The sequence below is a fragment of the Mogibacterium neglectum genome, from assembly GCF_030644205.1.
Classification (GTDB): Bacteria; Bacillota; Clostridia; order Peptostreptococcales; family Anaerovoracaceae; genus Mogibacterium; species Mogibacterium neglectum.
In genome coordinates, this window is sequence record NZ_CP128647.1 from 1,095,760 (window position 1) to 1,153,430 (window position 57,671).

General features: G+C 40.0%; 55 protein-coding genes and 1 pseudogene (2 of these 56 only partly in view). 6 read left to right on the top strand and 50 right to left on the bottom strand.

Annotation, left to right across the window (positions count from 1 at the left end; genetic code table 11):
* From QU661_RS05155 to QU661_RS05170, 4 genes are all read right to left on the bottom strand, one after another.
* Nucleotides 1-27, bottom strand: the beginning of a protein-coding gene (locus QU661_RS05155; protein WP_304989197.1) for a PhoH family protein. It extends 975 nt beyond the left edge of the window; the window shows 27 of its 1,002 coding nt (coding positions 1-27); it begins with the start codon at nucleotides 25-27; its stop codon lies off the left edge, out of view.
* Nucleotides 28-169: 142 nt separating this feature from the next.
* Complete coding sequence (locus QU661_RS05160; RefSeq protein WP_304989198.1) at nucleotides 170-622, bottom strand: GatB/YqeY domain-containing protein; 453 nt, start codon at nucleotides 620-622, stop codon at nucleotides 170-172.
* 19 nt (nucleotides 623-641) lie between these two features.
* On the bottom strand, nucleotides 642-821 hold the full coding sequence (gene rpsU, locus QU661_RS05165; protein WP_094234409.1) for a 30S ribosomal protein S21: 180 nt from the start codon (nucleotides 819-821) through the stop codon (nucleotides 642-644).
* A gap of 184 nt (nucleotides 822-1,005) precedes the next feature.
* A complete protein-coding gene (locus QU661_RS05170; RefSeq protein ID WP_304989199.1) occupies nucleotides 1,006-2,523 on the bottom strand; it encodes an NAD(P)H-hydrate dehydratase in 1,518 nt (505 codons plus the stop codon).
* A 156-nt stretch (nucleotides 2,524-2,679) separates the two neighbouring features.
* Here QU661_RS05170 and QU661_RS05175 point away from each other — a divergent pair, with 156 nt between their 5' ends.
* Complete coding sequence (locus QU661_RS05175; RefSeq protein WP_304989200.1) at nucleotides 2,680-3,438, top strand: N-acetylmuramoyl-L-alanine amidase family protein; 759 nt, start codon at nucleotides 2,680-2,682, stop codon at nucleotides 3,436-3,438.
* A 106-nt stretch (nucleotides 3,439-3,544) separates the two neighbouring features.
* On the opposite strand, the gene proC is transcribed toward QU661_RS05175, so the two are convergent.
* The 15 genes from proC to allE form a co-directional block, all read right to left on the bottom strand.
* The gene (proC, locus tag QU661_RS05180; protein WP_304989201.1) at nucleotides 3,545-4,348 is read right to left on the bottom strand and encodes a pyrroline-5-carboxylate reductase; all 804 of its coding nucleotides are present in this window, start codon (nucleotides 4,346-4,348) and stop codon (nucleotides 3,545-3,547) included.
* A 169-nt stretch (nucleotides 4,349-4,517) separates the two neighbouring features.
* Nucleotides 4,518-6,893: a trans-4-hydroxy-L-proline dehydratase gene (gene hypD / locus QU661_RS05185; protein WP_304989202.1), complete on the bottom strand. Its 2,376-nt coding sequence runs from the start codon at nucleotides 6,891-6,893 to the stop codon at nucleotides 4,518-4,520.
* A 2-nt stretch (nucleotides 6,894-6,895) separates the two neighbouring features.
* Nucleotides 6,896-7,804, bottom strand: a complete 909-nt coding sequence (locus QU661_RS05190; RefSeq protein WP_304989203.1) for a trans-4-hydroxy-L-proline dehydratase activase — start codon at nucleotides 7,802-7,804, stop codon at nucleotides 6,896-6,898.
* Between the two features lie 179 nt (nucleotides 7,805-7,983).
* A complete protein-coding gene (locus QU661_RS05195) occupies nucleotides 7,984-8,565 on the bottom strand; it encodes a TetR/AcrR family transcriptional regulator (RefSeq protein WP_304989204.1) in 582 nt (193 codons plus the stop codon).
* Between the two features lie 148 nt (nucleotides 8,566-8,713).
* The gene (locus tag QU661_RS05200; protein ID WP_304989205.1) at nucleotides 8,714-9,901 is read right to left on the bottom strand and encodes a coenzyme F420-0:L-glutamate ligase; all 1,188 of its coding nucleotides are present in this window, start codon (nucleotides 9,899-9,901) and stop codon (nucleotides 8,714-8,716) included.
* A gap of 370 nt (nucleotides 9,902-10,271) precedes the next feature.
* A complete protein-coding gene (gene gltA / locus QU661_RS05205; RefSeq protein WP_304989206.1) occupies nucleotides 10,272-11,675 on the bottom strand; it encodes an NADPH-dependent glutamate synthase in 1,404 nt (467 codons plus the stop codon).
* Nucleotides 11,665-12,513, bottom strand: a complete 849-nt coding sequence (locus QU661_RS05210) for a sulfide/dihydroorotate dehydrogenase-like FAD/NAD-binding protein (RefSeq protein WP_304989207.1) — start codon at nucleotides 12,511-12,513, stop codon at nucleotides 11,665-11,667. Before QU661_RS05210 ends, gltA begins: the two co-directional genes overlap by 11 nt.
* A 258-nt stretch (nucleotides 12,514-12,771) precedes the next feature.
* Nucleotides 12,772-13,797 (bottom strand): FadR/GntR family transcriptional regulator, encoded by a 1,026-nt coding sequence (locus QU661_RS05215; RefSeq protein WP_304989208.1) that lies wholly within the window; start codon nucleotides 13,795-13,797, stop codon nucleotides 12,772-12,774.
* Nucleotides 13,798-13,821: 24 nt separating this feature from the next.
* On the bottom strand, nucleotides 13,822-15,063 hold the full coding sequence (locus QU661_RS05220; RefSeq protein WP_304989209.1) for a M20 family metallo-hydrolase: 1,242 nt from the start codon (nucleotides 15,061-15,063) through the stop codon (nucleotides 13,822-13,824).
* 2 nt (nucleotides 15,064-15,065) lie between these two features.
* Nucleotides 15,066-15,275, bottom strand: coding sequence for a hypothetical protein (locus QU661_RS05225; protein ID WP_304989210.1), 210 nt, complete (start codon nucleotides 15,273-15,275; stop codon nucleotides 15,066-15,068).
* 10 nt (nucleotides 15,276-15,285) lie between these two features.
* Complete coding sequence (locus QU661_RS05230) at nucleotides 15,286-16,896, bottom strand: L-lactate permease (protein WP_304989211.1); 1,611 nt, start codon at nucleotides 16,894-16,896, stop codon at nucleotides 15,286-15,288.
* Between the two features lie 52 nt (nucleotides 16,897-16,948).
* Nucleotides 16,949-17,881: a carbamate kinase gene (arcC, locus tag QU661_RS05235; protein ID WP_304989212.1), complete on the bottom strand. Its 933-nt coding sequence runs from the start codon at nucleotides 17,879-17,881 to the stop codon at nucleotides 16,949-16,951.
* Nucleotides 17,882-17,972: 91 nt separating this feature from the next.
* Nucleotides 17,973-20,978 (bottom strand): bifunctional FdrA/YlbE family protein, encoded by a 3,006-nt coding sequence (locus tag QU661_RS05240; protein ID WP_304989213.1) that lies wholly within the window; start codon nucleotides 20,976-20,978, stop codon nucleotides 17,973-17,975.
* 19 nt (nucleotides 20,979-20,997) lie between these two features.
* Entirely contained in the window at nucleotides 20,998-22,050 is a 1,053-nt protein-coding gene (gene allD, locus QU661_RS05245; protein ID WP_304989214.1) for an ureidoglycolate dehydrogenase, read from the bottom strand.
* A 104-nt stretch (nucleotides 22,051-22,154) separates the two neighbouring features.
* Nucleotides 22,155-22,940 (bottom strand): (S)-ureidoglycine aminohydrolase, encoded by a 786-nt coding sequence (allE, locus tag QU661_RS05250; RefSeq protein WP_106057069.1) that lies wholly within the window; start codon nucleotides 22,938-22,940, stop codon nucleotides 22,155-22,157.
* Nucleotides 22,941-23,319: 379 nt separating this feature from the next.
* Between allE and QU661_RS05255 the strand changes: the two genes are divergently transcribed.
* Nucleotides 23,320-24,171, top strand: coding sequence for an alpha/beta hydrolase (locus tag QU661_RS05255; RefSeq protein WP_304989215.1), 852 nt, complete (start codon nucleotides 23,320-23,322; stop codon nucleotides 24,169-24,171).
* Between the two features lie 37 nt (nucleotides 24,172-24,208).
* On the opposite strand, the gene QU661_RS05260 is transcribed toward QU661_RS05255, so the two are convergent.
* The 8 genes and pseudogenes from QU661_RS05260 to allB (QU661_RS05290) form a co-directional block, all read right to left on the bottom strand.
* Nucleotides 24,209-24,664: a GNAT family N-acetyltransferase gene (locus QU661_RS05260; protein ID WP_297969648.1), complete on the bottom strand. Its 456-nt coding sequence runs from the start codon at nucleotides 24,662-24,664 to the stop codon at nucleotides 24,209-24,211.
* 31 nt (nucleotides 24,665-24,695) lie between these two features.
* On the bottom strand, nucleotides 24,696-25,289 hold the full coding sequence (locus QU661_RS08325) for an SIR2 family NAD-dependent protein deacylase (protein ID WP_330692425.1): 594 nt from the start codon (nucleotides 25,287-25,289) through the stop codon (nucleotides 24,696-24,698).
* A gap of 131 nt (nucleotides 25,290-25,420) precedes the next feature.
* Nucleotides 25,421-25,684: a hypothetical protein gene (locus QU661_RS08330; RefSeq protein WP_330692426.1), complete on the bottom strand. Its 264-nt coding sequence runs from the start codon at nucleotides 25,682-25,684 to the stop codon at nucleotides 25,421-25,423.
* Nucleotides 25,668-26,471: a protein-ADP-ribose hydrolase gene (locus tag QU661_RS05270; RefSeq protein ID WP_304989216.1), complete on the bottom strand. Its 804-nt coding sequence runs from the start codon at nucleotides 26,469-26,471 to the stop codon at nucleotides 25,668-25,670. The genes QU661_RS08330 and QU661_RS05270 overlap by 17 nt, the downstream gene beginning before the upstream one ends.
* Before the next feature lie 68 nt (nucleotides 26,472-26,539).
* Nucleotides 26,540-27,910, bottom strand: coding sequence for an NCS1 family transporter (locus tag QU661_RS05275; RefSeq protein ID WP_304989217.1), 1,371 nt, complete (start codon nucleotides 27,908-27,910; stop codon nucleotides 26,540-26,542).
* A gap of 28 nt (nucleotides 27,911-27,938) precedes the next feature.
* Entirely contained in the window at nucleotides 27,939-29,342 is a 1,404-nt protein-coding gene (allB, locus tag QU661_RS05280; protein WP_304989218.1) for an allantoinase AllB, read from the bottom strand.
* A 96-nt stretch (nucleotides 29,343-29,438) separates the two neighbouring features.
* Nucleotides 29,439-30,800 (bottom strand): annotated as a pseudogene (locus QU661_RS05285) (NCS1 family transporter).
* 35 nt (nucleotides 30,801-30,835) lie between these two features.
* On the bottom strand, nucleotides 30,836-32,209 hold the full coding sequence (gene allB, locus QU661_RS05290; RefSeq protein WP_304989219.1) for an allantoinase AllB: 1,374 nt from the start codon (nucleotides 32,207-32,209) through the stop codon (nucleotides 30,836-30,838).
* Nucleotides 32,210-32,498: 289 nt separating this feature from the next.
* Here allB (QU661_RS05290) and QU661_RS05295 point away from each other — a divergent pair, with 289 nt between their 5' ends.
* Together QU661_RS05295 and QU661_RS05300 are read left to right on the top strand one after the other, a co-directional pair.
* Nucleotides 32,499-33,437 carry an oxamate carbamoyltransferase subunit AllH family protein gene (locus tag QU661_RS05295; RefSeq protein WP_304989220.1) on the top strand — a complete coding sequence of 313 codons (939 nt, stop codon included), beginning with the start codon at nucleotides 32,499-32,501 and terminating at the stop codon, nucleotides 33,435-33,437.
* A gap of 113 nt (nucleotides 33,438-33,550) precedes the next feature.
* A complete protein-coding gene (locus QU661_RS05300; protein ID WP_304989221.1) occupies nucleotides 33,551-34,078 on the top strand; it encodes a nitroreductase family protein in 528 nt (175 codons plus the stop codon).
* A gap of 92 nt (nucleotides 34,079-34,170) precedes the next feature.
* Here QU661_RS05300 and QU661_RS05305 read toward each other — a convergent pair whose 3' ends face one another.
* From QU661_RS05305 to QU661_RS05345, 9 genes are all read right to left on the bottom strand, one after another.
* Nucleotides 34,171-34,962 (bottom strand): hypothetical protein, encoded by a 792-nt coding sequence (locus QU661_RS05305; RefSeq protein WP_304989222.1) that lies wholly within the window; start codon nucleotides 34,960-34,962, stop codon nucleotides 34,171-34,173.
* A 52-nt stretch (nucleotides 34,963-35,014) separates the two neighbouring features.
* Complete coding sequence (locus QU661_RS05310; RefSeq protein WP_304989223.1) at nucleotides 35,015-35,965, bottom strand: 2-hydroxyacid dehydrogenase; 951 nt, start codon at nucleotides 35,963-35,965, stop codon at nucleotides 35,015-35,017.
* Nucleotides 35,966-36,109: 144 nt separating this feature from the next.
* The gene (locus QU661_RS05315; RefSeq protein ID WP_304989224.1) at nucleotides 36,110-37,168 is read right to left on the bottom strand and encodes an ADP-ribosylglycohydrolase family protein; all 1,059 of its coding nucleotides are present in this window, start codon (nucleotides 37,166-37,168) and stop codon (nucleotides 36,110-36,112) included.
* Nucleotides 37,169-38,191, bottom strand: coding sequence for an ADP-ribosylglycohydrolase family protein (locus tag QU661_RS05320; protein ID WP_304989225.1), 1,023 nt, complete (start codon nucleotides 38,189-38,191; stop codon nucleotides 37,169-37,171).
* 63 nt (nucleotides 38,192-38,254) lie between these two features.
* Nucleotides 38,255-39,307, bottom strand: a complete 1,053-nt coding sequence (locus QU661_RS05325) for a substrate-binding domain-containing protein (RefSeq protein WP_304989226.1) — start codon at nucleotides 39,305-39,307, stop codon at nucleotides 38,255-38,257.
* Nucleotides 39,308-39,344: 37 nt separating this feature from the next.
* Nucleotides 39,345-40,295: a carbohydrate kinase family protein gene (locus QU661_RS05330; RefSeq protein ID WP_304989227.1), complete on the bottom strand. Its 951-nt coding sequence runs from the start codon at nucleotides 40,293-40,295 to the stop codon at nucleotides 39,345-39,347.
* Nucleotides 40,296-41,252 (bottom strand): ABC transporter permease, encoded by a 957-nt coding sequence (locus QU661_RS05335; RefSeq protein WP_304989228.1) that lies wholly within the window; start codon nucleotides 41,250-41,252, stop codon nucleotides 40,296-40,298.
* Complete coding sequence (locus QU661_RS05340) at nucleotides 41,249-42,007, bottom strand: ATP-binding cassette domain-containing protein (RefSeq protein ID WP_304989229.1); 759 nt, start codon at nucleotides 42,005-42,007, stop codon at nucleotides 41,249-41,251. Before QU661_RS05340 ends, QU661_RS05335 begins: the two co-directional genes overlap by 4 nt.
* A 55-nt stretch (nucleotides 42,008-42,062) precedes the next feature.
* Nucleotides 42,063-42,845 carry a pseudouridine-5'-phosphate glycosidase gene (locus QU661_RS05345; RefSeq protein ID WP_304989230.1) on the bottom strand — a complete coding sequence of 261 codons (783 nt, stop codon included), beginning with the start codon at nucleotides 42,843-42,845 and terminating at the stop codon, nucleotides 42,063-42,065.
* A 319-nt stretch (nucleotides 42,846-43,164) separates the two neighbouring features.
* Here QU661_RS05345 and QU661_RS05350 point away from each other — a divergent pair, with 319 nt between their 5' ends.
* On the top strand, nucleotides 43,165-43,350 hold the full coding sequence (locus QU661_RS05350) for a (2Fe-2S)-binding protein (protein ID WP_304989231.1): 186 nt from the start codon (nucleotides 43,165-43,167) through the stop codon (nucleotides 43,348-43,350).
* A 198-nt stretch (nucleotides 43,351-43,548) separates the two neighbouring features.
* Here QU661_RS05350 and QU661_RS05355 read toward each other — a convergent pair whose 3' ends face one another.
* The 12 genes from QU661_RS05355 to QU661_RS05410 form a co-directional block, all read right to left on the bottom strand.
* Nucleotides 43,549-43,689, bottom strand: coding sequence for a hypothetical protein (locus QU661_RS05355; RefSeq protein ID WP_304989232.1), 141 nt, complete (start codon nucleotides 43,687-43,689; stop codon nucleotides 43,549-43,551).
* A 365-nt stretch (nucleotides 43,690-44,054) separates the two neighbouring features.
* Nucleotides 44,055-44,486, bottom strand: a complete 432-nt coding sequence (locus tag QU661_RS05360) for an aspartate carbamoyltransferase regulatory subunit (RefSeq protein WP_304989233.1) — start codon at nucleotides 44,484-44,486, stop codon at nucleotides 44,055-44,057.
* Nucleotides 44,486-45,415, bottom strand: a complete 930-nt coding sequence (pyrB, locus tag QU661_RS05365) for an aspartate carbamoyltransferase (protein WP_304989234.1) — start codon at nucleotides 45,413-45,415, stop codon at nucleotides 44,486-44,488. Before pyrB ends, QU661_RS05360 begins: the two co-directional genes overlap by 1 nt.
* Nucleotides 45,397-46,023: an orotate phosphoribosyltransferase gene (gene pyrE, locus QU661_RS05370; RefSeq protein WP_304989235.1), complete on the bottom strand. Its 627-nt coding sequence runs from the start codon at nucleotides 46,021-46,023 to the stop codon at nucleotides 45,397-45,399. The genes pyrB and pyrE overlap by 19 nt, the downstream gene beginning before the upstream one ends.
* Complete coding sequence (gene pyrF, locus QU661_RS05375) at nucleotides 46,016-46,723, bottom strand: orotidine-5'-phosphate decarboxylase (protein WP_304989236.1); 708 nt, start codon at nucleotides 46,721-46,723, stop codon at nucleotides 46,016-46,018. Before pyrF ends, pyrE begins: the two co-directional genes overlap by 8 nt.
* Nucleotides 46,724-47,638: a dihydroorotate dehydrogenase gene (locus QU661_RS05380; protein ID WP_304989237.1), complete on the bottom strand. Its 915-nt coding sequence runs from the start codon at nucleotides 47,636-47,638 to the stop codon at nucleotides 46,724-46,726. It lies immediately after the preceding gene.
* A complete protein-coding gene (locus tag QU661_RS05385; RefSeq protein WP_304989238.1) occupies nucleotides 47,623-48,354 on the bottom strand; it encodes a dihydroorotate dehydrogenase electron transfer subunit in 732 nt (243 codons plus the stop codon). Before QU661_RS05385 ends, QU661_RS05380 begins: the two co-directional genes overlap by 16 nt.
* 1 nt (nucleotide 48,355) lies before the next feature.
* Complete coding sequence (locus QU661_RS05390) at nucleotides 48,356-49,594, bottom strand: dihydroorotase (RefSeq protein ID WP_304989239.1); 1,239 nt, start codon at nucleotides 49,592-49,594, stop codon at nucleotides 48,356-48,358.
* 147 nt (nucleotides 49,595-49,741) lie between these two features.
* Nucleotides 49,742-50,161, bottom strand: coding sequence for a Fe-S cluster assembly scaffold protein NifU (nifU, locus tag QU661_RS05395; protein WP_304989240.1), 420 nt, complete (start codon nucleotides 50,159-50,161; stop codon nucleotides 49,742-49,744).
* Nucleotides 50,151-51,341 carry a cysteine desulfurase family protein gene (locus QU661_RS05400; RefSeq protein ID WP_304989241.1) on the bottom strand — a complete coding sequence of 397 codons (1,191 nt, stop codon included), beginning with the start codon at nucleotides 51,339-51,341 and terminating at the stop codon, nucleotides 50,151-50,153. The genes nifU and QU661_RS05400 overlap by 11 nt, the downstream gene beginning before the upstream one ends.
* Nucleotides 51,342-51,446: 105 nt before the next feature.
* Nucleotides 51,447-51,890 carry an RrF2 family transcriptional regulator gene (locus QU661_RS05405; protein WP_304989242.1) on the bottom strand — a complete coding sequence of 148 codons (444 nt, stop codon included), beginning with the start codon at nucleotides 51,888-51,890 and terminating at the stop codon, nucleotides 51,447-51,449.
* A gap of 217 nt (nucleotides 51,891-52,107) precedes the next feature.
* The gene (locus QU661_RS05410) at nucleotides 52,108-53,868 is read right to left on the bottom strand and encodes an ABC transporter ATP-binding protein (RefSeq protein WP_304989243.1); all 1,761 of its coding nucleotides are present in this window, start codon (nucleotides 53,866-53,868) and stop codon (nucleotides 52,108-52,110) included.
* Between the two features lie 249 nt (nucleotides 53,869-54,117).
* Between QU661_RS05410 and QU661_RS05415 the strand changes: the two genes are divergently transcribed.
* Nucleotides 54,118-55,017: a YitT family protein gene (locus QU661_RS05415; protein ID WP_304989244.1), complete on the top strand. Its 900-nt coding sequence runs from the start codon at nucleotides 54,118-54,120 to the stop codon at nucleotides 55,015-55,017.
* A gap of 123 nt (nucleotides 55,018-55,140) precedes the next feature.
* Here QU661_RS05415 and QU661_RS05420 read toward each other — a convergent pair whose 3' ends face one another.
* Both QU661_RS05420 and dltD read right to left on the bottom strand, forming a co-directional pair.
* On the bottom strand, nucleotides 55,141-56,463 hold the full coding sequence (locus QU661_RS05420) for a DNA-methyltransferase (protein WP_304989245.1): 1,323 nt from the start codon (nucleotides 56,461-56,463) through the stop codon (nucleotides 55,141-55,143).
* 309 nt (nucleotides 56,464-56,772) lie between these two features.
* Nucleotides 56,773-57,671 carry the 3' portion of a D-alanyl-lipoteichoic acid biosynthesis protein DltD gene (dltD, locus tag QU661_RS05425; RefSeq protein ID WP_304989246.1) on the bottom strand. It continues 262 nt past the right edge of the window, so the window shows 899 of its 1,161 coding nt (coding positions 263-1,161); its start codon lies off the right edge, out of view; it ends in the stop codon at nucleotides 56,773-56,775.

Genomic DNA, 57,671 nt, shown 5'->3' on the forward strand with positions numbered 1-57,671 from the left:
TCTAACTATATCTTTACTGTTATCCATGCACTCTTCCTTTGTAAATATTAACTATCATTATAACTTTTTTAACCAACTATTACAACGAAATGATACTTAACATGCATTTGTGATTTCAGTGAGAGAAAAGAAAAAACAGGGCATCGCCCTGTTAAATACATATTGATAGTTATTTGCTGAGGTATTCCTTAACCATCTTAGACACGAGAGAGCCATCAGCCTTACCGTGTAGCTTAGCCATAGCAGTCTTCATCATGGTGCCCATGCTCTTCATATTGCGTTCGATTCCAGTCTCGTCAGCAATCTTTTTGATAGCATCAAGGATTTCCTCTTCGGACATCTCCTCTGGGAGATATCTCTCGAGAACCTCAATCTCTCTTTTATAACCATCTAACAAGTCTGTCCTTCCAGCCTTCTCAAAATCAGCTAGCGCATCTCTACGCATCTTGAGCTGCTTCTTGATGATTGGAACGATGTCAGCGTCATCCTCAAGTGCGACCTTCTGATCTACTTCGTGCTGCTTAATAGCGGCTCTAACGAGGTTGACGGTCTCCTTGGTGGTGACGTCGTGTTCCTTCATAGCTGTCTTATAATCAGCCATCAACTGTTCTTTCAAACTCACGCTATCCACCTCCTAAGACTTAAAACTTTCTTGCCTTCTTTCTAGCAGCTTCAGACTTCTTCTTACGCTTTACGCTTGGCTTCTCGTAATGCTCTCTCTTTCTGAGTTCGGACATCACTCCATCACGTGCACAAGATCTCTTAAATCTCTTAAGCGCGCTCTCCAAGCTCTCGTTTTCTCTAACGGTAACCTGTGCCATATTACTGATTCACCTCCTGCCATTTCAGAGTGTTATGGACAAGCTTCGTCATAACGGATTGATTATAACATTTTCACTGGCTTAGTACAAGAAATAAAAAAACGGAAGTTACTTCAGATCTAATCTTATGCTTATGCAAGCGACTTCCGTAATTATTCAAATTAACTATTGATTCTTATAATTCTTAAAAAAGATTCTCCACAATATCGCTAGCCATCATCTTTCTTCGAGCATCTTCACCAGTATTAAGCTTATCTGCAGCATTACCATGAATCATAACTCCGTACAGAAGGCTGTTATTAAGACTATTGCCCTGTGCTATAAGCGAAGCAATAGTACCTGCCAGCACATCTCCTGATCCAGCAGTAGCCAGGCCAGAATTACCAAGGGTATTTAGGAAAAGTCTCTGGTCACTACCGTTCAAAAGCGATATCAGCGACACATCAGACTTCACCACCATGCTCACGTTATAGTGCTGCGAGAACTTCTTGATAAATCCAACTCTGTTCTTATCAACGACCTTTATGTCCTCATCGCACAGCCTTGCCATCTCTCCAATGTGCGGAGTTATAACACAATCAGCCCTCCTCTTGCGGAAAGGTTTGAGATTTCGTGCGATAATATTAAGTGCACCTGCATCGATTACCAGCTTTATCTCCATTGCAAGTAGCTGCTTAACTAGAATCCTACCTGTCGAATCTTCTTTTAGACCAGGTCCGATAAGGACAACATCAACGGAACCGGCAAAATCTGTCATAGCACCAGTTATATCATCGTTCTTATATGGTACGACTACAGCCTCAGGTATCGCAACATTGAAATACCCAACGTACTTATTAGGGCAGAATATCTTGACTAGGCCACACCCGCATCTATAGGCAGCCTTAGCCGCCAGCATGCTAGCTCCCATCATTGCGTTGGGGCCAACCACAATTCCAACCGAGCCAAAAGTACCCTTATGAGAGCGTTCTTCACGCGAAACTAGTGCCAGATGCCTTGTATCATCTAAAAACCTCTTATCACATATAAAAAGCTTATCCTCGATTGTAGAATAACCGGATTTGATTATTCCAATATCTATTAATTTAACTTCGCCAGACATGGCTCTTCCATCGCCAAAGAACATCCCTGTCTTGTAGTTTCCGAATGTCACTGTGAGATCTGCTCTAAATGTGGCATCCATGATACCACCTGTAGTGGCGTTTAACCCTGAAGGAATATCAATCGCAATTTTAAAGCCTGACTTCGTATTTAAATATTCGATAAACTTAGCAAAGTTAGCACCAAATCTTCTGTTTAGTCCAATTCCAAAAATACCATCTACAATTACATCGTAACGTTGCTGTAGAATCTTGAGATCATCTCTCGAACCTAGTCCATACATCCTAAAGGATTTGCTCATAGATGTTAAAATTCTTAGTTGGTTAGTGAACGCATGCGAAACCTTGCTTCTATCTCCAACGAAGTAGACATTGACAACATAGCCCAGATGAATTAACCATCTAGCCACACAGAGACCATCTGCACCATTATTGCCATGGCCAACGACTACGAGCACTTCGGTGGCTTTGTCAGGAAAGCGTGAAATAATCTCATTAACAAGTCCCCCAGCGGCATTCTCCATAAGAACTGCGCTCGGTATCCCCTTGCTAATCGTATATTCATCCATGTAACGCATGGCTTTCGCCGTCAATGCATACATAAGAGCCCCTCTCCCTATCAAGACATAGTTTGTACAAATTATAGCATTTAAATGAATTTTCATCAATAATTCTAGGTAGTACAATGTACAATATTTACAATTTTTACGCAATATAGTAGCATAGTGTCATACATGAAGTTAAATCAGGAGAATCAATTGGCACTTACAGAGCAGCAGATGCGAGAAATTATCATCGCAGATAAACGAAAGAAAAAAATGAAAAGGCGTCGTAGACGCAAATATACATTTTTCATATCTCTCTTCTTAGTTCTTTTTTTTGTAATCGGACTATACCGCAATAGAGACGTACTCGCCCCACCAAAGCTTGATCGCGGAGTAATTTTCATCGATCCTGGTCACGGTGGACACGACCCAGGTTCTCAAACTAAGTCTCGAAAAGAAAAAGATGATACGCTTCGTATCGCACTACAAATAAAAAAAGAACTTAACAGAAAAAGATTTAAGGTCTACTTAACTCGTGAGAATGATAGCTTTACCAAGAGAATAAAAATTGGCAAAATGGCTAATAAAAAGAAAGCCAAGCTAATGGTTTCTATTCATAGAAACAAAGCTGGAGATCCAAGGGCACAAGGTGTAGAGGTTTTCCTCCCAAAGGATAATAACCCTAAGAGCCGCTATCTTGGAAAACAGATTATGAAGCAGCTGCACGATGAAGGCTTTGCAAAAAGACAAGTACGCTCTGGAACGCTTGTAAGCGAAACCAACGAGTATGATGAGCTCAGTGTCAATAAAATGCCTTCTTGCCTCGTCGAAATTGGATTTATTAGCAATAAACACGATAATATGTTATTTGACAAGAATTTAAAAGGCAATGCACGAGCTGTTGCAGATGCGATTGAAAAGACATATTCTCATTACTACGAGAAAAATAAGAAGTCTAAGAAAGACAAATAGAAAGTAAAGAACTCGATTCAGCTGAATCGAGTTCTTTTTATGCAATGATATTCTATGTATCTATATGTACATGTTAGTATCAGCTAGATGTTTTGTGAATTAAGCTCTAGCCTCTCATAGCCGCTGACTTCTCTGTAGCTGCATTGGCACCTTCGATAACAGCACTTCTGAAATTATATGCTTCGAGAGTGCGAACAGCTGCAATAGTAGTTCCTGCTGGTGAGCATACCATATCCTTGAGTTCACCTGGATGTTTGCCAGTTTCCATAACCATCTTAGCAGCACCATACACTGTCTGTGCAGCGAATTCATATGCTTGTCTTCTAGGCATTCCTCCAACAACTGCCGCATCAGCAAGAGCCTCGATGAATAGGAATACGTAAGCTGGTCCACTGCCGCTAATTCCAGTAACCACATCAAATAGATTTTCTGGAACAACCTCAGCCTTTCCAAAAGCATTCAGAATACTGAGAGTCGTCTTAATTTCTTCTTCGCTCACGAACTCATTTGGGCAAGCCGCCGACATACCTTCACCAACCTGAGCTGGTGTATTTGGCATTACACGTACGATTTTTACGTCCTTACCACCAAATGCTTTGCTGAGGTAGTCCAGTGTCACTCCTGCTCCAATAGAGATGAACACGTGATTTTCCTTTACGTGATCCTTTATTCCCTCGATTACCGGTGCATAATACTGCGGTTTTACAGTTAGGAATATATAGTCACATTTCTCTAGTACATCTAGATTATTGTCAGTAACTTCTACTCCATTCTGCTCTTTGGTCTTAGTTCTTCCAAACTCAGTTGGATCTGCACCGATGATGTTTTCGGGCTTGCATACTCCAGCGCTGATGATACCACCCATCATCGCATTCGCCATAACGCCTGTGCCGATAAAGCCTATTCTCATTTCTGCCTCCTAACGCACGCAAATACTATAAGTAAAGTTATATTAGATGGATTGGCGCAAACTAGTCACGCCAATCCAGTCATGATGTAATTATTTAGAATATACTACGTATAGCCGCTTCATGTATCTATTATACATCGAATTCGCTTCTATACACGGTTTATCCCTTTTAGCTGAAGGATTGCTCAGTTCTATTGATAATCTCATCCTGTAGAGGTTTATCAAGGTTACGGAAGAAGTCGCTGTATCCAGCTACTCTTACGATTAGATCCTTGTACTCCTCAGGGTTCTTCTGAGCCTCGATTAGAGTTGCTCTATCGATTATATTGAACTGAATGTGGTGTCCATCCATCGCGAAGTAAGAACGAACGAGATCCGCCATGTGAGCTAGGCCCTCTTCACCTGTTACTACATCAGGTGTAAACTTCTGGTTGAGAAGAGTACCACTTGTTGCGAGATGATCCATCTTAGCGCAAGACTTGATTACCGCTGTAGGTCCATTTACATCGGCAGCCTTCTCTGGTGAGATTCCCTCAGATACCGGCTTGTGTGCTTTACGTCCATTTGGAGTTGCGAGGATAACATCACCAAAGTATACGTGGCAAGTTGTAGGAAGCATGTCGATTCCGTACTTTCCACCCTTCATATTAGGTCTGCCAACGATTGTGTCGTGGTACAGGTCAAAGATCTGTTTCATAACGTCATCTGCGTAATCATCATCGTTTCCGTATTTAGGAGTCTTCTCAGTTACTAGGCTATAGATATAGTCGTATCCTTCAAAGTTGTGCTCCATAGCTTCGATGAGCTCGTCCATAGTGAAGTTCTTCTCATCAAATACATTGTACTTAACCGATGTTAGGCAGTCTGTAACTGTTCCGATTCCTACACCCTGGATGTAGTTTGTGTTGTAACGAGCACCACCAGCATTGTAGTCCTTAGCATTTGAAATACAATCGTTAGTTACTACAGAAAGTAGAGGTGCCGGCATGAACTCTGCATAGATTCTCTCAATGATGTTGTTGCCGTAAAGTTTGATGTTTACGAAATACTCTAGCTGCTTCTTGAATGCGTCCCACAGCTCCTCATAAGTCTTGAAATCCTTAGCATAGCCTAGCTCTAGACCTAGCTGCTTGCCGGAAACCTGATCATAACCATTGAACAGCGTCATCTGGAATATCTTAGGGATGTTCATATATCCTGTTAGAATATATGCTTCACTTCCCCATGCTCCAGTCTCAACGCATCCAGAAGAACCGCCGCGACGAGCATCTTCGAGTGTCTTTCCTGCATTTATCAGCTCCATAATCTGAGCTTCTGTGTTATAGAATGCTGGCTGCCCCCAACCCTTTCTTGAAATCTCGCAAGCTCTCTTGAGGAATCTCTGAGGAGTTTTCTTGCTGATTGTTACGTTTGAGTTAGGCTGTACAAGTTTCATATCATCCATACAGTCAAGGATTAGATAGCTAACTGCGTTAACACCGTTCTCTCCAGTTGGTGTAACTCCACCAGTGTTTATATTAGCAAAGTCTGTGTATGTTGCACTCTCCTTGAGTGTAATTCCTACCTTTACAGGTGCTGGCTGGTTGTAGAACTTAACCCACAGGCACTCTAGAAGCTCGAGAGCCTTCTCATCATCGAGAATACCTGCTTCAGTATCCGCTTCATAGTACTTGATGAGGTGCTGATCCATTCTTCCAGGGCTAAATGCGTCCCATGGATTGAGCTCAGTAGTAACTGCGAGGTGTGTGAACCAATATAGCTGGATTGCCTGCCAGTAAGTCTGTGGTGCGTGTGCAGGAACGACTTCGAGGTTCTTAGCAATCTGTAAAATCTCAGCTTTTCTAACTGGATCTGTCTCTGCTTCAGCCTTCTCGAGCGCTAGCTTGTGGTATCTCTCACCGAGGATGATCACCGCATCACAGCAGATATCCATAGCCTTTAGCTCTTCGTTCTTATCATAAGCTTCAGGATCGTTCATCCAGTCTAGATTATCCATTGTTTCCTTGATCTTAGCCTTATAATCCATGTATCCAGTAGTGAATACCTGCTCTCCACCGCAAGTGTGTCCAGGGCCTCTCTGTTCCATAAACTCTGTGAATACACCTGCTTCGTAGCACTCATGCCACTCTGGCTTCATCGATGCTAGAATCTTCTCACGGATAGTTCTTCCTTCCCAGAAAGGAATGATTTCCTTCTTCTGTAGTTCTCTATCCTCTACTGTAGTATGGAATGAAACGAGCTTTCTGTCGCTCATTACAATCATATCTTCTTCACTGTGGCAGCATAGTTCAGGGAATGTAGGTGATGCCTGAGGGTCTTTACCCTTCTCACCGACGATAAGCTCTCCATCTCCAAAGTAAAGTGTCTTCTTCGAGAAATACTCCTTTAGAACCATAGCTCTCATTACAGGAATTGAGTATTTCCCATCGTTTTCTTTGTAGAAATCTGTCTCAATCTTAGCTCTTTCGAGGTCGATGTGTACCGGTGTGTTTACACTGATATCTCTTAACTTCTGAATTCTCTCATTCATACCATGTGTTGCCATTGCTATCCTCCTATCTTGGTATTAACAAAACCAGCTTTTATAAATAGTTCAGCGAACTTATCCATCTCTTCCTTGAAAGGTGCGTGTAGCTCATTACCCTCATACACCATTCCTATCTTCGAATATTTCGGAACACCTGCGTCGTGATAAGGTAAAAGGTTAATCTTTGCTGGGTGTATTCCGTTGTCCTGCAAGAACTTTATGGTATCCTGCATATTTTTTTCATTGCCGTTAACTTCTTTGATGACCGGAATCCTTACGTAAATTCTTGCTCCGTCCTTAGAAAGTCTTGCGAGATTGTCGAGTATCTTCTCGTTGCTAACACCAGTGTATTTCTTGTGGAGTTCATCATCCATGCACTTGAGATCGTATAAGAACGTATCTGTGTATGGGAGAATTTTGCTCAGCCTCTCATATGGAACATATCCACAAGTGTCGATAAAAAGCGAAATTCCATTGCGTTTTAATTCCTTAGCTATAGCGAGTAGATAGTCTATATCCATCATCATCACTTCACCGCCTGAGAGTGTTACGCCACCTCCAGACTCCTCGTAGAACATGAGGTCTTTCATCAGTTCTTTTACAAGTACCTTAGGCTCGTAATCTTTACCCATTACCCTTCTAGCCGAGCTTGGGCACATCTTGCCGCACTTGTCGCAGCGGTCGCATTTGTTAGAATCCGTAAATGCCTTACCGTCTACGATACTGATTGCCTCAGTATGACATACTCTGATGCAGGAACCGCATCCTACACACTTCTCACTGTCGAACTCAACCTCTGGGTTATAGCACTGTGTCTCTGGGTTGTGACACCAAGTGCAGTGGAGCGGACAGCCTTTGAAGAATACGGTAGTTCTGATGCCATCTCCATCATGTATTGAAAATTTCTGAATGTTAGTAATTGCTTTCATATCTCAATCACCTTTAATAATTTTTAGACTGCGTTCTAAATTTAATATAACCATAACATTATGACAAAACCTTGTCAATCAGTTTTGTTAAAATATTTTCAAAATTTTGCAAAAAAATAAAGCGAAGCTTTGCCTCGCTAAATAAATCGATTAACTATTATTTCAAATATTTATAAAAACTATTTAGCTCTAAACTCCCCAAAGAATAATGGCATATACTTTTTGCTATATTCAGCTAGTGAGAACGTACCATTCTTCATGCACCAGTCAGAAACGAGCGCGCGCTCAAGTATTACGTAATTGTTGACAAGTTCAGGAACGCTGAATTCTGTAGTTATCTCACCGTCCTCCTGTCCTCTCTTTAGCAAGTCACCAAGAAGTTTGAAATAATATCTATCCTTGTCGAGCAGCTTGCTTGCAGCAGTATTAGTTAACTGACTTGCATACATATTGCCTAGAAGCTCGTGATCGATGTGCTTCTCAATAAAGGTATGAGTTTCAAAATTGAGGATCATCAATGTATCAAACACACTAGTATCATCTGGGATGACATTCATTATCTCCCTGTACTTGTTATCGAATACTGTAGCGAGCGTATCGAGTAAACTCTCTTTACCTTTAAAATAATAATAAAACGAACCTCTCGCTACCTGCGCTTTCTCAATGATGTCATTCATCGTTGTCGCCTCGTAGCCCTTCTCCTCGAATAGTTCCCACGACACTTCTATAATTCGTTCTTTGAGACTTTGTTTCTTCCTCATATTCCTTCCTTTCACTTTTAAACCCGCGTATATTCTACTTGATTTTGCACAATCGGTAAAGGGTATTTACCAGGAATTTCATATAATACAAAAGTATTTATCACATGAAAAGACCCGGATATAATCCGAGCCTTTACAGTTTCTGATATTAATTTGTATAGTTATCAAAATAGCCCTGAATATGTACTACAGGTGTTCCCTTATCGCCAGAACCACTTGTTAGGTCGCAAAGCGAACCGATGAGATCAGTCAGTCTACGTGGTGTAGTTCCCTCTGTCTCCATCTTACCAACAAGGTTATCATCCTTCTCCTTGATTCTAGCAGAGATTGCTTCTCTTAGCTCTTCACCACTTAGATCTTTAAAGTCATTATCAGCTAGATACTTAAGCTTAAGCTCGTTAGGTGTACCCTCAAGCCCAGGAGTGTATGCAGGTGATACTACCGGATCTGCAAGCTCCCAAATCTTACCCACTGGATCCTTAAATGCTCCGTCACCGTAAACTAGAACCTCTACACACTTACCTGTCTTATCGAGAATTGACTTCTGAATATCTAGTACAATTTCTTCACAGCTCTCTGGGAAAAGCTTCACGCTGTCCTCTGTGCTCTTGTTGGAGCCTAGCAGTCCATACTTGCTGTTGAAACCGCTGCCATCAACTGGACCATTTAGAATCTCATCCATGGCAAGCACTGTTGCACCAGCATCCTTTAGTATGCGTCGAGTCCTCTTTCTAGTGTGAATGTCACAGTTAATAACTCTGTCGGTGTAGTTCAAAATCTCTGTCGCATGATTAGCGAGAACAATCTCTACTTCAGCGCCAGTTGCCTCTATAACCTCTCCGTAGTACGCGAGGTAATCTACGCCTGTAAATGGATGCTTATTTTCTCCGAAAAGTTCACGGTACTCCTTGAGAGACATAACCTTTGAATAAGGATTGATTCCTGCCTCATCAAGCTGGTCCTCCGTGAGAAGCTGGTTACCAACCTCATCTCTTGGAAATGAAAGCATCAAAACTATTTTCTTAGCAGCCATCGATATACCGCGTAAACATACCGCAAATCTATTTCTCGACAAAATCGGGAAGATTACCCCAATCGTATCACTTCCAAGCTTAGATTGAACGTCCTTTGCAATTGCCTCAACGCTAGCGTAGTTACCTTGACTTCTAGCAACTACCGACTCTGTTACAGCAACAATATCTCTGTCTCTGATTTCAAACCCTTCAGCCTCTGTGGCTTCAAGTACAGAGTTAACCACAACACTTGAGATATCATCGCCTTCACGAATAATAGGACATCTAATTCCTCTTGATATCGTGCCTACTTTTCTTTCCATTGTCATCTCCATCTATCTCGTTATTCTAGATTTCATCTTTTCTAATATATAGCTTATCTGTTAAACATTTAAATTTCAATAATTAATACAAAATTTGGTGAAATTATCATTAATGTTGGCTTTCAAAGTCATTTATAAGCCAACATTACGAACTTTTTTACCAAATTAGCATCATATAATACGAGAACTATAATGAATTCTAATATAATTCATACGCACTAATCGGTTGTATAATTTCATAAAAAACCCGCCAACAGGTAAGGTCGTTAGCGGGTTTTTCTGAACAATCTTATACATCAGCATGTACTCAATCATCCATAAGTATGAGGTAATGTATCTATATGTAGGCTCTTTCGAACCTGGACATAACTTATCTACGAGCCTTGAGTTTCTCATCTATCGCTGCTGCTGCAGTCTTTCCCGCACCCATAGCTAGGATTACAGTAGCCGCACCAGTTACAGCGTCTCCTCCTGCATATACGTACTCTTTGCTCGACTCCATAGTCGCTTCATCAACTATGATGCCACCCCAACTCTGTGTATCAAGACCTGGAGTCGTCGCTCTAAGCAGAGGATTTGGACTTGTCCCTACAGAGATGATAACCGAATCAACATCGATGACATAGTTTGAGCCCTCAATAGGAACTGGTCTACGTCTTCCAGATGCATCTGGCTCTCCTAGTTCCTGTTCAACAACTTCAATACCTGTCACATATCCATTCTCATCTCCAAGTATCTTAGACGGATTATTGAGGAACTTGAAGATAATGCCTTCTTCCTTAGCGTGATGAACCTCCTCAAGTCTAGCTGGGCACTCTGCTTCGCTTCTTCTGTATACGATATACACCTCGTCCGCACCTAGCCTCTTTGCAGTCCTTGCAGCATCCATTGCTACATTTCCTGCTCCGACTACAGCTACCCTCTTACCAACCTTAACAGGTGTAGGAACCTCTGGGAATTTAAATGACTTCATGAGATTAACTCTTGTTAGAAACTCATTAGCTGAATAAACACCGAGAAGATTCTCTCCAGGAATGTTAAGGAACTTAGGCAGTCCTGCTCCACTTCCGATAAATACAGCCTTATATCCATCATTCATTAGTTCATCAACGGTAATCGACTTACCTACAATGACATTTGTATCAATTTTAACACCGAGCTTCTCAACACTCTCGATTTCCTTTGCCACTAATGACTTAGGAAGTCTAAATTCAGGAATCCCATATACTAGTACTCCACCTGGCTTATGAAGTGCTTCGAATACAGTTACTTCATAACCTCTTCTAGCAAGCTCTCCTGCACAAGTTATTCCAGAAGGGCCACATCCAATTACTGCAACCTTAATTCCATTCTTTTCAATAACTGGTTCAAACGTATCACCTTTAGCCATGTGGTAGTCTGCAACGAATCTCTCCATGCGACCGATACCAACTGGTTCTCCCTTGATACCACGAACGCACCTGCCCTCGCACTGATCTTCCTGTGGACATACTCGTCCGCAAATTGCTGGAAGTGCATTCTCTCTTGTGATAACTTCATATGCTGCATCGAAGTCACCTTCTGCAACCTTCTCTATAAACTCTGGAATTGGAACATTTACAGGACATCCGCCTACACAAGGTTTATGCTTGCAGTGCAAGCACCTCTGAGCTTCCTCCATTGCAAGCTCTGGAGTATATCCAAGTGCTACCTCGTCAAAATTTTTATTTCTTACGTTAGGATCCTGTTCAGGCATCTTGACCTTCTCAAGACTCATATTTCTATTAATAGCCATATTGACCCCTTCCTATCTTACATGCGTGGTCGTTCATCTCCTTCTCCTTATCCTTGAAGAAGTTCTGACGCTCCATGCATTCCTTGAAATCTACTTTAAATCCATCAAAGTCTGGTCCATCAACACATGCGAATTTCATCTCACCGTCAACTGTTACACGACAGCATCCGCACATACCTGTACCATCAATCATAAGAGGGTTAAGCGAAACCATTGTATGAAGACCGGCTGGCTTGGTCACATTAACTACACCATTCATCATGCCTAGCGACCCTATAGCAATACATTCTTCGTACTCTTCGCCTTTATCTAGAAGCTCCTGAAGCACAACTGTAACAAAACCTTTTTCTCCATATGAGCCATCATCTGTACAGACATAAATGTTGTCACAGAACTCCCTGAACTGATCCTCGAGAATTACAAATTCCTTAGATCTTCCGCCTAGAATAACATCCACATTAACGCCCATCTCAGCTAATTTCTTAAGCTGAGGATAGATTGGTGCAGCACCGAGCCCTCCAGCAACGCCGATGATCTTTTTATCAGTATATTTAAGAGGTGATGGAACACCTAGCGGTCCAACAAAGTCCTCAATGTAATCTCCTTCTTCTTTGGTTGCTAGCAGATTTGAGGAATATCCAACCTTCTGATATATGATTGTAACAGTCTCCTTATCTCTGTCGAAATCGGCAATCGTGAGAGGAATCCTCTCTCCATCCTCATCAACTCTGAGAATGATGAACTGACCTGCCTCACACTTTCTAGCAACAAATGGTGCATGAATCTCCATAAGTCCAAGTGCCGGGTTCAAGATTTTCTTACTAACTATCTTGTACATTTTGCCTCCATATTAAAAAAGTTAATACGACTATAGTTACATAAAATAGTTTATATGCGTCTTAAGTCATTCGCACAAATAAAATAAATAATTTTAAAAAGCCCTATAGGTAAAGCCTTACATATATTTATACTACTCACACCTAACAGTGTCAACATAAATAAAAATTGGTTGAATATATTTCACCACGGCATTGCGCTAGTTTTCAACCAATTTTTCACTAAGTATAATTCAATTTTTTATACAAGTTAATCTAATTTATAGATTATAACGCAGACTCGATTCATTGAGGTGATTTTTCATCGCCCGCGCTGCTACCTCAGGGTCATGTGACATAATCGCTTCATAAAGGTTTTTATGCTCCACGAGGACTGCTGATATCTGCTTCGGTTCAACCATACCGGTCCCACTTACTCGCTGTAAGAAGTTTCTGATTGTTCTTAGCATAGATATAATTATTGGATTCCCCGAACATTCTGCAATACATGTATGGAAATCGATGTCCTCATCTAGTGTTTCTTTGAGAGCAACTTGTACATTATCCGAGGTATCATAACTAGCAAATGTATGCTCCATCCTATTATAGATATCGGTTAATCTGTTCAGCTTGACCTGATCTTCGCATTGTGCAGCAAGTTCAGCTGATTTAATCTCAAGAATAGTTCTTACCGTTAAGATACTATCAACTTGATCCCCATCAAGAAATAGGGACCAAGATAATGGGATGGAGAAGAAGTTAGTTTCCCGACTAGAAATATAAGTTCCTTGCCCCAGTCTGATATCAATCATTCCAAGCACGTCAAGTACCTTTAGTGATTCTCTAACTGCTGATCTCCCTACACCTAACTTCCTAGCTAGCTCTCTATCAGATTCAATCTGATCTCCACGCTTAAGCCTACCTTCAAGCATCTCGTCAGCAAAATACATAGTAAGCCTGTTCACTAGTTTGCTAATACTGCCCTTCTTTTCTATACCTCGAACTAATTCTTCGTTATCCTTATGCTCAGCAAGATATTTTTCTATCTCTTTGATAAATTCATCCGTGCTCAGCGAGAATAACATCGTATCGATTTGGAGCTTTGTACATACTGAGCTAACGACCTCATTGACACGCTCTCCTCCCCTTGATTCTAGGTTGGAGAGTGTGGCAATGCTCATCGATGGTTTATTGTCGCTATTTGATAAAAAGTAATCTATAAATTCCTTTTGTGTCATCTTTAGCGCACGTCTCAGTTGTCTAACGTTTTTCCTTTTGAAGGCAGAATTATATCTACCATCCACCATAGCCTTCACCATCCATTATTAATATTACTTGTTCAATAAATCTGCAATCAGGTCTGTCATCAGTACCGAAGCTTTAGCAAGATCGCTATACTTACTGAATTCAACTGGTGTGTGACTTCTTCCATCCTTACTAGGCACAAACACCATTACAGTAGGTAGCTGCTGACCGATTTCAAGGGAGTCATGACCTGCTCCACTTGGCATTCTCATGTACGAGAAACCATGTGTTTTACACGAGGTCTCAAGCTTATCTAGCATACTCTTGTTAAGTTCAACTGGTGTGATAACAAGTTTTGTATCAATCTTAAATGATCCACCCATTATCTTGCACTCACGTGCTAATGCCACTTTAATCCTATTTGCAATATCATTTATATTGTCATTGTTCATTGAGCGAATGTCAACAGTAAATTCAACCTCTTCGGCTACGATATTCATTCCACCATTAGGAACCTTAATCAGTCCAACAGTTGCAACCGTACCATCCGCTTTTTCTCTAGCCCAATCAGCAATCTTGGATATTACCTTTGCTGCTGTATCTGCTGCATCAAGCCTCATATCCATCGGTGTTGTACCAGCGTGGTCAGCTCTTCCATATACCTTGACCATATACCTCTGAATTCCAACAATTCCAGTAACTAGACCAATTTCAATATTCTTTTGATCCAGTACTGGTCCCTGTTCGATATGAGCCTCTACAAAGTTTCCAATAGATCCTTCTGTCCATGCAGCATCCTCAATCTTATCTGGATCAAGTCCATATGCTCTCATTGCCTCAGCAATAGTGACACCGTCTATATCGGAAAACTGTCTGGTGTATTCCGCATTTCTATGTCCTAGAATAGCACCTGAACCAAAATAGCCAGTACCAAACCTCATTCCTTCCTCATCCATGAAACCGATTACAACAAGGTCTCTCTTGTGCTCAAGCTTCATCTCAACAATCTGCCTTGCAACTTCAAGCGAGCAAACTACTCCACCGATACCATCATAATTTCCACCATGTAGTACTGAATCGACATGTGAGCCTGTCATTACACAAGGTAGAGATGAATCTGTTCCTCTAAGAATTCCGTAGACATTCCCAGCAGCGTCTTCCTTAACCTCGAGACCTATTTCCTCCATCTCTTTTCTGAGATAATCAACTACTTCGCGAGTCTCCTTTGTAAAAGGAAGTCTAGTACAGCCTGCATCAGGTGTAGAAGTAAATCTTTTTAGATACTCTAGGTTCTGAGCAATTCTTCCTGTTATCATTTCAATTTCCATCTTTAATCCTCCTTTTTACTTCGTTTATCGAGTATAAAAACTTTTATAGGTGAAATTAAGACTGCAACAATTACCACAGCTAGTCCGAAATTCTCAATCGTCTCAGAATTCATCTTAATCCCAACTAATATAATCATAAAGCTTAACATTGCAAGTATAAAACCTACAGTCAATGCACCAGCCTTTGTCTTCCAGAAACTTGTTTTATCCATATCGAACCTCCTATATTCCAAATACTGTGAACAAGAAAGCACCGATTAATATCGTTGCTGGAATTGTTATAGCGAGTAAAATCTTAAGCACTTCACCCTCTTTGCCGAGAATATTCGCCGTAGTCGTGCCTAAAATAATTTTACTTGGACTAACTGCAGCACCAATAGCACCACCTGAAGTCTGAGCACCGAGTACTCCTGAAGTAGAAACATGAAGTAAATTAGCAGTAGTGACCTGGAATCCGCCAAATAATATATTTGAACTCATATTGCTAGCCGTCATGAATGTTCCGAGAAGACCAACAAACGGAGCGAGTAGCAGGTACTTGCTTCCGAGTACATTTGCAATTCCCTGTGAAAGAACTATTGTCTGACCAGTGCCACCCATTATCTTTGACATTATAACAAGTCCTATTACTGCCATTCCTGAAGGCATGGTCATAGAAATAGAATTTGCAAATGCAGTTTTTATGCCCCCTTCCTTTATCCATTCCTTTTTCTTGTAATACGCAAGCGCTATTATGGCAGCAAGAAAAAGAAACATGCTAGCCTGTGTAAATATCGCAATTGGCGAATAATTGTCACTGCTCATGTTTACAATTCCGTATCCCGTACGTGTTTCTGGAACTGTGATGCCTATCTTAAATTGGCCAAGAGCTTCATTAACAGGCTTTATAGCTAGAACTGCAATCGTCATAGCTGATAAAAGCAAATATGGAAGGAATGCCTGAAATAGTGTCATATCAGGAATTTCACCTTCAGCTTTATCGCTTCTTTCGGTTCTGTCCATGATTGGAGACTCTTCGATTTTCCAATCAGTATTATAGAGCCTCATCCTGCCGAGAAGCATAACTATAACAAGAGCTAAAACCGCAGGAATAAAGTTACTCAGCGTCGTATTAATCTGGCTGAGAACTAGTTGTCCGCCTCCTCCAACAAGTGTCAGAATAAGAACAGCGGGAAATGCCTTGCGAACAGCTCTGCCTTTACCATAGAACCAGCAAATAATACCTCCTGTAACAAGATTCCATGCTAACAGAAATACCGCTGCCCAAAAAGCTGCCTTAAAATACTCATCACTTCCAGCTTTAATTCCAGCAGAATCGGCAAGTGCATCCCACGCTGCTCCCAATGTGCCAAAGGTATTTCCCCATGCCTGGCCTAGAAGCGAGATTGTAACAGCATATATTGGTCTTACACCTATTCCTATTAATAGCGGTGCTCCAACTGCAACTGGAACCCCAAATCCAGTAATTCCTTGTAAGAAACTTACAAATACCCAACCGAGAGCTAATATCAGCAGTAGCTCATTTGGAATGAGCTTGCTAAGCTCATTTTTGATCACAAGAAAAGCGTTCGCTTCTTGACCTGCTTGATATAGTAATATCGCCGTCCAGATGATTAAAAGTATTACCAAAGAACTCCATACACCTTTTGCACTCTCAACGGCAACAAGATTGGCTGGCGCTTTGTAAAACGTCATTGCAGATACAATTGTTACAATCAATCCAACTGGAGCAGCTTCAGTAGCACCCCAGCGGAATTTGATCATTAATACGATTAATACGATGATTGGCAAGATAGCCATGCCCCACATCGCAAAATTAACAGGTATGTTCATTTTCTTAATAACTCCTATGAATTTTACGGACAACTATTTTATACGTGATGAACTATTTATGAATAACCGTTCCCGTCTCTCCGTTTATACCTTCTTTAGCTTTCTCTAGCAGTGTGATAAGCGCATTTCTGCCTTCTCCAGATTCTGCAAAGCGAATAGCCGCTTCAACCTTAGGTAGCATTGAACCTTTTGCAAACTGATCCTCAGCAATGTACTGTTTAGCCTGATCAATTGAAAGATCTGATAACCATTCCTGGTTCTCCTTGCCGAAGTTGATGGCAACCTTTTCTACAGCTGTAAGAATTACGAGATAATCAGCCCCAATCTCCCTTGCAAGAAGACTTGAAGCGTTATCCTTATCTATTACAGCCTCTGCTCCAACGAGTTTACCACCTTCGTCAAACACTGGAATTCCACCACCTCCACAAGTGATTACAACATGACCTGCTTCAGCAAGTGTTTTGATAGTTCCTAGTTCGCAGATTCTTAATGGCATTGGTGATGCAACCACCTTGCGGTAACCTCTGCCAGAGTCTTCAACTACTGAGACACCCTGTGCAACAAGCTTATCTGCTTCTTCCTTAGTCATAAAGCTTCCAATCGGTTTAGTCGGATTCTTAAATGCTTCATCAGCAGGATCAACGAGTGTCTGTGAGATAATCGATGATACCTTCTTATCCATTCCTCTCTTCTTAAGCTCGTATTTTATTGCGTTCTGAAGGTCGATTGCAATGTATCCCTGTGACATAGCAACACTTGTAGGTAGCGGAACCGCACCATATCCATGGTGTGTAGCTGCAAGAGCATCCATTGCATTCTGAATCATTCCAACCTGAGGTCCATTTCCGTGTGTAACTATCAGGTCATGACCTTCAGCAATCAAATCAACGATTACTTCCGCAGTATGAGCAACAGCTTCACGCTGCTCATCAACTGTGTTACCGAGTGCGTTTCCGCCTAGTGCGATAACAATCTTCTTTGCCATATTTATATCCCCCTTGATATCGTCTAATAATAGTAACGACCTGATTTCTCAGGCCGCTACGTTGTTTTGTCTTATAAGATTTCTATACGCTCTAGAAACCAAGCTTCTTTGCATACGCAAGAACTGCTTTTTCAAATGCCTCAATTGGTGGGTGCACTGTTCCGGCACCGATCTGACCAAATCCCGCAATCTTGTGAGCAATACCTGTATTGATTACAGGAGTGATTCCCTTTTCAACGACAAGTCTTGCGTCGATTCCTAGGCAGGTACCAGTGAAATTCCAATTTGGAATTATATAATTAGGGTTTCTATCGATTGTGATCTCTGTCATCTCATTTGATGTATTTAGAGCATCCTCGTATCCCCCAGCACCAACAAATCTTGTTACAGCTGGTGCAGCAATCATAGCCATACCACCAACTCCAACGGTTTCTGTAATAGCGCTATCACCGATATCTGGGCACGCATCTTCACCGTCATATCCTGTAAAGTAGAGTCCCTGAGGTGTATTAACTGGTCCAGTGAACCACTCATCTCCCATACCTGCGATACGGATTCCGAAATTTACACCATTTCTGCACATTGCAGTTACTACAGTTCCTTCTGTAAGTCTTCTAGCTCCATCCATAATTGACTTTCCTGTAGCCATCATTATATTGAGGAAGAACTGATCTGTATCAGACAGGAACTTGATTACCTGAGACTTTTCATCCTCTGGCATATCCATATCAGTGATTATCGGTGCCATTTCCTTTAGGAAGCATAGAGAAGCAGCGATATTTCTCTGGTGGAATTCATCACCCATAGCAATCGCCTTAGCAATTAATGGATTAACATTCAGTCCACCTTCAATGCTTCTTATAGCTCTTCCGAGGGTTGGACCTAGAACATCTCTCATCCATCTTAGTCTGTTTACAACCTCTTCTGAGTATGCACCGAATCTAAGAACCTTTCCTATTCCTTCGTTCATCTGGCAGTATGCATAATTACCATCAGTTTCGTTCTGAACTACGAACACTGGCATATGCTGAGTAGTAATTCCTCCCATAGGTCCTACTGCATTACAGTGGTGACAAGGAATGAACTTAATTTCACCAGACTCAAGGAGCTTACGCGCATCAGCTTCATTATCTGCCCACTCTTCGAACAATACTGCACCTACACAAGAGCCCTGTACTGTAGCAGGCATATCCTTATACTCAATAGGAGGACCAGCGTGAAGTATTACTCTTCCATTGTTCTCGTTGAGCTCTGAAATAACAGTCATAGCTGGAACATTATCCTTCAGAACTGGCTGTGCAGCTACAACCTTAGCGATAACCTTGCGGTTTGCTTCGTCGATATCAAAGCCCTCGTAGTTTCTGAGGAAGTTAAGAGCCTTAATGAGCTCAATGTTTCCTCCTGCTGGTGGCATCCAATCATATTGAACTACATCGCATCCAAACTTAGCTGTAACTTCTGCAAAGCTCTTAAGACCGATGTTAATTACCTTTGGCTTGTGTGAAAGCATCGATAAAAGCTTTTCCGAAGGCTCAGCTGGAGTAAATTCTTTTACTTCCTTAGGTCTTGTTTCTTTTGGCTCCTCAGTGAATTTATATCCTACAGCTTCGATAGCAATCTCAACGGCTAGCTTGTTAGTCTCCGCTACGATTACGCCTGCATCCTGAAGCTTCTTAACAGATTCGTCATAACCCTGATAATCATTTCTTGTTCCGCAAACCTCTGCTACGAAGAAAATTTCTCTATTCTGAGATTTAGCCTTATTCTTTAATGTCTCAACAGCCGGAATAAGAGCGCCAGCCATATCGTCATGAGAACCATATCCTAGAACAACATCGAATAGGATTACACCTGTGCTAGGGTCGTCCATAGCCTCTTCCATGCACTCCACTCTCTTTGTAGGATCAGTCATAGGGTGTGGCTTGCCCTGAGTATACATGTCATCGCCTAGGTCGATTACAACGTGGCCATCGTGATTTAGCTTAAATCCATCTGCATAAGTATTATCAGTAATCTTAAGGGCATCCTTAATCATCATAGCAGCCTCGCCTGCCAATGTACCGCCGGAGTAATACGCTTTGATTGTCTTCTTATCTTCAGGCTTGAAAAACTTAGACCTGTCGCAATCAACAGTCCCTTCAGCCACTTTCTGGCCTCTTACTAAGCTCACTGCAAGACGAGCACACTCATCAAGTGTATAAGTCTGATACAGACCTTCTTCGTAATATTCTGGCTTCTCACCTAGGAATAAGCAAACTACAGGCTTACTATAAACGCTAAGTCTTGCTGCAATCTTGTCTCTTACTGACTTTGCTGGTGGTTTAGAGATAACAACGAGCACCTTGACTGTCTGATCCTTTTCCATAGCATCGATGACATCCATCATAGTGGTACCGCCAACTTCTTCAGAGAGGTCACGTCCACCAGTGCCGATAGCATTTGTTACACCCTCACCCAGTCTATCGATAATAGTTGTGAGCTCCTGAATACCCGTTCCAGAAGCACCAATGATGCCAATTGATCCAGGATTTACAGTGTTTGTAAATGCAATTGGCACACTCTGAATGATTCCCGTTCCACAGTCTGGACCCATAACCACGAGACCTTTCTCGTGAGCCTTATCCTTGATCTTCTTCTCATCCTCAATTGTTACATTGTCGGAGAACATGAATACATTCATGCCCTCGTCGAGAGCTCTATCTGCCTCAAGTGCAGCGTAAGCTCCTGGAATCGAGATTACTGCTAGGTTAGCATCTGGCATCTGCTTAAGCGCCTGATCCCAGCTCTTTGCTGATTTATTTCCTTCGCTTTTTTTATCAGCATTTGCTTCCTTTGCAAAGTACTCGTCAACCTTATCCATAAGCGCAGCGAGCACGCTCTCTTCTGATACATCAGCAACAACTACCATATCGTTAGCAGTTGCGTTCATTAGCTCTTCAGTCTCAAGCCCACTCTGCTTAAAAATGTCCTTGTTAGCTGGAGTTGCCATCATGATGGATACCTTGTTTACACCATCAACTGTCGAAACCGCATTAGTAAGTAGCATTAGGGTAACAGAATCATGATAACTTCCTGCTTTTACAATTGTCTTTAGCATTTATTCTCTCCCTTTTATATTAGTCAGCAAATCTATTCTTGTGATCATATCTATTAAAGTGAACCGGTTCACCCTTTAAATACTCAACTAGTTCGTCTGCAACATCTAAACCACCTGTTGCATAAGCCTTTTCCATTCTATTCTTAGCTCTCTCTCCAGGGAAGTTTACCTTATCAAATCCTGGAGCAGGCTTCATTGCATCAAGTTCGTCTAGGCACTGGCTCATAGCCTTCTTGAAGGCCTCTGCACCGACAAATCTCTCTGGGTCAATTACGATATGCATCTGACCAAGTCTTCTGCCCTCTGAAAGATCGTGGTACATGGAGCTAACATGACCACCGAATGGTACACCAAGAAGAATTCCAGAGAATACATCGACGAGCATCATAAGCCCATATCCCTTAGCCCCAGCAATAGGGTTAAGAGCATTAACCTTATGCGGATCTGTAACAGGAGCACCATTCTCATCCACTGCCCAATCTGCAGGAATTTCCTCATGCTTAGATCTCTTATCTAGAATCTTTCCCCAAGCCTGAACTGTAGTAGCCATATCAAATACTATCTTTCTATCATCAGCGGTTGGAGCTGCAAATGACATAGGGTTTGTTCCGTAATATGGTTCAGCACCACCGTAAGGAACTGCCATAGGATCTGACTGACAGAACGAAATTGCTAGTAGACCTTCATCTGCAGCCATCTCTGTGTAGTAACCAATGGATCCCGAGTGTGAAAGGTTTGCCATTCCCACAACAGCGATTCCATTCTTCTTAGCCATCTCAATAGCTTTTTCCATGCCTGCCTTAGCAACAGTAAAACCTATTCCATTATCTCCATCAAGGATTCCAGAGCATGGTCCAGTTTCCTTCCAAGTCATGTTTGGCTCAACTGTGATTCCACCTTTAGCAATTCTCTCACTATAATACTCAACTCTTACTGCACCGTGAGAATAGTAACCTCTTTCATGAGCCCAAGTAAGAATCTCTGCTGTAGTTTCAGCGTCATCAGCATGTAGTCCCGCCTGCATGAGTTTATTTTTCATTAAGCCCTTTAATTCTTCTCTCGATAATTTCACTTGTTTTTTTCCTCCATGAACCTGCATATACAAATTCTTTCTATAAAACAGGTCCGCATCTATGACGCGAACCTGTTACCAACAATTCATAATATTGTTTAAACTTACAGCTCAACGTCTCTGTTGCAATCCTTTGAGTAGATGTAGATAAAGTCTTCAGTACCTACACCGTAGCAAGCCTGTGGTACGTATGAGTCCATGAATACATAGTCACCCTTCTGTAGAGGAACCCACTCATCATCTAGCACGTACATCCCCTTACCCTGTAGGAAGTATGCGCCATGCTCCTGAATGTGAGTTTCGATATATCCATGGCATGCACCTGGAGCAAATTTCAGCACGTGCATGTTCATATCAAATCCTAGATCCTCTGCTGCTGGTAGAAAGTCTTTGCTCTGACAGTTTGTCATTCCCTCGTAATCCTTCCAAGGTGTATCGTTAATATTTGCAACAACTGTGTAAGCTTCTTTTCCAGGAAGTGGGTTGTATCTTCTTCTGTAGATATAAACGAAAGCGTCCTTGTCGCTATTGTTTACGAAGCTGAATGGCTTATCTGCTGGCGAATAAATGTAACCACCCTCTGTCAGATCAGCCTCTTTATCAGCATTCTTTACTGTAAGCTCTCCACTAATTACATATAGAAAAGATTCGATTCCATCTCCTCCGATTTTATCGTTCTTTCCGCCTGGATGAACTGTTGAAATATAATCAGCAAATGATGCGCCCATAGCAGGTGAACCTAGAATAGTTGTATCGCAGTTCTCGTAGCCAGGGATAACGTTCTTAACGATGCCGTCTGGCTCAAGAATAGTGTACTTACCCTTCTTATAAACAGATCTTGTCGAAAGTAGTGTCTCTCTGTAACCAGTATTATTGTTTAAATAACTCATGAAGTTTACCTCTCTTCCTCATGTTTAATAATAATAGACTTTTAATTTGGTGAAACTTATCAACCAATTTTCTATTACAATTTAATCATCTTTCAACCTTTTTTTCAAGTGTAAGTTCGAAATTTTATGTTCTAAATATCGTCCTTATTGCTTTTTTGAATTTTATCTAATAGTGTTATATAATTCTATAAGATTTCATTGTATTTATCATGTATTTTCAAGCTTTCTAAGCTATATTTATTTTGCGGATTTTCTAATACAATGTAATTAAAATATACATCATCTATTTTTATTTATTAATTAATAATTCATTGGTCAGATAATTTTTATTTTTAATATAAAATTTTTTTGGATAGCAGTTGAAGGAGTTATTAAAATCATGTTAGATGTTAAGAATATTACGGTTTCAAAAGGAAACAGTATTAACTCGTCAAGAAGATTCACTCTTTATTATCCTAGTGATTCTACTATACGCACTTTAATCGTATACATACACGGTGGCGGACTGCTGTGTGGTAATGCGAATGATTTGCCAGGATTACATAAAGAGAGATTGATAGACGAGGGATACGCAATTTTAGCTATTGATTACCCTCTTGCCCCACAGGCGAAGATTGATTCTATTCTAGAAGACATAATTAATTCTATAAATAATTGTTTTGAGCTAACTGGTCTTAGAAGCGATCTCCCATTATTCGTATGGGGTCGATCAGCAGGAGCTTACCTCGCACTGCTCGCATCTGCTAGCAATCAGCTCCACTTCAAACTGAACGGTATAATTTCATACTACGGTTATGGATTTTTGTGTGACGGCTGGTACGATGCGCCGAGCCCAAACTATATGAAACTCCCTCTTGTCGAAGAAGGCTCTACGAAGATTCACGATAAAGAAATTGTATATCGAGGTGATATAGCTACCTATTTCAGCACATATATATATGCAAGGCAGACTGGCAAATGGAAAGACTTGATATACGAGGGTCGCGATAAATATTTCTTTTTATTATACACGTTAAGAGCCGTAGATAGTCTTCCAGCGCCTTTATTTGCTGCACATAGCACAGGTGACACAGATGTTCCATATAGCGAATTCATCGCCTTATGTAATAAATATCATCCGGATAAATTCGTTGTCTCTATACCTGAACATGACTTCGACAGGAATACGAATGAACCTGAGACAGTTGAACTTCTTAATAAGACTATTTCATTTGTATCAAATAATATTTAAATATAATCAGATGCTATGAGAAATTCAGTATAAAAATTCATCTGTATTTTCTCATAGTATATTTTAGCTTTGGGTTCTCAATTATTTTCTCTATTCTAAACCCTTGCTTTTCATATAAGTTCTTAGCAACTTTATTAGAATCAAAAACTGATAAGGTAATGCTATTAACGTTTTTATTATCGAAAATGTATTTTAGAAATTCTTTTAATGCCATTGAACCTAAGCCCATGCCTGTTTTTTCAGGATTTATTACAAACCTACCGATGTGGATACTATCTTTACTTGATCTTATTTCTTGTATTATCCCGACAAACTCATCGTCACTAAAAATTGAAAAAACATTTTCAAGTTTTCTTATTTTGTCACAATCAAGTGGATAAGATACCTTGTTCCCCATCCATTGTTCTTGAAAATCCTTACCCTTATCATTAGACCATTCACATAAAGACAATGCATTAGCATCATTTATGCCTTTTTCAATTAAGATATTCATACAACTCAAATTCTCCTAAGATTAGTTATAACTATAATATTCTTTCAAGCACATCACCTATATCGCTGCTTATACATATGCTTCTATCTTCAAGCTCTACTGGACAAAATGCTTCTCCGTAGTTAATACACGCATATGTTGAGTTATTATTTGTAATCGCCATCTGCCAGAACGGAAACTTTATTATCACCGGTGTGTTTGCACCGACACCAAGCTCTAGAAATAGTACCTTCATATTTTCGTGTCTACGCAGGAAATCCGAATATCTTGCCGAGGCATCTCGCCAGCCAGCATCTTCGACGAATGTCCCATCAGATCTTAAGTTATTTGTAACCGCCCCTCCTGTGGTTGGCATACGAGGAATTAAGTTAGAAGGTATCTGCATTTTAATTGACTTATTATGAGGTACATCGAATTCACCATAATCATCACGTATGAATCCCTGTGCCTCCATAGCTCTATTAACCCAAACTTCGTTGTCAAAGGTCATGCCATCCTTACCATCCTGACTTTGGAACAGCCCAAAGTCTCCCTGTGTATAGAATAGCCTCTTTTTATCAAAACCTGCCCTCTGGAACTGATGATCAACATTAGTAGTAACTACAAAATAATCTTTCCCTTTCACAACCTGAAGAAGCTTTTCATAAACAGGCTTAGGAGCCTTTGTATATCTGTTGTAATAAATTGCTCTTGCCCACCAAGCCCAGCGAGTTTCATCGTCAGGAAATGGGAAAAAGCCACCAGAATATATATCGGTTATTCCATACTCCTCTGCAAAGTCAAAAAATATCTTTCAAATCGTTCGCCGCTATACGTAAAACCCGCCGAGGTTGAAAGTCCTGCCCCTGCTCCGATGATTACAGTATCGGATGCTTCTATAGCTGCCACCAATTTCGCAGATCTTTCTAGAATAGAACCTTCACCATAAACCATCTGACCTTTCAGGTAGCTCATCACCGCCTGACCTATCTCTATACTCTCTATATATCCATTAGGCCTATCTCTAAGTGAGTTTCTCATAATATCCTCTATCTTCATCCTTAAATACGTTAAATATCACTCTTTCCATAACCCCTGGGTGTTCCGAGAGCCAGCTTCTTACAGTACTAACTGCAATTTCTGCAGCGCGCTCGTTAGGAAAGTGAAATACTCCTGTCGATATACAGCAGAACGCTACTGTCTTTAAATTATTTTCTAAGCACATATTAAGTGTGTTGATATAACAATTCGCAAGATCTTGCTCAAGTAGAGGAGTGAGGTTAAACTGCACAATAGGGCCAACAACATGTATAACCTTCTTCGCTGGTAAATTGTATCCATCTGTGAGCATTGGAACTCCAGTTGGCTGCTCATAGTCAGCACCGAACTTAGCCCTTAGCTGGTTCATCTGCCTGTTACACTCATCTCTAAGCTGCACCCCTGCGAATGTATGTATACAGTTGTCTATACAGTTATGCATAGGAATAAAACATCCAAGCATCTGTGAATTAGCAGCATTTACTATCGCATCTACTGATAACCTAGTGATATCTCCTTGCCATATTGATAGACAGTCGCTTCGAACTGGAATTTCCATCACTTCAACAATCCCATGCTCCTCTGCCACACCTTTTAAATATTCATCTTGGACTTTCAAAATTAAATCATCAATGTGGAGCGGGCTACGTATATTCATCAGCGAACGAAGAAGTCGTCTTTTGCCAACTACATCCCCTGGTGTCTGTAAATCTTTATAATCGATGGAATCAGCTTTAAACTCTCTGACTAGAAAATCTAGCCTTTCGGCTTGTGTCATCTTTTCATTCATATCTAGCCCTCGCTTTCATAACATTATAGATATTATACCAAAATCCCACAATTATGATAGCTACTCGTTTATTTCTCGAGTGTAGTTCCTTTTCTGAAGTTCTCACAAGACTTCATATTCTTCATTAGCAGGTAATAGATAACCCCTGTAGGAATTGTAGCTGTGAAGAATGAAAGGTCAACCTTGTAAAGTCCGATTGCCGCACCTACTACAGTCGCGATGATAGCTGCCATATTTACACCAGCCTTCGATCCATTTGGATCATATAAGTCATCTAACTGCTCCTTAGTGAAGTTTCTCTTATGAAGAATGAAGTAATCCACGATTAGGATAGCAAATATTGGAGCGAAGAACGCCGAGTAAATCTTAACAAATAGCGATAGTCCAACAGCTGAGCTATCGTTAGTTAATATCCATGGGCAAGTTGCAACTGCAAGAATTCCGATTAGTATTACTGCAGTCCTGTGCTTCATCTTAAATGTATCCATGAACACATATGCTGGCGGAATAACGTTACTTGCAAGGTTTGTCGAAAGTTGTGCAAATATGATAAATGCCAGCGTAACAACTAATACAATCTTATTATCTACCATCTCCACAAACGCATTGATTGGATTTGCAATTCCAGTAGCTGTTGAAGCCATAGCACCGATAATTCCAAGCATTACTGTAGCAGGAACCATAGCCATAAAATACGATAGACCTCTTACAGGTGCGCTATAGCCTTGCTTCATCTCACGAGAATAGTCTGAAGCATTGAGCATTACTGTAGTTGAGTTTCCGAAGAATGCGATTACAGATGCAACAAATGGAAGTCCCCATGTACCGCTCTTATGCATTAGACTAGCTGAAATAGCATCCCACTGGGTTGTTAGGCATATGTAAAGCAGATAGAACATTGCGATTACAATTACAGTTCCACCGATGTTTCCGACCCACTTTGCACCCTTGAATCCCTTGATTGAGAGAAGAATCTGCACAATCTGGAAGAGAATGAAGAATAGCCAGATATTATCATAGTGGAATAGCAGCTTCGAAATATTGTTGATAGCTGCTCCACCTAGCCATGTCTGGTATCCATACCATACTATAGCCGGAAGACCCCTAATCATAGATGGAAGTACATTTCCCTTAGTACCATATGCACTCTTGAGATGAATGGAATATGGTGCTCCAGTCTTATAACCAAACTGGTCATTCATAGCTATTCCAACTACTAGGATTGTTGAACCAAGCAGCACTGCTAGAAACAGCTGTATTAGATTAAGCCCTGTCTCCATCTGAGCGGATCCCATTGCCAGAGTTCCGATAGAGATACATCCACCGAGCCAAAGCATAGTGTTCGATCCCCAGCTCATGGTACGTTTCTCCCACGGAATCGGTCTTATGCTCTCGCCCTCATTATTTGAGGTATTTACGTTCTTATTTTCTGTACTCATATTGTTCTCCCTTAATTTTTTAGCACCTTTATCTAACTGGTGTTACATACTTTCCAAAGCCCTTAGCTTCTTCTACATACATACCGTCCTTAGCAACAACGTGACCACGGATAACTGTGCAAGTCGGAGCACCCTTTCCTTCTAGCCCGTCGAAGCATGTCACGTGTCCCTTAGTGAAGAGTTTCTCCTGCTCAATCTTCCAAGGTTTCTCTGGATCGAGAATTACTGCATCTGCATCAAATCCAATCTCAAATGCACCCTTCTGTCCATAGAAACCGAATACCTTTGCAGGGTTATAGTCCATAACCTTAGCTATTAGGCTTGGGCAAAGCTTCTTCTGATGTACCACCATATCGAACATCATAGGCAGGAAGAACTGGATAGCGTTGAGTCCGCCCCATGCCTGCCAAATGTCTCTCGACTCATTATCCTTTTCCTCGTCCGCAGCCGGTGAGTGGTCACTACCAACGCAAGATAAAGTTCCATCGAGTACATAATTCCAAAGCTTTTCTACATCTTCCTTAGTTCTTAGAGGTGGTGTGCACTTAGCTGGTCCGCCCTTTTCAAACACGAAATCTTCTGAGAAGCCTAGGTAATGAGGGCACGTCTCAGCAGTTATTGGTAGTCCCTCGTACTGAGCTTCCTTAACAACCTGTGCAACCATAGGATGACTTACGTGACAGATATGAACTCTACCACCTGTAGCCCTAGCCATGTCTATAACATTCTTAGTAGCAACGTATTCTGTCCATACATCATGAGAATCAAGGAAAGCTCTGATTTTTTCTTGTCTTGAAAGACTGGTCATAGCCTTGGCCTTCTTTTCTCTCTCTATAACCTGTCCATACTCCTCGCAGTGGAATCCACAGAGGGCATCATATGGCTTTAGTATTTCAAGCGCTTCACGAACATTACCCATATTAACGGTAGGAAAAAGCGATCCGTTAGGGCAAGTGAATCCCTTAAACGCAGCGACACCAGCCTTCTCAAGATCTATGAGGTCGGCAAGGTTATTGTGGACTGAATCCGGATCATCATCGAAGTCTCCTACAATTCCACCCCATAGACCGAAGTCGATGTATGAATGCTTCGATATTTTACTCATCTTAAGGTCGAAAATCTCTTTATTCATAAGAGAAGGATCATTATTGAGAGGCATATCGATAAGAGTTGTACAGCCTGCAACAGCGGCGGCTCTTGAACCGGTCTCAAAATCTTCTCTGTAATCGAACCCAGGCTCGTTGAGGTGGGCGTGACAATCTATGATTCCTGGATAGACTAGGTTTCCCTCTGCATCGATTACTTCTGTAGCTTCAGCCTCTGTTCCTGGAGCTAAGAATGCAGCGTACTTGCCGTCTTTTACAGCAATATCTGCTTCATAGACACGGTCTGGTGTAACCAGCTTACCGTTTTTGATAATTAGATCATACATGTCTAATCCTCCTTTCTAATGCAATGGAGAGAGATACTATTTACATCTCTCCATTGTTTCATATAATTATTAAATAAATTTATGAATTTTAACATTCTAGTCTTCAAAGATTGTTCCAGCCCTAAAGTTCTTAGATGATGGCATGTACTTCATCAGTAGGTAGTAAACAATCCCTGTTGGGATTAGGCTGACATACCAGGATAGGTCTACGACGAATACTGATACGAGGGCTCCAACAGCGATTGAAATTATAGCTGCCCAGTTGATTCCCTTGAAAGGTCCCTGCTTGTCGTAAAGATTATTGATATCAAGCGTGCTCTTACGTAGGAAGTAGTAGTCTACAACCATTACAGCAAAGATAGGTCCTAGGAATGCGGATTATACCTTTGTGAAAAGGGATAGTCCTGCAGCTGAATCAGCTGTAACGAGCTTCCAAGGCATAACGCAGACAGATAGGATACCAACGAGCACTGTCGCATGTGACCACTTCATTTTGAATGACTCCATCAGAACGTATGCTGGTGGAACGATATTGTTGAGCACATTAGTAGTAACCTGCGCGAATGCGATAAATAGCAGTGTAATAACTGTGAGGAACTTGCTTCCCATCGTTGTTGAGAACACAACTACTGGATCAGAGTTTCCTGTTGCTGCCGTAACGAGAAGTCCGATGAGACCCATGAACAGTGTTACGGGCAGAATAGCGATAGTGTAAATCGAACCAGTCTTAACAGACTTTATATCATCCTTTAGGTTTCTCGAATAATCTGATGCGTTGATGATCATTGTCGAGTAGATTCCAAGAAATGATGTTGTCGCAGCCCAGAAAGGCATGCCCCATGTACCCTTAACATTTGCAAACGATGCACTGATATCTACAGCGAACTTTGTCTTTACCACGTATAGCATGTATGCAAGGATTGCTACAATAAATACGCAAGAGAAGTTCTCGAGCCACTTGATGCCGTGGAATCCTTTGATTGCAAGGCTAACCTGAAGCAGTGTGAAGAGGCCAAATACAACTGGAAGGTTGTCGAATCCCCAAAGAATCTTGAAGCAGCTGTTGATAGCACCAGCTCCGACCCATGACTGGAATCCAAACCACACAATAGCCGGAAGACCTCTAAGAACTCCTGGAATCTTTACACCAGTTGTACCGAAGCTAGATCTTAACTGAACGACGTATGGCATACCATACTTGTGTCCTGCATTACCGATAAGAACTAACGCAATTGCAATTACAAGGCATCCAATCGTCATAGCTAGAATAGCCTGAGCGATTGTAAGTGTGCCTATGAGCGCTGATCCCATCGAAAATGTACCTATGGATACACAACCACCTAGAAACGATGCTGTGTAAGATAGCGATCCCATGATTCGACTCTTTGTCGGCTGTAGGTCTTCATTGACTCCGACAACAAGATTCGGATCAAGTGTTTTGTTATCTACAATACTCATTAAAATATTCTCCTTAATTTTTCAAATAATTTCGTTTAGAATAGTCTCTTAACCAGTTCGCCTGTGCCCTTCTGACCAACAAGCTTACCGTCTTCTGCCATTAGCTCTCCTCTTACGAAAGTAGCTACAGGTAAACCCTTACCTTTCATTCCTACAAATGCAGAAATCTTATTTACATAGTATAGTGAATCAGCTGTAATCTCCCATTCCCTCTCTGGATCGATGATCACGATATCAGCGTCAAAGCCAACCTTGATATCACCTTTCTTTCCATAAATATGGAATGCCTCAGCAGGTAGCTTAGCCCATGAGTTAGCAAGGACACGTGGGTCAACTCCGCGCTTAATGACTCCCTCAGAGTAAATCGCCTGAATACCACTCTGAATGCCACTAATTCCACCCCATACGTCAAATACATTCTCTATCTTCTGTCCTAAAATTTCATTGAACTTCTCATCATATGTACAAGGTGAATGATCTGATGCTAATCCAGCGAAAACACCTGATTCCACGCACATCCACATACCTTCCACATCTGCCTCAGTTCTAAGAGGAGGAGCACACTTGAAAAGTGGACCATTTTTTAGTACATCTTCTTCTGTAAATGATAGGTAATGTCCGCATGTCTCAGCAGACACCTGATATCCTTCACACTGCGCCTCATATACCTTCTCGGCAGCTGCCGGATGGCTCACGTGACAGATGTGTGCACGGCACTCGAGCTCCTTCGCAATTTCTACTACGGTTTCTGTCGCTACGATTTCCGATGCTGGAGTTCTTGAATCGAGAAAACCTCTCCACGTTAGATTACCAGCTTCTTTCTGAGCCCTTTCCCCTTCTTTGATCATCGCAAAATCTTCGCAATGAAATCCAGCCATGCCACCAAACTCCTTAATGATTTTCATAGCCTGATATGCCTGACCATATGTCAACGGTGAATAGTCTGGTGAAACTGGCCCAAGAAATGACTTGAAAGCGATTACTCCTCGCTCATCGAGTCCCTTCAGCTGGTCAAGATTACCAGGAACAAGGCCGCCCCAGAACGCAAAGTCAGAGTACGCATTAGGTTGAACCTTTGCTAACTTAGCGTCGAAAATCTCAGGTGTCGTGAGCGCTGGTTCATTTTGAAGTGGCATATCAATAACGGTTGTATATCCGCCAACTACAGCTGCTGCGGTTCCATGCTCATAATCTTCTCTCCACTCATAACCCGGGTCATTAAGATGAGCATGAGTGTCGATAGCTCCAGGAAAAACCTGCTTGCCAGCTGCATCAATTACATTAGTCGCTTCAGGTTCATCACCCTTTGCTAGGATAGCTGCGATCTTGCCATCTTTGACAGCAATATTAGCCTCCTGAACTAGATCAGGTGTAACTACCTGTCCGCTCTTAATTAATAAATCATACATATAATCCCCTCTCTATAGCCTTTTAGACCATAAATGTGAAGTAAATAATAAAATTAGTTAGCTACATTCTTTTTTTGTAAAAAAGCGGTCAACCAATTTCAACATTTCTATGGATATATACTACATTAGTAGTTAAAAATCTTCAATAACCTTATTTATTTAAATACGTATTAATTGTCTATTTTTAATTAAAATTTTCTATTATTTCTCGTGGTTGTACCATCTGACTAAAACTAGTTTTATTTTTTGATATAATAGTATTAAAAATTCCAAATCGAGGATAGTTAAGATGAATATATTGCAAACATCTATGTACATAATAAAAACTTTCAGTAGACTGAAATCAGCTAAATATAGACCAAACTTAGACTTGTACGTTCATTCAATATATGAACGTACTATAAACCTGATGCTAGATGGTCAGCTTGTAGCACTGCAAATTGCTGATTCTCCAGTTTCTCCTATAAGCATCATTTTGCCATTAGACGAGACGGGCCTAGATAATCTAAAAATTAAAACTAATAGTCCAGTATCGATAGATGGTTCAAATTTGTTAGTTGGAAAAACCAATTTTTCATTTAATCACGTATATGAAGTTTATAATGATACACTATATGAACATAGCTCCTCATCGTCATTAAAGGATGTAGTATGGCAGCTTATAATAAACTCAGGTAAAGACGGTTTTTCAACCCTTGTAAAGTCACAAAATACTCCAGATGACATTGCTCTTTCATATGCCAAGAAAAAATTCATTGATGCAGAGTCAGAGTGTGATCTCATGATGTCTATAAATCCATCTGACGAGTCTATTATATCCGATCATCTTGTTAAAATGTGTAATTCACTATCGAGTCTGATAGGCGTTGGTACTGGACTTACACCTAGTGGAGATGACTTTATAACAGGAATACTTTCGACATTCAAAGCCCTCCCACAATGCTTTAACCATAAAATGATTTCCCATCTATGTAACTCAATATGTAGCAGACGAAATAATACCAACGAAATAAGCAGCACATTCATTGACTGTGCATTAAGAGGTCAATTTAGTAAAGCAATCATAGATTTGTATGGTTCTGTATGTTCATCTAATGTTAATTCATCGGAAATCGGGCAAGAAACAAAGGAGAATTTACTAAATAGTTTTCTAGATATTGGACATACATCTGGCATAGATACATTAACTGGAATATATTGGAGCATGGCAAATCTTTCTAAAATTTAATTAATGACTAGTGGTTGAAACGAAAGTATTTTTAAAAAATTTAATTATTTTTCAACCACTTTTTAATTTTCATGGTACAATATAATTATCTAAGAAGAAAGGAAGTATTTGAAATGAGTTTACTAACAACAATGCAAAAGAGACGCAGTGTCCGTAAGTATAACGCTGAACCTGTTACAGAAAAAGAATTAAATGATATTGTTTCAGCTGCCCTGCTCGCCCCAAACGGCAAGGGACTTAGACCTTGGGAATTTGTAGTTATCAGAGACAAGAATACTCTTAGAGAACTTATAAACTGTCGCAAGGGTGGTGCAAAGATGCTCGAGACAGCTAATGTTGCCATTGCAGTTTACTCTGATTCAGATAAGACTGATACATATACGGAGGATAGCTCAATTGCTATGACTCACATGCTACTCGAGGCGTCCAGTCTTGGCTTAGGTGCAGTTTGGCTTCAGATTCGTCTTCGCCCTTCGAACGAGGAAGGTGTTACCGCCGAGGAGTTTCTAAACGCAAGAATAAACCCACCTAAGAATATGCAAGTGGAGGCATTGTTAGTGCTCGGTCATGTTGATGAACAGCCTGAAACTCAGGAGCTTCCAAGTTTTCCTTCAGATAAGATTCATAATGAAAAATGGTAAATTACATATCCTAACAAAAAATACAAATCATAAATTTTAAAAAAAGCAGCACATTCAATAATTGAATGTGCTGCTTTTACAGTTTCATATAATTACTTCATCTCGAAAGAGAAAGGTAGCTCAAGTTCATTTCCTTCGTTATCTGCGCCTTCTAATGTAAATGTAAATGGAAGATTTGAATCTATCCTCTTGAATACAATTACTCCCGAAATACTTCCTCCAGATTTTATGTGCTTAGCCACTTGAATATCATCATACAGGTAATTATCTAAATCAGCCTCATAATCATTGTCGTCTTGACTAACTATGCTTTGCTCTGGATATAATTCGATATTTTTCTTAGTGCCGTTCTTAACCTTAATGTAAACTCTCGTCTCATCACTTGTTAAATCGACCTTTTGTACGGTAGCTGCAATACCCTTAATCTTAACTGTATATCCAACATCGAGAGTTTCTTCTGCAGGAATCGCATCGGTTGATTTTATCTTCTCAATCTTTTTAGCTTTGAGTTTAACAGCAGTCATCTCTGTTGATTCCTCGTCAACAACGTTCGTTTTTCCAAGAACCTTACCTTTAACCTTTATATATTCGCCATCTTCGTACTTAACATCATTATCAGATACAACGACAACTGTTGGATGCTCTTGCTTGGCGAAATTTTCGTATCCTTGCAGGTGAATCTCACCGTGAACCTTATCTACAGCAACAATCTGTATTGTCAACTCCTTTATCGTCTTACCTTTAAATTCCTCAGGGTTCGCATAAAGCTCTTTGAGTTTTGATTCGCTAAAAGAAGACGAGCAAGCTGACATAGAAATACCAATCACTATAGCTAGCATTAATACAAAAAATATCTTAATTAAATGTCTTTTTGATATAAACATACGTGCCTCCTGCGGAGTATGGAGCTCCGACTAAAAAGTCTATTTCGTTGGATTACAGCATTTTTCTAATCTGTTTTCCATCCATCCAAGATGTAATATTCTCAAATACCATCTCTGCACGTCTATCGATGGATTCCCTCGTATCAAAGCCTATGTGAGGTGTACAAACTAGGTTAGGAGCACCAATAAGCAGGTGATCTTTAGGAAGCGGAGGATCCTTCTCGAATACATCTATTCCAGCTTTAATCCTGCCCTCTCTAAGCGCATTCGCTAACGCTTCTGTCTTAATTACAGGACCTCTTGCTGTATTCACGAGTATTGCTCCTTGCTTCATAGCGGCAATTTCTTTTTCCCCGATTAAACCTTTAGTTTCTGGTGTCAAAGGAGTGTGGATGGAAATAATATCTGCATTAGCCATGACATCGATGAGTGGCATATACTCGAGTCCAAGAGCCTTGGCTGCGGTTTTCTCACTCCTATTAAAACCAATAAGTTTACAGCCAAACGCCTTGAAGATAGAAGCCGTTCTAATGCCGATTGCGCCTGTACCTACTATTCCGACAACCTTGTCTGCGAGCTCTCTGCCTGCGAGGCTACCCTTACCCAATCCATTTTGAACTGCTTCGTTGCATACAGTGATATTTCTCAAACAGTCCAAAGTCAATCCTACTGCTAGCTCCGCTACCGCATCGTCACAGTATCCGCCCGTATTGGATATAAGCACGCCCTTTTCTCTGCATGCTTCCACGTCCACATGATCTATTCCCACGAATGCAACTGAGATGAATTTAAGATTCTCGTCTGTTCTAACGACCTCTCCAGGAAGTGGATGATTTGCTATGATGAGAACCTCTGCATCTTCAGCACGTTTTATTAGTTCACTTGTATCGGTAGTCACAGTATCGTATGACTTAAATGTATGACCTTGTTCTGTCAGTGTGCTCGATAGTCTCTTCAATGTGTCCTCGGAAATGCCTAGTGGCTCCATAAGAATAATCTTCATTTTATTAGTTCCCCCTGCATTTTATCTAATGTTAACTTTTATTATATCACAATGACAGCTAATCACATTATGAAAAAATATGATTGGCTGTCAGGTAGATAGTATTAAGTTACGTAAAATCTTATTCCATTTTCTTAAGTGTATTTAAATATTTGATAAACTTTTTGAAAGTCTTTCTAATCTAAAATCATTTTGTTTTTCAACAATATCAATCCATTCTTCAGAAAATATAGTAGCTCCATGCAAAGCACCAATAATAGCACCTACAATTGTTGATATAGCGCATGTCTCATCACCGATATTTACAGCATCAAAGATAGCCTGAATCGGGTTATTTTTTCGTGCAATCACTAAACCAATTGCAGTAGGTACTGTTTCTGCAATCTCTGGACCACAACCAATAATATCACGCAATTCGTCTACTGCTACATCTGAGTTGTAATTCTTCAAGGCAATCTGCTGTGCAATTTTTATTCTTTTATAAATAGATGGACCTGGATAATCATTTACCATATCATCGTCTAAAGCTAACTGATATCCCTTTTGTGCACCATATAAGGATTTCTGCACTACACTGAACACTGTTGATTGCTCTTGGAATGCTTCTGCTATTGCTGTTGCTACTGCACAAGCCCCAGAAATACTAAGCCTGTCATCATGCGAAGTCATCGTAATTGTTTTTGTGTTTAATATTACATCATTAATCTGCTCGTTATTTATCATCCCGGTTGCAATTGCCTTGCACGCAGCCCCATTAGATGATAATGCATAGAAATGCCCTTTGAATAATTTATTCCCTAAATGACCTGACGTAGACCAAAAGTCACTATTATCTTGCATATTTAATAGATTTAGCACTTTTCTTGTAGTCATTCCTGCAAACTGTTCAAAATATTCACTTTTGCCCCATTTTTTTAAAGCGTTAATAGCTACATCACTATTGATAACCCCTTTGCTCTCTGCAATTTCCTTTAGTAAATAATACGGTATGCTAAAGGCATCTGTAACCTGCCCTAAAGCTCTCCCTTGAGCTGCAGTATCCTTATCTGGTTTTATAAAATCACGAATTAAACCTCCGTATATTTTTAATATTTCAAAGCGGCTTTTTCCATCTGTCGAGGAAGCAAGAGCATCCCCTATTGAAGCACCGCAAAGAGTAGAATATATTTTATATTCTTTATTACTAAAAGCTTTATCTTGCATTTACTGGTGCTCCTTTCCCAACTGAAGATCATATATAGCATTGGCCAAACCTAAAATATCGAGTTTGTTAACATTTTCCATCGTTGATATAAAGTAATCTGGAAAGCTAGAATAACCATTAAGTGCTCCAACTATTCCACCTACAATAGTAGCTATAGTATCGGTATCGTACCCTATGCTCGCCGCTTCACTAATCGATCTCATCGAATCGCCTGAACAAGCAGCGATTATTCCAAAAGCTGTAGGAACAGTCTCTGATACGTGTAGACCTGTTCCAATGATATCAGCTATGTTACAAATACGCTCATCTATACTACCAGTTCCAAATCCAATATCCACCGCCATCTTTATACGCTTAACAACAGATGGTCCTGCAACGTTATTACCATTTGCTTTGCCTATCTTTTCACCTTCATTAGCTCCATAAATCCCTGCGTCTATAACATCATATAAATTCGAACCATCTCTAACCGCCTCGCTAACTGCAGCTGCCACCGCACACGCACCTGAAATAGCTAAATTATTATTATGCGTTACAGATGCTACTATAACAGCATCCTTAATTGCATTCTCCGTATCACCAGCGTTGATTAACCCTATTGGTGATATTCGCATTGCGGCGCCATTTGTAGCTTGTCTTGCTTTATTTTTTATCCCTTCTGAAAGCTGTACTTCTTCGCCTGCAAATCTTTTAATTGCAAGTCTTGTTGTCGGTCCTGCAAAACGATCAAAAAAAACAGCGTGTTTCGACCATTCGACAAGCGCATTTTGAACTATCTCTTCATTTACTACTCCTACATTATCAACAATTTCTTTTGCAACAAAATACGCAGAACTAAAATCGTCTGTAAACCCACCAGCTTGATTTCCTGCACCAAAAGTATCGTTAGGGGGCTTAATAAATTCTGTTACTTTACCTCCAAATGTATCAATTATTTGATTTGATGACCTTGCTTCAGTTGCTGCACCCATTGCATCACCGGCAGCGGCTCCAACAAGACATCCTAATATTTTATTGTACATACACTTATCCCCTTTTACTTAAAAGGGAAATACTACTACAGTATTTCCCTAGGTGATTTTGTTTTATTTCCAATCTTCCATCTTTGAAATATTATCTTTTGAAACTAATATTATTGGAATGCTACTATCAAGTGTTGATACATCTTGTCCTTGTGATGCTTTCAGCATTGCAAGGACTGTTCTTCTTCCTCCAAGATAAGGAGACATTGCCACAGATGCATCTAATTCACCTTTTTTTATAGAAGCTTTAGCTTGAGATGTAAAGTCATTTCCGACTACAACAACTTTCTTTTTCAGCTTAAGTTCTTTTAGTGCTTTAATAACACCCATTGCCATATCATCATTTCCACACGTAATTCCAACAATATCAGGATGCGCTTGCATGATTGATTTTGTAGCGTCATATGCTTTCTGCTGATCAAAGTCGCATTGCTGTACTGCAACTACTTCCATTCCCTTTGATTCGAATACCTCTTTTGCACCATCTCTTCTGCCGTCTGACTGCGTTGCTCCTTCTGTACCAGCAATTATTGCTACTTTTCCCTTATTTTTCTTTTTCTTAGCTACAAACTTACCCGCCTGAACACCTTGTTCATGGAAGTCCATCTTTAGCTGACAATCGATATGTGCTCCTGCAAGCTTTAGGGCATCCTTGTTCAAAGTTGTTCCACTTAAAATAACTTTTACACCGCTCTTATTCGCAGCAACTACACCATTAATAAGATTATTTTCAGATAGCGGAGATACTGCAATAGCGTCATAGTCTTTCGAAATCATCGTATTCATTATATTCAGCTGACCTGCAAAATCTGTGTCATTATCTGTCGCCTGAATGTCGATTTTTACGCCATACTCCTTAGCAGTAGCTTCTGCGCCCTTCTTATTTGTCTGCCAAAACTCGTTTGATAGTGAGCTAAGAATTACACCTAGTTTTTCACCATTTTTCTTCTTGGGCAGTGGTGCCATACTCTTATCAAGTTCTGCTTGCGCCTTCGTAAACTCTGTGTCCTTTTTGCTGCTAGATTCATCGCTTTTCTTTTCGTTACAACCTGATAAAAGTGTCATACCGAAAGCAATTACTACTATCAGTGATAATGAGATAAATTTTTTTCGCATTTCATAACCTCCTAAAGTGTCAATAAGTATTTTATGCTTAAAGGGTTCGATTTAAAGAACCCTCAATAGCCATAACTTCATCATACGATGCTATACTGCGCGGTCCATATTTCATGCATTTTATTGCAGCAGATGCACTTGCAAATTTTAGTGAATCGGAGATAGAATTACCTTTGTCATATAATGAATATAATAACCCACCTATAAAACAATCTCCTGCCCCCGTTGTATCTACAACATTGACATCGTACGAATCAACCTTAATAAAGCTTTGACCACCAAACCAAATCGCCCCTTCTGAACCAAGTGTACATACCACACCATCATCAGGTTTATATGTTTCATATACAGTCTTAACTGCATCGATCGGATCAAATTCACAACTTCTGGCAATCTCAAGAATTGCATCCTTACCACCAATTATCATCGATGATAATGACAGAACTTCATGAATCATTTCTTCACTTGCACCACATAATGGCATAAAGGATGGTACAGCTTGCATATTCATAATAATCTTACAATTTCTCTTATGTGCCTCTCTTGCCAAAAATAGTGAAACTTTGGGCGAGAACATATCTGTAAAATAAATATCTATTCCGTCAAGAATATTATCAGGAAGCTCGCTTGGTTCAAAACTAGGAAGACAATCTCCCATATTTGCAAATATTGTATGCCTCCCATCTGGCGTCGTAACAATATATGTATGAGTTGTTATTCCACCTTCTTTTGTATAAATATACTTTTTGTTTACTCCATCTTCTACAAGACTACTTTTAAATAAATCTCCTATTTCATCTGTTCCAACCTTTCCAACTTGGTATGTATCCATACCAAACCCAGCAGCTGAAACACAAACATTTGCCGAACTCCCACCTGGAAATATCTCCTCTTTATTAATAAGAGCGAACCCATCATTTATTGGCAAATCACTACTATTTAGAACTACATCCATGGCAATGCTTCCAGAAGATAAAATCGTTGTCATCTATACTTCCCTCCGTTTAATTTTGTCTCTACTTGATATCAAAACTGAAACAACAATTATCACTCCAGTTATAATTTCCTGATAATGACTTGAAATTGATAGCAAGGTTAAACCATCACTAATTATATTTAGAATTAAACAAGCAATAAACGGACCAATTATGTTACCTTTACCACCCTCTAAAACTGTTCCACCAAGAATCACCGCGGCAATTGCATCCATTTCATACCCTGTGCCGGCAAGTGGTTCTGCTGAATCTAATCTCCCCATAACTACTACACCTGCTACAGCAGCTAAAAGACCTGAAAATGCAAAAACCCAAAGCTTATATTTCTTTGAATTCACACCCATACGACTAAGTGCTACTTCATTTGCACCTAAAAACAAGCAATAATTTCCATATTTAGTTTCTGCAAGAATAAATCCTGAAATAACAACTGTAATTAATGCTAGCAAAATTGGGAAATTAATTGGTCCAATATCACCAGCACCTATAAATCCATATAGTTTACCAAATCCATATAGAGTCTTTGAGTTCATTACAAGCAGAATTACCCCTCTTAAAACAGTCATGGAGCACAGCGTAACAATAAACGAATTAATTTTTACATATGCGACAAGCCACCCATTTATTAATCCTATTAATAAACCTGTGATCAGCCCCGCAAATATGCACAACCAATCTGGTATTCCTACATAATATAGGTTAGACATAACCATACCAGTAAAACCTATTGTAGCTCCCACCGAAAGGTCTATATTTCCAGATATGATAATAAATGTCATACCAATCACTAAGAATATGAAAAGCGACGATTGATTTAAAACATTTTTAAAATTTGTCATAGTCAAGAAATAAGGCGAAAGACATGACATCACCAATATAAGGAATATCGTTATCAATATTAGTAAAGCATCGTATGACATTAAAATTTTATAACAGTCTAATTTTTTCATATTTCGTTTCTCTTATTCACATTATTATAAATATCAGCCGAGGTTAGCACCTCTACAACCTCTTTCATTGAGATATCTTCAACTTTTTCTTCGAGCAGAGCACATCCATGACGTAGTACAACTATTCGATCTGCAACTTGGAAGACTTGCATAAGATTATGCGATATCATTATTACTGTAAAACCTTCATCTGCTAGATGTCTAATTAATTCAAGAGTCCTATTTGATTCATTGATTCCCATCGCCGCTGTTGGCTCGTCAAAAATTAGGATATTCCCACCTCTATTAACAAGCCTAGCAACTGCAACACCTTGCCTTTGTCCTCCACTGAGGTTCCCAACATTAACCTTCGTATCCGGTATATTTATCTTAAGACGTTTGAGAAGTTCATTAGTCTGCCTGTGCATTGCTTTTTTATCAAGTAAACCATGTTTTGTTATTTCACTGCCTAAGAAAATATTGGAAGCAACATCCATCGAATCACCTAAAGCTAAGTCCTGATAAACAGTAGATATTCCAAGTTCAAATGCTTCACTTACATTTAAGTGAGAGTACTTTTTTCCATCAATTTCTATTATTCCACTATCGGGTCTAAGAACCCCAGATAATATCTTTATCAAGGTGGACTTTCCTGCACCATTATCGCCAACGAGTGCAAGGACTTCTCCATTGAATGCTTCCAGCGAAACATTATCTAGAGCAATAATATGATTAAAATGTTTGGATATATTACTTAATTTAATATTCGACTTCATATCAAAAACCAAAATTCCCCATTCTCTACATACTTAAAACACAGGTCTGAAATAACTAGTTTTCTGAAAATAAACTTTCTGCAATAATTACGTTTTTTAAAATAGACTCTAACTGCAGCTTTGAAGATGCTCCATTTGTTGATCTATCTATAAATTCATTAACTGCTGGATGAAAACTTTTTCCCATTCGAGCTTCTTGCTTACCAAACTCTATTGCTTCCTCAAGAATGTGATTATCTATGATTCTCTTCTCTGATGGAATCTGGACTAATAAAAGATTGGATTTATTGTAGACAAACGAGTGTTCATTGAACTCACCATCTAAAGAATAATGGTTACTATTAAAAATATAACCATTACATTCTTTTGATTTATAGCCCAAAACTTCTATGTCGTGCTGATAAAGCCAGGTAAAGCTACCATCATAGTCCATCATATCCTTGATAGCTGTTGCGATAAGCATGGTTTTTTTCTCCGCAATAACATCAAAATCGGAACTTCTACGTCTAATAGGAGCGTCTCCAATACCACCAATACCACAGCTTACGGCAGCTGGAATACCATACAAAATGCAAATTCTCATCGTAGCTGCAGCAGTCAGTGCCGCATCTTCTTCCCCACACAAATATTGACTTAGATTTTTATCATCAGCTCTATTAAAAACCAATTTAGAACGAAACTTTATAAATTCATCCATACCACCTATTTTGAGCGTGCCTTTTTCTATCCAGGCAAAGTTCGCATTTGTTTTTTTGAAAGCTACTGCGATTTCATCATCCGATATCGATGAAAGTCCATGACATAATAAACATGTTTCAACTAGAAAATTTATTTTCATATCTTTAAATTAAATAATTCATATTTTAGCTAAAAACGTCCCTTATCCCCTTATATATTTCATTATAGCTAATGACAAATTTATAGTTAAATTGCAAAACACTATACATCCTGTGAAATTATAGGCAATTTTTATATACTTTTGTAGTTAGTTCACTTTACAACTTATTAAGGAGAATGCATTATAATGCTATAATCAACAGCTAAATTTTTCTACATAATATAATCTCTTGTGCACAATTGATTTTCATGTTAAAATCCCGTATATCATACTAATTCATTGCATTAATTAACTTAAATATAGAATTTGAAGCATTATCATGAAGGGCAAACTAATTTGTGGATGCGTCAGAGTATATCGCTCTGACATAGAAAGAGCCATCTTAAATGGAGCACATACTTATACAGAGATTCAAGAGAAAACAGGAGCGGGCACTAGCTGTGGAAACTGTAGACCTCTTGTAGAAAAAATTATTCGAGAGACTATTTCTGGACTTGATGAGTAGTTATGTTCTTAACATAAGTTCCATTTATAAATGACATATATTTAAGCACATATATAAATATTGGGCATGGAATTGAACGGTTAATGCAGCTCATATTTCGTATAGCACTACATTATATAAAATCTAATAAAGCACAACCACTTAACACCTGTTAAGTGGTTGTGCTTTATTTTATATGCTTTCTTTTTTTATACGATTTTACTTACTAGGCTTAAACTTCTTTTTCATTAGAATTAGCATGATACCAGTCATCGAGAGACCAAGCAGTCCCGAGTAAAATTCAATACCCGTATTGTCAGCTGTCTTTGGTGCAATTATGCTGCTGCTAGCTTTTTTCACCTTAGAAATCCCAGGTCTAGATGGGATATGTGACTTTACGATCTTGGAACTGGCTCTACATATTTAGTGTAGACGTGCGTACGAATGTCGGAAGTATCCGGGAGTGTATTCTTAAAGACATAAGAAATCCTATCACCTGCATCATATATACTGATTTGCATCGAGGAATCCGAAATTTCCAACCTCTTTTACGATGTTGCCATTTTCATCTATGTATCTATTAACTATTGCTGATGGCAGTTCAACCCTTATAGTAACATTAGGGACATTTCCGGAAGCTGTCAGGCCAAGAAATATAACGCATCTCTTTGCGGATTTAAATACTTCTATCTCATTTTCTATGGTTCTATACCTTTTGAAGCCTATTAAAGCTTGATACTGCCGCGATGAACAGTGTCACAATATTCGCATCTATATATGTGGTTTTCAGCATCATCGAGTCGGAATCTATGTTCAATCCCTCTCTCAGTAGAAGTAATGCAGCGAGGATTCTTACACTGAATTACATTTGTAAGTCTTTCTGGCAGCTTCATATGTTTTTTACTATGGAGTTTACTATCTTTGATTATATTGACTGTAATATTAGGATCTACAAAGCCAATTAAATCAAAATTCAAATCGATAATTTGATCAATCTTGATTATATCCTTTTTGCCATACTTACCGCTTTTAGCATTCTGAATAATGGCAATACTGCAGTCTAGCTTATCAAGTCTTAGCAGATTATATATGGCCAGAGATTTTCCTGCATCAATATGATCAAGAACAATTCCGGTTGTGACTCCATCAATATTCATTAATTCAGACCTCCTTCGATACCCAGAAGCATGAGAATCAGTGCCATTCTCGCGTATCTTCCGTTCTTAACCTGATCAAAGTATTTAGCTCTAGGATCCTTATCTACCTCTACGGAAATTTCATTAACTCTTGGTAATGGGTGCATGATTATTAAATCATCTTTTGCAGATTCTAGCTTTTTCTCATCTAATATATAAGTATCCTTGAGTCTAACGTAATCCTCTTCATTAAAGAATCTCTCCTTCTGCACTCTAGTCATATATAGTACATCTAGATAAGGGAGAGCATCTTCCAAAGACGTCGTTTCTACCCACTTAACACCGGCATCATCCATGGCATCTTTATTATATGAAGGAAGCTTTAGTTCATCAGGAGATATGAGCACAACCTCAATTCCTTTATATCGCAAAAGCGCTAAGATAAGCGAATGCACTGTCCTGCCAAATTTTAGGTCTCCACAAAATCCTACCTTTAAATCTGTTAGACGTCCTTTGTTGCGAAGAATTGTGAGTAGATCGGTTAGTGTCTGAGATGGGTGCAGATGACCACCATCGCCAGCATTAATAACCGGCACATCGCACGAGTTGGCAGCTACAAGCGCTGCACCTTCCTTTGGATGTCTCATAGCAATTATATCGGCAAAACATTCCATAACCCTCGTCGTATCGCTTACCGTTTCTCCCTTGGAAACAGATGATGAGTTAGCATCAGAGAAACCGACTACATTCCCACCAAGACCGTACATGGCAGATTCAAAGCTAAGTCTCGTTCGTGTACTTGGTTCATAGAACAATGTCGCTAAGGTCTTATGAGCACACTTATCCTGGTATTTTTCAGGAAACTCAATTATGTCGCTTGCTAGCGCTAACAGTCGGTCAAGCTCATCTAGGTCGAGATCAGTAATGTTAATTAAATCTCTCTTAGCCATTCGATTATTTCCTTTCCTTCTTCACTTGTTACGTAGTTCTCTTCAACAGCAGTATCTATGAGTTCGCTTATGGTACAAAGGCTTAGCTTCTCAATATTTGCATCTTGGAAGTTATTATCCGCCTTGGCTGTCTCATAAGTAAAGATACTTATAACAGCAAGAACCTCTGCTCCAGCCTCACGAAGTGCTTCTACAACTTCGATTGAGGATCCACCCGTCGAGATTAGATCTTCTACAACTACTACCTTGTCTCCTTTTTCAAGCTTTCCCTCAATTCTATTATTTCTACCGTGGGATTTGGAGCTTCCTCTTACGTACCCCATAGGCTTACCTAGTATATGTGCGGAAATTGCTGCATGTGCAATGCCAGCTGTGCTCGTGCCCATCACAACATCGCACTCTGGAAATTTTTCGTCGATAACTCTAGCCATCTCACGCTCGATAACATCTCTCACCTTAGGTGCAGTGAGTGTAAGTCTATTATCACAGTAAATAGGGCTCTTGATGCCACTTGCCCATGTAAAAGGATCATTCGGGCTTAGGAATACCGCCTTTATGCTGAGTAGCCCCTCTGCAATCTGCTTTGATTTGCTCGATGAATTAGTCATTATTAATCTCCTCCATACAAGTTTTATATGCTTTAACAGGGTCATTTGCCTTTGTTATACTCCTGCCAATTACAAGATAGTTTGAACCCATTTCCTTTGCTCTTCTCGGTGTTGTAACCCTGTTCTGGTCACCCTTCGCATCTCCAAGGAGTCTGATTCCAGGTGTTACAGTAAGAAATTTCTGCGAGGTTCCGTCATGAATCTCTTCCGACTCCCAAGCTGAGCAAACTACTCCGTCTAGCCCTGCCGCTTGTGCATTCCTCGCATATGCTAGCACTATATCCTTGAGGTTACCGTCAATCCTAAGTTCCCTATTCATAGTCTCCTGATCTGTAGATGTAAGTTGAGTAACCGCTATAATCTCAGGGCGCGCTCCTACTTCTGAGCCTTCTTCAAGCCCTTCAACAGCAGCCTGCATCATCTTAATCCCACCAGCTGCATGGACGTTAACCATATCAGCACCTACAGAAGCAAGAACCTTCATCGTACTCTTAACTGTATTAGGTATATCGTGCAGTTTAAGATCCAAGAAAACCTTATGCCCTCTAGATTTAATATCCTTTACAATTGAAGGTCCCTCACCATAGAAGAGTTCCATCCCGACCTTCACATAGAGTTTTTCTCCATCAAATTTATCTAGAAAGGAAAGAGCTTTCTCTCTATTAGGGAAATCCAATGCAATTATTATCTCTGGCTTCATTTATATTACTCCTCTAATTTCTTCCAAATCCTTAATCCCAAGCTCCTCCATCCTAGGCTGTAACTCACTAATTATGCGAGGCATTGTCCATGGATTGATGAGGTTTGCAGATCCGATTTCTATCGCTGATGCTCCCGCCATTATCATCTCTAGCACATCATCAGCACTCTGTATACCACCAATCCCAATGATTGGAAGATTTACTGCATGAAACACTTCATTTACCATACGCTGAGCAATCGGCCTAATTGCTGGTCCAGATAGACCTGCATACTTCATCGCAGTCACAGTTGTTCTCGTTTTAAGGTCGATTCGCATAGCTTTGAAATTGTTTATCAAGCTGATTCCGTCTGCACCCCCGGCGTCAGCAGCCTTTGCAATATCCGCAATATCGGTTACATTAGGCGTCAGCTTCATAAATATCGGCAGTTTCGTCACATCTCTAACCGCTCTAGTTATTTGCTCAGCCATGTTTGGATCAGCCCCGAATGCCGAGCCGCCATGCTCTACATTAGGACAGCTAATATTTACCTCAAGTATATCCGCATATCCCGACGCATCGAGCTTTGACGCCACCTCGGCAAATTCAGAAATACTAAATCCACTGATATTTACAATTAAAGGTCCCTGATATATTTCTTTTAACGCAGGTAAATCTTCCTCGATTACGCGGTCTATCCCCGGATTCTGAAGACCTATAGAGTTGAGCATACCACTCGTACACTCTGCGATTCTAGGAAGGTTATTGCCGTATCTAAACTCAGCGGTTGCACTCTTGGTCACTACACCCCCAAGTACGTTTAGATCAAATAAATCTCTATATTCCTGACCATAGCCAAATGTTCCACTTGCTGGCATAACCGGATTCTTGAGTTCAATTCCCGCTAGATTGACCTTAGTTAAAGGCTTTCCCATCTCAGCACCTCCTTATCAAAAACCGGTCCTTCCTTACAGACTCTCTGACTTCCATCAGAGGTCCTTATCGAACATCCCATGCATGCTCCAAAGCCGCATCCCATGCGGGCTTCAAGACTAAACTGACCACGCTCCACCTTATGGTTTAAGGCGCGAAGCATCGGTAGCGGACCGCAGGCACAAGCATATTTGCATTTATCAAAAGCGTCTGTCACAAATCCCTTCTGCCCATATGAACCATCAGCAGTCATCACTGTTATCTCATCAGAAAAATGTTCGAAGTCCTCGAGCATGAACATATCATCGGATGAATTATAACCGAGCACCACCTTGCAAGATTTTCCTGACATCACCATCGCTTTAAGTAATCCGAGCATTGGGGGAATCCCGATTCCGCCGCCGATTAAGAATGCCCCATCAGGAATCTCGTCAAGATCGTATCCATTACCAAGGCCTGTGATTCCCTTTACATATTCTCCAGGTTTCATCTTACTCATGATGTCTGTCCCCTGACCTACAACTTTGTAGATTAGAGTATATCTACTGCTATCGTAACTGCTGACCGAGATTGGTCTCCTTAGAAACTTATCCGGAACTTCAATCATCGCAAATTGACCGGGTCTTGTAAATTCAGACTTCGGTGTCTCGAGAGTCATCCTATATATACCGTCAGCGAGCTTTTTATTATCAAGTATTTCGCTTCGTAAATCTCGCATATTACTTCTCCAAATTCTCGTATACTATTTTCCCATTCATTACTGTGAGCTCAACCAGTCCGTTCAGCATGTGTCCATCAAAAGGAGTGCACTTTCCTAGCGAAAAGAACTTTGATGCATCCACTTTGTACGCTTTATCCAAATTAACCACGGTCCAGCCGTTTTGGTCAAGTCCAAATCTCTCCCTTGGTGCTACTGCCATCATACTTACTAAATGTTCAAGCGATATGATATTAGTCTTAACCAGATATGTGTAGAGAGCAGAAAAAGAACACTCGAGTCCTGTAATCCCATTTGGACTCTTATCGAACCCTCTACTCTTCTCCTCAGCGCTATGTGGAGCGTGGTCAGTCGCTATCATATCTACAGTGCCATCGAGTATTCCCTCTATAAGAGCTTCCCTATCAGCTCTATCTTTGATAGGAGGATTCATCTTAACCCTGCCGCCAAACTCTGGCCATTTGCTAAGAAATGAACTTATATAATCTGTATCAAATACTAGGTAGTGAGGAGCAGTCTCACAAGTTACGTCAACGCCACTCTTCTTGGCATCCCTGATAACCTCTACACTTTCTTTGCATGAAATATGGCATACATGATATCCAGCGCCAGTCTCGTCTGTGAGCTTTAGATCTCTCTCAATCTGTTTCCATTCGCTCTCTCTGACCTTGCCTTCTCTAAGCAGCGATTCATCCTCGCAGTGAGCTACGATGAGTTTGCCTATCTCCTTAGCCTTATACATTGCTTCACGCATCAGGTCATCTGCTTGTACACCTCGTCCATCATCTGAAAAGGCACACACATATGGTGCAAGAGCCTTCATGTCTGAAAGCTCCCCTCTGCCATTCTGCGCTAAAGTGATGGTTCCATATGGAATCACCTCGATATCAGCATACTTTTTTATCAAATCAAGCTGTAAATTAAGTGCATCAAGCGTTGATGGTGCTGGCTTTAGGTTAGGCATAGTGCATACGGTAGTATAGCCTCCGTGTGCCGCAGCTTTGCTTCCTGCGCTGATGGTCTCTTTGTAAGACTGACCTGGTTCGCGAAAATGAACATGCACATCACAGAATGACGGCAAAATAAAAGAGTTATCAGCATTGATAACTCTTTCAAAATGAAAATCACTACCGGTTTCGGATTCCAGACCAGCCTTCTCAAGAGCATCAACTACAAACAATTCGTTAGGTAAAAACTCTCCAGATTTATAAATCTTTCCGCCTTTGATTGCAGTAGTCATAGTCCCTCCAATTATATTAAACTCCCTAATAACTCTCTTTAATTACTATATGAAAGTATAACATTTTTGAAACGCACTATGTGAGAGGAATGTTAAAATCCGCCGCAAAATTTTGTTATTGATATTGATAATTTTCTTATAGAATAGTTACTCTTCCTCAGATGGCTCAAAGTCCTTAATCTCCGGTGGAAGCTCAAGTCCATTTTTCTCATAATAATCTACGAGCGCAGCCTTGATAGCTTCTTCAGCTAGAACCGAGCAGTGAATCTTCCTTGAAGGTAGTCCATCAAGAGCTTCAACTACTGCCTTGTTAGATAACTCAAGAGCTTCTTTGATGCTCTTACCCTTGATTAGCTCAGTAGCCATCGAGCTAGAAGCGATTGCCGATCCGCATCCAAAAGTCTTAAACTTAACATCTGTAATAATATCGTTATCAATCTTTAAGTAAATCCTCATGATATCGCCACATGTTGGGTTACCTACCTCACCAATACCATCAGCATTTTCAATCTCGCCTACATTTCTTGGATGCTCAAAATGATCCATTACTTTTTCACTATATAACATGTTCTCTCTCCCCCTTCTCTAGTTCATCCCAGAATGGTGATATTTTTCTATAATGTTCAACAACTTTATGAACCTTTTCTATGATGTAGTCTACCTGCTCCTCTGTATTTTCCTCATTGAGACTGAATCTAAGAGATCCATGCGCTGCCTCAATAGGAACACCCATACCGATTAGAACGTGGCTTGGGTCGAGGGATTCACTTGTACAAGCTGACCCCGATGAACACTCAATTCCATACATATCTAGCGCTAATAGTAGTGATTCCCCCTCAACTCCTTCGAACGAATAATTAACATTACCAGGAAGTCTCTTTACAGGGTCTCCATTGAGCTGCGAATATGGAATATCCGACAATCCTTTGATGAGTCTATCTCTTAGAACGATTGTCCTTGCGCTGTTCTCCTCCATATGGTCAATTCCATCTTCAAGTGCAGCAGCAAGTGATGCAATGCCTGGAACATTAATCGTACCAGCTCTCTTACCTCTCTCCTGCGCACCACCTTCAATTACATTTATTAATCTGATACCATTTCTAGCATACAGAACTCCCACTCCCTTAGGTCCGTGGAATTTATGAGCTGATAGTGATAGCATATCTATGTTCATGGCTTGAACATCTATAGGCAGGTGTGCTGCAGCCTGAACTGCGTCTGTATGGAAAAGCACACCCTTTTCGTGACACAGCTTTCCAATCTCGGCAATCGGCTGGATAGCCCCCATCTCATTGTTAGCAAACATAATCGATACAAGTGCTGTATCCTCTCTAATCGCATCCTCTACATCCTTAACGTCTACAATTCCATTTGGCTGTGGTTTTAGCAGCGTAACCTCGAAGCCCTCCTTCTTAAGCTTACGAAGTGTATGAAGAATAGCATGGTGTTCTATATTAAGAGAAATAAGATGCTTCTTGCCTTTCTTAACTAACCCTCTAGCTGCAGAAATCAACGCTTGATTATCTGCTTCACTTCCACCAGAAGTAAAGTAAATCTCATTAGGCTTTGCAGCATTAAGCGCCTTAGCTACCTTCTCTCTGGACTCATCTAGCTTCTCCTTAGCAATCTGTCCATCTGTATGAAGACTGTTAGGGTTGCCATTATAATTCTTTAGGCAATCTAGCAGCGTATTGAGTGCGACATCGCTTAAATAAGTTGTTGCCGCATTATCTGCATATACTCTCATGTATACCTCCCTACCAATAAATTAGTCATCTTAGTGCAGTTGTATTATAGTCCTTTAATCCCTACCTAGTCAATAGGAATTAACCTTGGACATAACTTAAAACAATTATTTTAATGTGCCTTGATCTTGTACGAGCTTATCGACGTTGCCGCTCATGAGATCTTGGAGCGTAATATTATCCAGATACTCATCGATAACCCTGTCAAGTCCAATCCACAGTGGCAGCGTCACGCACGAGTGCGCTCTACCGCAGCTAACCTCACCAGACTTTATACAGTCTACCGGAGCAAGGCTGCCTTCCGTGATTCGAAGGATTTCACCGATATTGTAATCTTCAGGAGTTTTAATCAATCTATAGCCTCCATTCTTACCTCGAAGGCTCTTGAGCAAACCACCTTTATTCAGCATTGACACGACATTCTCGAGATACTTCATCGATAGCTTCTGCCTATCTGATATATCTGCGAGAGATACGTAACCTCCTTCGTCGTGGTTAGCAAGATCGATCATGACCATCAGAGCGTACCGACCTTTTGTTGAAACAATCATGGCTCTTCCTTTCTTTGACATCTTGCGTGTTTGTTATTACAACTGAAGAATAACACATTGCACGCAATCAATCAAGGGTTTTCCTATTATTCATATAGGAATTTAGTGTTTAAAAAAATGAGCAAAATTTTCCGTTAGATTTTCAACCCCTTTAGCCAATTTATCTTGCAATTTTGCTCATCATATTAATATTTATTATTTATGTCTCGACATCCGCTTATAACTGATACATGCGATACATATTGGCATAGATTCCGTTCTGTGCCATTAATTCGTCGTGAGTTCCCTCCTCTGCGATTCCATCTTGATTTAGCACGATAATACGATCTGCACTTTTAATCGTGGTTAACCTATGCGCAATTGTGATGGTTGTTCTGCCTTTAGACAAATCTGTTAAAGACTGCTGAACCAGTCTCTCGCTCTCATTATCTAAAGCCGACGTTGCCTCATCGAGAATTAAGATTGATGGGTTCTTAAGGAATACCCTTGCGATGCTGATACGCTGCTTCTGTCCACCCGATAACTTCATACCTCGCTCACCAACACTCGTATCATATCCGTCAGACATCTCTCTGATAAATTCGTCAGCTCCGGCGAGCTTTGCCGCCCGTTCAATCTCTTCCATTGTCGCTCCTGGTTTACCATAAGCGATGTTACCTGAAATAGTATCAGAGAATAGATATACGTCTTGCTGAACCATTCCTATATGTGATCTAAGGGACTTGCACGTAAGTTTCCTAATATCGTAACCGTCGACTTCAATACTTCCCTCAGAAACTTCATAAAACCTTGGAATCAAGTTGCAAAACGTCGTCTTACCTGCTCCAGATGGACCTACTAGAGCGATATTCTCACCAGGTTTAATACTCAAGTTAATCTTATTAAGAATTTCCTCACTGTCGTTATATCTAAAGGTAACATCCTTGAATTCAATCTCCCCCTTGATATCCTTCAGCTCGACAGCGTCAGGCGCATCACCGATTTCTATAGGTTCATCCATAACCTCAATAAATCTCTCAATGCCTGTCATTCCACGTTGGAATTGCTCTGTAAACTCTACTATCCTTCGAACAGCTTCTAGTAATACACCTATATACATCATAAAGGCAACGAAATCACCCGTGGTAATCCTGCCGTTTTTGAGTTCAAACGACCCCACAAGGATCACAACTACATACATTAAACCATCGAATGTGCGTGTAACACTGCGGAATCCTGCCATCGCTTTATAGCCTATAGCCTTTACCCCTAGGAATCTCGAATTATCTACGTCGAATCTTGCTTGTTCAAATTCTTCATTTGCAAAGGATTTTGAAACCTTTATCCCGAGCAAGCTGTCTTCTACATGTGAATTGATTTCTCCAAGTCCGCTTCGCTGCATCTTGAAGGCGCGTCTCATTTTCTTTCTAAATGTATATGTTGCAGCAATCATAATAGGAATAATTGCGAACATAAGCACGGTAAGCAAAACGTCGATTCTGACTAGGAGTACAAAACCTAGTACAATCTTAATCGAAGCTATCCAATATTCTTCTGGACAGTGATGCGCAAACTCTGTAATGTCAAATAAGTCATTCGTAATTCTTGATATGAGCTGACCCGTTTTATTCTCGCTGTAATATGAATAAGATAGGTTCTGACACTTCTCATATAAATCACGCCTCATGTCAGTTTCTATCTTTGCACCCATTACATGCCCAGTATTTTGCATATAGTAATTTGCGACAACGTCTATAGCTCTTAGGCATAGATATATGATTACAATCTTGACTATTAAATCAGCTGTAAAAGCAGCGATATCAGTAGCTACCACATTGCTTATATACCGGATTAACAACGGTAAAACTATGTCGCTTACTGTGGTAAACGAAGCACAGACAAGATCAAAAATCAGTATTCCCTTATAAGGTTTAAAGTAAGGGGCGAACCTGCGAATCAGGTAGCTAGATGACATAACTTTATCCTTAGACTCTCCCATTTTTTATATTCCTTCCTTTAAGCAATCTCCATAAATCCCAACGTAAAAACGCAGACAGAAACTACCTGCGCTTCTCTTTTATGCAATATATGAAATGATTATATCATATATTTTTCTGCATTTTCCGCAGTTGATTGCGTACAATCGACGGTTGAACTTATACCATCAGTAATAGTATCATAATCGTTAATACAATATCATACATTGATTTTAATTGTATTAAATACTATCACTTTCAGGGGGTCCATTTTGAACCTATATAACAATTTATCACCTCGAAAACAATACCTCGTCCATTATCTGGGCTGGATGCTCGCAGGGAATGCAATATTCGCTTTCGGAGTTAATGTCATTATCACACCGATGAACCTATATAACGGTGGATTTACAGGCATGGCTCAGCTGCTAAGGCTTCTTTTTGTAAACGTATTTCATGTACCTGAAATACCGGGTATTGACATCGTTGGTATTCTCTATTTCTTGCTGAATCTACCGCTTCTTATAATCTCATATAAGGTTGTTAACAAGGAATTTTGTATCACATCGGTTATATCAATTACCCTATGTTCTGTTGCCCTCGGAATGATACCAGTTCCTAAGACCCCGATATTTAACGACTATCTAACGGCATGTTTAATCGGCGGAGTCGTTGCCGGTACAGGTGCAGGAATGGTGCTCAGGGCAGGTAGCTCTCAGGGTGGTCAAGATATCATCGGTGTTATTGTGTCAGTACTGAATCCAAATTACAGCGTTGGCAAGATAAGCATAATGATAAATATCGGGATTTACATAATCTGTCTATTCCTATTCAATATAGAAATCGTTGCTTATTCCTTAATATACACGACAATCCTCGCTATGTCACTGGACAGAGTTCACATTCAGAACATCAATATGCAGGTTATGATATTTACTAAGAAACCTGGAGTTGAGGATGTTATCATGAGTGAACTCAAGAGAGGTGTTACCAACTGGAATGGTACTGGTGCATACACCAAGGAAGACTCTAATGTAATAGTTACTATAATTGCAAAATACGAAATAACCAAGCTGCTCATGATCGTAAAGCAAGCTGATTCAGATGCCTTCGTCGTTGTAAATGAAGGCGCACAGATATATGGGAATTTCGAGAAACGCCTTACTAAATAACTTATATGCGCAGCTACTAAACAAACTTTAATAGTCACAGTAATACGAATAACCCAAAATCAGAGTGTGAATATCAGTTCACACTCTTTCATCATACTTTTAAAATTAGTTTTCTAGTCATTTTCACTTTACCAAATACTCCTTGCCAAAAATATCAACAACTATATATGCCACATTACCGCGAGAAATAAACTTTATATCATCATAATCGTCGGTAACACTTATCTCCGCCGAGAACTCTCCGCTATAATCAGGGTCTATCATAATATAATCTATAAGGGATTCGGGCGAACTCTTGCAAGCATTTTGTAGCAATTCTCTGTCCTTGTGCCGTACATATCCTATCTCAAGTTCAGGTCTGAAAGCCATGAGCTTTGCATGACAAAGTTTCTTACCATTCTCTAGCTCATCAGCTCTCTCAATTTTGATTATTGCATCCGCTCTGTACGGGCGATCCTCTCCATTTCCATAAAAGAGATAGTTTGACTCACATGCATCAAGTCTCTTCTTAGCTGTCCCTAGCGCTAAAGTTTCTATATCACATCCAACCCAGCATCTCCCCATATCATTAGCTGCTTTTAGAAATGAACCCGAACCACAGAAAAAATCCCCAACTAGATCGCCTTTATTCGTGCAAGAACTTAGTATTCGCTTCATCAGTTCTAGGGGTTTTTGAGTTGCATAACCATTTCTTTCGCTGGAAGTCCTACCTACCATGTCAATGCTCCAGACATCTTTCATATTAACAAGTGTATACCACCCATATTCATCCTGATACTCCTTGACACCCTTAAATCGATAGGGTTTAAAATCACGATTATACGACTTTTCCTTCGGCAAATTTAATGAATATTTTTTCGACTTGCTGTACATTAGAATCGTATCGTGTTTTCTTGAAAAATGCGACTTTGCACTGCCGCCAGATTTATATTTCCATATGATTTCATTTCTCATGTTCTCATAACCGAAAATTTCGTCCATAGCAAGCTTAACGTAATGTGCTGAATGCCAATCTAGATGAACCCAGATTAAGCCGTCATCTGCAAGAAGTCTCTTCATGATTACCAATCTAGTAGTCATGTTTTCAACATATTGCTCGATACTTCTATCGAAGGTGTCATCATATGCAAGGTGTTTAACTTTGTGAATCTTACCCTTGTCGTCACATATTTCTACAGTCGCATCGTATTTTGACTTTGTAAAGAACGGTGGGTCAATATAGATGCACTTGAATTTACCCTCATATCCATTTTCTAGAAGCCATGTCATGAACTCTAGATTATCGCCAAGAGCTAGGATATTGTTATCTATGTCAGAGTGAGCTTCATCAGAACAAAAGCTGTCATACATGTGTTTTTCTAAGACCTTGAACGGTTTAGATACAGCTATCTCCCCATGATTTAATCCTTTAATTATGCTCTCTGCAATACCTAAAACTTTGCTCATCTTAACCTTCCTCTTTATCCACCATATCGTCCACTAATGGTTGGATGTGTCTTTTGATTATAAAATATTGATATTAATATGTCTATTTAGTGAGTTCAAAATAAACAATACTCCGCAACAAGAGAATAGTGCATGCATTCTCTAATTGTGGAGCATTTAATAGGTCAATATGTAATTAAAATATTTTAGAACTCAGCATATGTAAATGTTGGGCTGCTAAGCATACTTCCAAATAAAGAGAACACGTACAGTACAGCCATAAATATAAACATATAAAGAGTATATTTCAAGGATATCTTATTCTTAATTTTACTTATGAACGAATTCTGCGACTTTTTCATTTATCCTTACCCAACCTTCATTCCAAGGATGAACTGCATCCGAAACGATGTATTTGTTATAGCTGTATTCTGTCATATTGGTGTAATCTGCACCGTATTCATCAGCGAGCTTTTGAATCTTTTGACCAACAACTACACGCTTATCTGCAGTCATACCTGTATAATCATACCATCTGCCATTAACAGGAAGTAGAATTAACTTAACTTTAATATCGTTAGCTTTAGCAATCTCAAGGAACGCCTTAAGATCATTGTACTCTGGCGAAGTATTATAGTTTTGATTCACACGAACATCCTTCATCTTAGGATATACCTGTCTAAACTTATTCCTCCACACACGATTACTCATGTAGAAAGGATTATCGGCCTTGGATTCACTGTCTCTATGTGCATCTTGCAAGAAGCCATTCCAATTGAAACTATCTGGCGTATATCTCTCAAAGTTCTGCGGTGTCTTTTTGTTCTTCATCATAAACCTCATCGCTGCTCCGACAGTGATTTTATCTTTGTCGAAAGCATGACGCCTCTCAAATCCATATAGGAGACTTGATTCGTCATCAAGATTGACTTTGTCGATCATACGTGCCTTCATCTGTAGACTCTTGTTCTTAGATAACAGATGTTCGGTTCTTTTTGCAACGTATTTTTTTGTCTTTATTGGAATATTCTTATTTTCCATAAAGGCAAAATATTCCGTCTCCGAAAACCTCAGAGCATAGTCATTTTTCTTAACCCCTGAATGTTTAAACCAGGTTGGAGAAACCAGCAATATAACCTTTTTGCTCTTTAGATGTGGCTGCAAAGAACCGAGCGCTACAGTGTGGAACAGCGTCTGATTGAACGGACCTCCGACTGTAGCGAGTTTAA

Bases quoted from the DNA above. Each gene is read 5' to 3' on its own strand.
- rpsU (WP_094234409.1), bottom strand. From the start codon at position 821: ATGGCACAGGTTACCGTTAGAGAAAACGAGAGCTTGGAGAGCGCGCTT.
- QU661_RS05170 (WP_304989199.1), bottom strand. From the start codon at position 2,523: ATGTATGCATTGACGGCGAAAGCCATGCGTTACATGGATGAATATACG.
- proC (WP_304989201.1), bottom strand. From the start codon at position 4,348: ATGAGAATAGGCTTTATCGGCACAGGCGTTATGGCGAATGCGATGATG.
- hypD (WP_304989202.1), bottom strand. From the start codon at position 6,893: ATGGCAACACATGGTATGAATGAGAGAATTCAGAAGTTAAGAGATATC.
- QU661_RS05190 (WP_304989203.1), bottom strand. From the start codon at position 7,804: ATGAAAGCAATTACTAACATTCAGAAATTTTCAATACATGATGGAGAT.
- QU661_RS05195 (WP_304989204.1), bottom strand. From the start codon at position 8,565: ATGAGGAAGAAACAAAGTCTCAAAGAACGAATTATAGAAGTGTCGTGG.
- QU661_RS05200 (WP_304989205.1), bottom strand. From the start codon at position 9,901: ATGGAAAGAAAAGTAGGCACGATATCAAGAGGAATTAGATGTCCTATT.
- gltA (WP_304989206.1), bottom strand. From the start codon at position 11,675: ATGGCTATTAATAGAAATATGAGTCTTGAGAAGGTCAAGATGCCTGAA.
- QU661_RS05210 (WP_304989207.1), bottom strand. From the start codon at position 12,513: ATGTACAAGATAGTTAGTAAGAAAATCTTGAACCCGGCACTTGGACTT.
- QU661_RS05215 (WP_304989208.1), bottom strand. From the start codon at position 13,797: ATGGTGGATGGTAGATATAATTCTGCCTTCAAAAGGAAAAACGTTAGA.
- QU661_RS05220 (WP_304989209.1), bottom strand. From the start codon at position 15,063: ATGGAAATTGAAATGATAACAGGAAGAATTGCTCAGAACCTAGAGTAT.
- QU661_RS05225 (WP_304989210.1), bottom strand. From the start codon at position 15,275: ATGGATAAAACAAGTTTCTGGAAGACAAAGGCTGGTGCATTGACTGTA.
- QU661_RS05230 (WP_304989211.1), bottom strand. From the start codon at position 16,896: ATGAACATACCTGTTAATTTTGCGATGTGGGGCATGGCTATCTTGCCA.
- arcC (WP_304989212.1), bottom strand. From the start codon at position 17,881: ATGGCAAAGAAGATTGTTATCGCACTAGGCGGAAACGCACTCGGTAAC.
- QU661_RS05240 (WP_304989213.1), bottom strand. From the start codon at position 20,978: ATGCTAAAGACAATTGTAAAAGCAGGAAGTTATCATGATTCTGTTACC.
- allE (WP_106057069.1), bottom strand. From the start codon at position 22,940: ATGAGTTATTTAAACAATAATACTGGTTACAGAGAGACACTACTTTCG.
- QU661_RS05255 (WP_304989215.1), top strand. From the start codon at position 23,320: ATGTTAGATGTTAAGAATATTACGGTTTCAAAAGGAAACAGTATTAAC.
- QU661_RS05260 (WP_297969648.1), bottom strand. From the start codon at position 24,664: ATGAATATCTTAATTGAAAAAGGCATAAATGATGCTAATGCATTGTCT.
- QU661_RS08330 (WP_330692426.1), bottom strand. From the start codon at position 25,684: ATGAGAAACTCACTTAGAGATAGGCCTAATGGATATATAGAGAGTATA.
- QU661_RS05270 (WP_304989216.1), bottom strand. From the start codon at position 26,471: ATGAATGAAAAGATGACACAAGCCGAAAGGCTAGATTTTCTAGTCAGA.
- QU661_RS05275 (WP_304989217.1), bottom strand. From the start codon at position 27,910: ATGAGTACAGAAAATAAGAACGTAAATACCTCAAATAATGAGGGCGAG.
- allB (WP_304989218.1), bottom strand. From the start codon at position 29,342: ATGTATGATCTAATTATCAAAAACGGTAAGCTGGTTACACCAGACCGT.
- allB (WP_304989219.1), bottom strand. From the start codon at position 32,209: ATGTATGATTTATTAATTAAGAGCGGACAGGTAGTTACACCTGATCTA.
- QU661_RS05295 (WP_304989220.1), top strand. From the start codon at position 32,499: ATGAATATATTGCAAACATCTATGTACATAATAAAAACTTTCAGTAGA.
- QU661_RS05300 (WP_304989221.1), top strand. From the start codon at position 33,551: ATGAGTTTACTAACAACAATGCAAAAGAGACGCAGTGTCCGTAAGTAT.
- QU661_RS05305 (WP_304989222.1), bottom strand. From the start codon at position 34,962: ATGTTTATATCAAAAAGACATTTAATTAAGATATTTTTTGTATTAATG.
- QU661_RS05310 (WP_304989223.1), bottom strand. From the start codon at position 35,965: ATGAAGATTATTCTTATGGAGCCACTAGGCATTTCCGAGGACACATTG.
- QU661_RS05315 (WP_304989224.1), bottom strand. From the start codon at position 37,168: ATGCAAGATAAAGCTTTTAGTAATAAAGAATATAAAATATATTCTACT.
- QU661_RS05320 (WP_304989225.1), bottom strand. From the start codon at position 38,191: ATGTACAATAAAATATTAGGATGTCTTGTTGGAGCCGCTGCCGGTGAT.
- QU661_RS05325 (WP_304989226.1), bottom strand. From the start codon at position 39,307: ATGCGAAAAAAATTTATCTCATTATCACTGATAGTAGTAATTGCTTTC.
- QU661_RS05330 (WP_304989227.1), bottom strand. From the start codon at position 40,295: ATGACAACGATTTTATCTTCTGGAAGCATTGCCATGGATGTAGTTCTA.
- QU661_RS05335 (WP_304989228.1), bottom strand. From the start codon at position 41,252: ATGAAAAAATTAGACTGTTATAAAATTTTAATGTCATACGATGCTTTA.
- QU661_RS05340 (WP_304989229.1), bottom strand. From the start codon at position 42,007: ATGAAGTCGAATATTAAATTAAGTAATATATCCAAACATTTTAATCAT.
- QU661_RS05345 (WP_304989230.1), bottom strand. From the start codon at position 42,845: ATGAAAATAAATTTTCTAGTTGAAACATGTTTATTATGTCATGGACTT.
- QU661_RS05350 (WP_304989231.1), top strand. From the start codon at position 43,165: ATGAAGGGCAAACTAATTTGTGGATGCGTCAGAGTATATCGCTCTGAC.
- QU661_RS05360 (WP_304989233.1), bottom strand. From the start codon at position 44,486: ATGAATATTGATGGAGTCACAACCGGAATTGTTCTTGATCATATTGAT.
- pyrB (WP_304989234.1), bottom strand. From the start codon at position 45,415: ATGGCTAAGAGAGATTTAATTAACATTACTGATCTCGACCTAGATGAG.
- pyrE (WP_304989235.1), bottom strand. From the start codon at position 46,023: ATGACTAATTCATCGAGCAAATCAAAGCAGATTGCAGAGGGGCTACTC.
- pyrF (WP_304989236.1), bottom strand. From the start codon at position 46,723: ATGAAGCCAGAGATAATAATTGCATTGGATTTCCCTAATAGAGAGAAA.
- QU661_RS05380 (WP_304989237.1), bottom strand. From the start codon at position 47,638: ATGGGAAAGCCTTTAACTAAGGTCAATCTAGCGGGAATTGAACTCAAG.
- QU661_RS05385 (WP_304989238.1), bottom strand. From the start codon at position 48,354: ATGCGAGATTTACGAAGCGAAATACTTGATAATAAAAAGCTCGCTGAC.
- QU661_RS05390 (WP_304989239.1), bottom strand. From the start codon at position 49,594: ATGACTACTGCAATCAAAGGCGGAAAGATTTATAAATCTGGAGAGTTT.
- nifU (WP_304989240.1), bottom strand. From the start codon at position 50,161: ATGTTATATAGTGAAAAAGTAATGGATCATTTTGAGCATCCAAGAAAT.
- QU661_RS05400 (WP_304989241.1), bottom strand. From the start codon at position 51,341: ATGAGAGTATATGCAGATAATGCGGCAACAACTTATTTAAGCGATGTC.
- QU661_RS05405 (WP_304989242.1), bottom strand. From the start codon at position 51,890: ATGATTGTTTCAACAAAAGGTCGGTACGCTCTGATGGTCATGATCGAT.
- QU661_RS05410 (WP_304989243.1), bottom strand. From the start codon at position 53,868: ATGGGAGAGTCTAAGGATAAAGTTATGTCATCTAGCTACCTGATTCGC.
- QU661_RS05420 (WP_304989245.1), bottom strand. From the start codon at position 56,463: ATGAGCAAAGTTTTAGGTATTGCAGAGAGCATAATTAAAGGATTAAAT.